Raw genomic sequence first — 57,671 nt, 5'->3', positions numbered from 1 at the left:
CAGGGCGCCGCGAGGCTGAGATATCCGGATGGAAACATCCGGCGGATCACCTATTCCGCCAAGGCGGGCCATCCGTTCTCGCCGATCGGCAAGCTGTTGATCGACCGCGGCGAGATCGATCCTGCCGAGATTTCCATGCAGAGCATCCGCGCATGGTTGGCTGAGAATCCGGCTAAGGTAAACGAGGTGCTCTGGCACAATCGTTCCTACATCTTCTTCCGGGAAGCGGATGTCTCCGATCCGTCGCTCGGGCCGGTGGCTGCTGCCAAGGTGCCGCTGATCCCGGGACGTTCGCTGGCGGTCGATCGCCAGATCCACACCTTCGGCTTTCCCTTTTTTATCCGGTCCGAAACGCTGACCCACATGGATAACGGAAAACCCTTCGCGCGGTTGATGCTGGCGCTCGATACCGGCTCGGCGATCGTCGGCCCGGCGCGCGGCGATATTTTTACCGGCTCCGGCTTGGAGGCGGGCGAGCTAGCCGGAACGGTACGCAACGACGCGGATTTCTATATCCTCATCCCCAAGGCGGCTTCTGTCAGGTACGGCGGATGAAGGGTGGTCGCAAACTCGATCCGGAAGAGCGGATATTGTGGGGCAGGGTGGCCAAGTCCGCCCGCGCCCTGCCTGGGCGCATGAAGGAGATCCTCGAATTCGAGGAAGCCGAAACCGCGAAGATTGCCGCGGAAGAGGCAGCCGTCGAAGCGAAAAAGCCGAAGCCAGCGCCGCGTCAGGAAAGTTTTGCGGTCGAACTTCCGGCGTCCGCGCCGGCCAGGCGTCCCGTAGGCGCTCATCAACCGCTGGAAAAGCCGGTCAAGAAAAAACTCGCCAAGGGCCGGCTGCCGATCGACGCCCGTCTCGATCTGCACGGACTTTTCCAGGGCGAAGCCCACGACCTGCTTCTCGATTTTCTGCTGAGAGCCCATGACCGCGGCCTTCGCCACGTCCTGGTGATCACCGGCAAGGGGAGTTCGATGGGCAGCGAAGGGGCGCTCCGCCGCGCTGTGCCGCTGTGGTTTTCGAAAGCCGAGTTCCGCTTTCTGATCTCGTCCTACGAATGGGCGGCGCGCCATCATGGCGGGGAGGGGGCTATGTATGTACGGCTCTCCCGAGGTCGCGGAGATCGGGAATGACGCCCTTCGGCCACGCACTGAGAGAGCTTCGCCGCCGCAAGGGCATCACCCAGCGCGAGCTTGCTGAGGCGATCGGCGTCACACCTGCCTATCTCTCGGCCCTGGAACATGGCAAGCGCGGCCGCCCGACCTTCGAGCTGCTGCAACGGATCGCCGGTTATTTCAACGTCATCTGGGACGAGGCGGAAGAGCTTTTCCGCCTTGCCGAAGCGTCGCACCCGAAAGTCGTGCTTGATACTGCGGGTCTGCCGCCATCATACACCGGCTTTGCCAACCGGCTGGCGCAGCGGATTCGCTCTTTGCCGCCGGACGTGATAGAGGAAATGGACGCGCTCCTCAAAAAAGCCGAGATGCGAGGCTGAATTCGCTGCGCATCCACGGCTTTCATGCCGTATTGGCGAGGCTCAACCTTTAGAAACCGCCCCGATTTCCCTATATTCTGAGGGTGGAATGGCCGGTGATTCGCTTAACCGGCATCTCAAACGAATTGGAAGATAATTAATGACCGATACACCCGTCAGCGATAATGGCGCGAGTGCCGAATATGGTGCCGACTCGATCAAGGTTCTGAAGGGCCTCGACGCCGTTCGCAAGCGGCCCGGCATGTATATCGGCGATACGGACGACGGCTCCGGCCTGCACCATATGGTCTACGAAGTCGTGGACAATGCGATCGACGAGGCGCTGGCCGGCCATGCCGACCTGGTGACCGTGACGCTGAACGCCGATGGCTCCGTCACCGTGACGGACAACGGCCGCGGCATCCCGACCGACATTCACACCGGCGAAGGTGTATCGGCTGCCGAAGTGATCATGACCCAGCTCCACGCGGGCGGCAAGTTCGACCAGAATTCCTACAAGGTTTCGGGCGGGTTGCATGGCGTCGGCGTTTCGGTCGTCAACGCGCTGTCCGTCTGGCTGAAGCTGCGCATCCGCCGCAACGGCAAGCTCCACGAAATTTCCTTCACCCACGGCGTTGCCGACGGCCCGCTCAAGGTGATCGGCGAATACGAAGGCCGCTCCGGAACCGAGGTTACCTTCCTCGTCAGCTCCGAAACCTTTACGATGACCGAATACGACTACGGCACGCTCGAGCATCGTCTTCGCGAACTGGCGTTCCTGAATTCCGGCGTCAGAATCCGGCTAACGGACAAGCGCAAGCCGGACGTCAAGGAAGAGGAAATGCTCTATGACGGCGGCCTCGAAGCCTTCGTCCGTTATCTCGATCGCTCCAAGAAGCCGCTGGTCGAAAAGCCCGTCAGCATCAAGGGCGAAAAGGACGGCATGACTGTCGAAGTGGCCATGTGGTGGAACGACAGCTACCACGAAAACATGCTTTGCTTCACCAACAACATCCCCCAGCGCGATGGCGGCACGCATATGGCCGGCTTCCGCGGTGCCCTGACGCGTCAGGTGACGTCCTACGCGGATAGTTCCGGCATCACCAAGAAGGAAAAGGTCACGCTGCAGGGGGAAGACTGCCGCGAAGGCCTGACCGCGGTGCTTTCCGTGAAGGTGCCCGATCCCAAGTTTTCATCGCAGACGAAGGACAAGCTCGTTTCTTCGGAAGTTCGGCCGGTGGTCGAAAGCCTGATGAACGAAGCCTTGAGCACCTGGTTTGAAGAGCATCCGTCCGAAGCGAAGATCCTTGTCGGCAAGGTGGTCGAGGCGGCCGTTGCCCGCGAAGCCGCCCGCAAGGCCCGCGAGCTGACCCGCCGCAAGGGCGTGCTCGACATCGCCTCGCTGCCCGGCAAGCTCGCAGACTGCTCCGAGCGCGATCCGGCCAAGTCGGAACTGTTTCTCGTCGAGGGCGATTCCGCTGGCGGTTCCGCAAAGCAGGGCCGTTCCCGTGAAAATCAGGCTATTCTGCCGCTGCGTGGGAAAATCCTGAACGTCGAGCGGGCCCGTTTCGACAAGATGCTCTCCAGCCAGGAAATCGGCACGCTGATCACCGCGCTCGGCACATCGATCGGCAAGGACGAATTCAACGCCGACAAGCTGCGTTACCACAAGATCATCATCATGACGGACGCCGACGTCGACGGCGCCCATATCCGCACCCTGCTTCTGACCTTCTTCTTCCGTCAGATGCCGGAACTGATCGAGCGCGGCCATATCTACATCGCCCAGCCGCCGCTCTATAAGGTGAGCCGCGGCAAGTCGATCCAGTACCTGAAGAACGAGAGCGCTCTGGAAGAGTACCTGATCAGCATGGGCCTCGAAGAGGCGACGCTGACGCTCGGTTCCGGCGAAGTCCGTGCCGGGCAGGATATGCGCGAAGTCATTCAGGACGCGCTGCGTCTGCGCGCCCTGGTCGAAGGACTGCATTCGCGCTACAGCCGCTCGATCATCGAACAGGCCGCGATCGCCGGTGCGCTCAATCCGGAACTGACCGACAATCGCGAGCGGGCTCTGGAGACCGCCGCCGAAGTTGCCCGTCGCCTCGACATGATCGCCGAGGAAACCGAACGCGGCTGGACCGGTCATGTGACCGACGAGGGTGGCCTGCGTTTCGAGCGCATGGTGCGCGGCGTCAAGGAAGTCGCGGCCGTGGACGTGGCGCTGATCGGTTCGGCCGATGCCCGCCATATCGACCAGATGACGACGCGCCTGCAGGAAATCTATCGTACGCCGCCGGTCCTCACCCGCAAGGATGGCCAGCAGGAAATGTCCGGCCCCCGTGCTCTCCTGGAATCGATCTTCGCGACGGGCCGCAAGGGTCTTTCCATGCAGCGTTACAAGGGTCTCGGCGAGATGAATGCCGAGCAGCTTTGGGAAACGACGCTCGATCCGAACGTCCGCTCGCTGCTGCAGGTCAGGGTCAACGACGCTACCGATGCCGACGGTCTCTTCTCGCGCCTGATGGGCGACGAAGTTGAACCGCGCCGCGAGTTCATCCAGGAAAATGCGCTGAGCGTCGCCAACCTCGACATCTGACGTTGTCGCCTCACAAGAAAAAAGCGGCGGTCCCTGGGGCCGCCGCTTTTCGTTTGTCCAGCGCAAAAATGTTTCACGTGAATCTTTCCTGTGGATATGGATTCACGTGAAACAATTCTTAAAGCATCGCGACCTCAGGGCTCTCCTGTAAATTTCCCCTCGAAGGCAATTTCCGATACCGGCTTGCGCTTGCTGGGGAACTCCCGCTGGGCAAGATCGTCAGGCAGGGTGCTTCTGTCGGCCATGCGACCGATCGCAGCTGCTGCCTCGACCCGGTAGCCTTCCGGAATACCCAGCACCTCGACGGCCTTTTCCTTGTCGAGGCCTTCCATCCCATGCGCGTGATAACCGAGCTTCATCGCCTGCGAGATGACCGAAAACCAGGCTGCCCCGGTGTCGTAAGAATGGGTATAGGCGAGCCGGTGTTCACCAGTGCTGGCTACGCGATAGGTCTTCGAGACGACGATCATCAGCGCTGCCGCGTTCTGCGCCCAGCGCTGGTTACCCGGCGAAAGAATGTCCACAAGCACCGGAAACGATGGCGTGTCGCGCAGCGCGTAGATGAAACGCCAGGGCTGGTTGTTGCCGGAGGAGGGCGCCCAATGCGCGGCATCGAGGATTGTCAGCATGGTCGGCTGATCGATTGTTTCTTCGGTAAACGCCCGCGGCGACCAGCGGTCGAGGAAGAAGGCATCGATCGGAAATTCCGAATCGCGGGTATTGCTGCTGGTCATGGGCATTCTCCGAATTTGCAGGCCGAGGGCAGATTTAGGACTAACAATAGGCCCGCCGACCTGCTTGGCAATAGACTTCTGGTTGGCCGAAAACAGGCGTGACAAGCCGGGACGCATGTTCCATAAACCTCCTCGCTTAAATGGAGGACCATGCTTTGAAACTGATGCGCATTGGCGAGCCGGGCCATGAAACGCCGGCACTTTTTGACAACAAGGGCAGGATTCGCGATCTTTCCGGCCATGTCGCCGATATAGCCGGGCCTGCCATTTCCCCGGAAGGCCTCGCCAGGATAGCCGCTCTTGATCCGGAGAGCCTGCCCGAATTGCAGCCGACCCGCATCGGCGCCTGCGTCGCCGGCACCGGAAAGTTCATCTGCATCGGCCTCAACTACTCCGACCATGCCGCCGAAACCGGCGCGACCGTACCGCCTGAGCCGATCATCTTCATGAAGGCGACGTCGGCCATCGTCGGCCCGAACGACGACGTGGTCATTCCTCGGGGTTCCGAAAAGACCGACTGGGAAGTCGAGCTCGGGGTGGTCATCGGCAAGACCGCGAAATATGTCTCGGAAGCCGATGCGATGGATTATGTCGCCGGCTACTGCCTGACCAATGACGTCTCCGAACGCGCCTTCCAGAGCGAGCGCTCCGGCCAGTGGACCAAGGGCAAGTCCTGCGACACCTTCGGCCCGATCGGCCCCTGGCTCGTCACCAAGGACGAAATCCCCGACCCGCAGAACCTTGGCATGTGGCTCACCGTCAATGGCGAGAAGATGCAGAACGGTTCCACCAAGACGATGGTCTACGGTGTCCGTTATCTCGTCTCCTACCTCAGCCAGTTCATGTCGCTGCATCCGGGCGACATCATCTCGACCGGCACGCCTCCGGGCGTCGGCCTCGGCATGAAGCCGCAGCGTTTCCTGAAACCGGGCGAAGTCGTCGAGCTCGGCATCGACGGCCTCGGCACCCAGCGGCAGACCTTCGTCGCCGACATCTAAATGATCGGGGGACTCATGCCCGCCGGCGCGCATGAGTCCTTAACCAGGCTTGGAAGGTGGAACTTTAAGGCTTACATGTCATTCTCAAGACAGCAGAATGATCTGCGGTTCCGCCTTCCTCTTGGCCAATTCAGCCGGTATTCCCCATAATGTTGCACCGCAATAGAAAAGTGCTAGCCTATCCCCAAGCTGCTCCTGAACCGATCGGTTCGATGCCACTGTCGGAAATCACGAAAGGTAGCACCTCGATGTTCTATCAGTTCTACGAGATGAACCACGCCACGATGGCCCCCGTTCGCGCCGCCGCGGATGCCATGCACTTCTTCTATTCCAACCCGCTCAATCCGTTTTCCCATACGACGATGGGCCGGACGCTGTCGGCTGGCCTTGAAGTCTTCGAGCGCGTCACGCGCCGATACGGAAAGCCTGCCTTCGATCTTCCCTTCACGATCGTCGATGGCGAGACCGTCGCGGTGACGGAAGAAATCGTCTGGAACAAGCCCTTCTGCAACCTCCTGCATTTCCGCCGCGACCTGCCCGCCGGCCGCGCTCCGGATCAGAAGATCCTGATCGTCGCGCCGATGTCCGGCCACTATGCGACCCTGCTGCGCGGCACCGTGGAAGCGCTGCTGCCGAGCGCCGATGTCTACATCACCGACTGGATCGATGCCCGCATGGTGCCGATCACAGATGGTCGCTTCGATCTCGACGACTATATCGACTACATCATCGAGATGCTGCATGCGATCGGCCCCGGCACCCATGTCATCGGCGTCTGCCAGCCCTCCGTTCCGGTGCTTGCCGCCGTGGCGGTGATGGAATCGCAGCGCGATTCGATGGTCCCCGCTTCGATGATCCTGATGGGCGGCCCGATCGACACCCGTATCAACCCGACCGCCGTCAACAAGCTTGCGGAAGAACATTCGATCGAATGGTTCCGCGACAACGTCATCATGAACGTGCCGTGGCCGCATTCCGGCTTCATGCGCCGCGTTTATCCGGGCTTCCTGCAATTGTCCGGCTTCATGTCGATGAACCTCGACCGGCACGTGTCCGCCCACAAGGAATTCTTCCAGCATCTCGTCAAGAACGACGGCGAGTCCGCCGAGAAGCACCGCGAGTTCTACGACGAATACCTGGCGGTCATGGACCTGACGGAGGAATTCTACCTCCAGACGGTCGAGACGGTCTTCATCAAGCACTCCCTGCCCAAGGGCGAGATGATGCATCGGAATGTTCCGGTCGATACCAGCCTCATCCGCCAGGTGGCGCTGCTGACCATCGAAGGCGAGAACGACGACATTTCCGGTCTTGGCCAGACCAATGCGGCGCAGACCATCTGCCCCAATATCCCCGATGACATGCGCATGCATTACATCCAGCCGGATGTCGGACACTACGGCGTGTTCAACGGATCGCGTTTCCGTCGGGAGATCGCACCGCGCATCGTCGCCTTCACCCAGAAACATGCCAAGGCCGCGGTCAAGAAGACTCCGGTCAAGCGAGTGATAAAGGGTGGCAAGGCCAGCTAAGCTCGGCGGGTCTTCAAATTCCGGTTTATATTTCAGCATCTTCTTGAATTTAATGATCCGTCTTCTTGAAGGCGGATCATGGGCTCACCAAATCGAAGTGAGACGGGCTGGCATGTGGCCACCCGCTGAAACATCAGGGTGTGACCAATGAACCAGTCAGCATTGATTCGTCCGGATTGGACGCCGGCAACCATCGCTCTCATGGTGCTCGGCTTCGTCGTTTTCTGGCCTCTCGGCCTTGCCATGCTCGCCTACATCATCTTCGGGGACAGGCTGCGCGGCTTCAAGCGCGATGCCAACGACCGCGCCGATCGCATGTTCGCCGGCTGCCGTCGGGCGAAGTCCCGTTACAACACGCATTTCACCACGGGCAACGTCGCCTTCGACGATTGGCGCAAGACCGAGATCGACCGGATCGAGGAAGAGCGCCGCAAGCTGGACGAAATGCGCGAAGAGTTCGACAACTATGTGCGCGAACTTCGCCGCGCCAAGGATCAGGAAGAGTTCGATCGCTTCATGCGCGAGCGGCAGAACCGCTCTTCCGGCCAGAACCCGGTTGTCGACCTCTGATCCTCCCAAGGATTCACGTGAAACGTGATGGAAAGCCGGCGTCCGTGAGGCGCCGGCTTTTTTATGCAAGGGAATCGGCTAGAAAGGGTCCATGTTCGCGCTTCTGAAAAAGCCAGTTCGCTCCAAACCGAAACCGCTCGAAACGGTGAAGCGGACCCTTGCTGTCGGTGATCGGGCGATGCCGCTGACGATCAGGGAAAACCGCCGGGCCACCCGCATCACGCTCCGGATCGAACCCGGCGGCCGCGCGCTCAATCTCACCGTGCCGGCCGGTCTGCTGACGCGCGAGATCGACGATTTCCTCGACCGGCATCAAGGCTGGCTCCTCACCAAGCTTGCGAAATTTTCGGCCGACAATCAAATTCGACCTGGCGGACGCATCGCCTTCCGCGGCGTGTCCCACCGGATCGAGCATACCGGCACGCTCCGTGGCCTTACCGAAGCGGTGATGGTCGACGGCGAACCGGTGCTGAGGCTGAGCGGCCTTGAAGACCATATGGGGCGCCGGCTCTCCACCTTCTTCAAGAAGGAGGCGCGCAAGGATCTCGAAGTCCTGGTCGCCCGCCACGCCGCCGCCATCCGCAAGCCGATCAAGTCGGTCTCCATGAAGGACACCCGTAGTCGCTGGGGGTCCTGCTCCTGGGACGGAAACCTCAGTTTCTCCTGGCGCATCGTCATGGCCCCGCCTCTGATCATCGACTATCTTGCTGCCCATGAAGTGGCGCACCTGAAGGAGATGAACCACGGCCCGAAGTTCTGGGCGCTGTGCAAACAGCTCTGCCCGCGCATGGAAGAAGCGCGCAAATGGCTGAAACAACACGGTTCGCAGCTGCATGCGATCGACTTCGAGTAGGAGGCCGCCTGTAGGCCCCCGGTTAAACCCGAAGATGACGATCTTGGATGTTATAGCTCTAGCGACCACAAGGCTCCCGCTCCTTGGCCATCCGCCGCCCTCACCGTCGTCGTCCTCGGGCTTGGCCCGAGGACCCATGCTCCAAACGCGGCACCCCACCCGCTATGATTTGCCTCGACTCCGGCGGAATTTCATGTCAATCCGCACGTCATGAAACCTGATATCAAGATCTGCGGGTTGAAGACCCCCGAGGCAGTCGATCGCGCCGTGGCGCGGGGCGCCTCGCATATCGGCTTCATCTTTTTTGCCAAGAGCCCGCGTTATGTCGAACCGGACCTGGCTGGAGACCTCGCCGATCGAGTCCGAGGACGGGTCAAGCTCGTCGCGGTGACGGTCGATGCCGATGACGAGGAACTCGACGACATCGTATCGATGGTGCGGCCGGATATCCTGCAACTGCATGGCAACGAGAGCCCGGAACGGGTACTGCAGGTGAAGGCGCTCTTCGGCCTGCCGGTTATGAAGGCCTTTTCCGTAAAGGAAGCTGGCGATCTTGACCGGGTTGATCCGTATATCGGCGTCGCTGACCGTTTTCTCTTCGATGCCAAAGCTCCCGCCGGCTCGCAACTGCCGGGCGGGAACGGCATTTCCTTTGACTGGAGCCTGATGGCTTCCCTTGACGAGGGCGTGGATTACATGCTTTCGGGAGGATTGAACAAGGATAATGCCGCCATCGCCCTCAAATCGACGCGGGCAAGCGGTATTGATCTATCGTCCGGCGTGGAAAGCGCGCCGGGTATCAAGGACCTTGGAATGATCGATGCGTTTTTCGACGCCCTTGCAGATGCGGGTCGGAAAAGCGCGTGAGGGAGTAGACAGTGAACGAGACGCCAAAACCCAATTCGTTCCGTTCCGGCCCCGACGAGGATGGCCGTTTCGGTATTTTCGGTGGGCGCTTCGTCGCCGAGACGCTGATGCCGCTGATCCTGGATCTCCAGGGGGAATGGGAAAAGGCGAAGAACGATCCGGCCTTCCAGAAGGAACTGGCTGATCTCGGCACCCATTATATCGGCCGCCCGAGCCCGCTCTATTTCGCAGAGCGCCTGACCGAACATCTCGGCGGCGCCAAGATCTATTTCAAGCGCGAAGAGCTGAACCATACCGGTTCGCACAAGATCAACAACTGCATCGGCCAGATCCTGCTTGCCAAGCGCATGGGCAAGACCCGCATCATCGCCGAAACCGGCGCCGGCCAGCATGGCGTTGCCTCCGCGACCGTCGCCGCCCGTTTCGGTTTCCCCTGCGTCGTCTACATGGGCGCAACCGACGTCGAGCGCCAGGCGCCGAACGTTTTCCGCATGAAGCTCCTCGGTGCGGAAGTCATTCCGGTGACCGCCGGCAACGGCACGCTGAAGGACGCCATGAACGAGGCTTTGCGTGACTGGGTCACCAATGTCGAGGATACCTATTATCTGATCGGCACGGCTGCCGGCCCGCATCCCTATCCGGAACTCGTCCGCGACTTCCAGTCGGTGATCGGCAAGGAAGCGCGCGAGCAGATTCTCGAAGCCGAAGGCCGGCTGCCGGATATGGTCATCGCCGCCGTCGGCGGCGGTTCGAACGCGATCGGCATATTCCATCCGTTCCTGGATGATGCGGACGTACAGATCGTCGGCGTCGAAGCCGGCGGCCGCGGCCTTCAGGGTGTCGAGCACTGCGCCTCGATCACTGCCGGCGCGCCGGGCGTGCTGCACGGCAACCGCACCTATCTGCTGCAGGATCATGACGGCCAGATCCTCGAGGGCCACTCGGTCTCGGCTGGCCTCGACTATCCGGGTATCGGCCCGGAGCACAGCTGGCTGCACGATATCGGCCGTGCGGAATACGTGCCGATCATGGACCAGGAGGCGCTTGACGCCTTCCAGGTCCTGACGCGCCTCGAAGGCATCATCCCCGCGCTGGAGCCGAGCCATGCCCTGGCAGAGGTGATCAAGCGTGCGCCCAAAATGCGCAAGGACCAGATTATCGTGATGAACCTCTCCGGTCGCGGCGACAAGGACATCTTCACCGTCGCCAAGATTCTCGGAATGGATATGTGACATGACCGTTCGTATGGACAAACGTTTCGCGGCCGTGAAAGCTGAAGGCCGCCCCGCTTTGGTCACCTATTTCATGGGTGGCGATCCGGATTTCGACACCTCGCTCGGCATCATGAAGGCGCTGCCGGGTGCTGGTTCCGATATCATCGAGCTCGGCATGCCGTTTTCCGATCCGATGGCCGACGGCCCGGCGGTCCAGATGGCCGGCCAGCGTGCGCTGAAGGGCGGGCAGACGCTGTCCAAGACGCTCGATCTCGCAGCCAGGTTTCGCGAAACCGACAACGACACCCCGATCGTGATGATGGGTTATTACAACCCGATCTACGTCTATGGCGTCGACAAGTTCCTGGACGATGCGATCGCGGCTGGCATCGACGGCCTGATCGTCGTCGATCTGCCGCCGGAAATGGATGACGAACTCTGCATCCCGGCGCTCGCCAAGGGCATCAACTTCATCCGCCTCGCCACACCCACGACGGACGACAAGCGCCTGCCGACGGTTCTCAAGAACACGTCCGGTTTCGTCTACTACGTCTCGATGAACGGCATTACCGGTTCCGCCCTGCCGGACCCGTCGCTGATTGCCGGCGCTGTCAAACGGATCAAGGGACATACGGACCTGCCGGTCTGCGTTGGTTTCGGCGTCAAGACCGCCGATCACGCCAAGGCGATCGGTGCTTCTGCCGACGGCGTTGTCGTCGGTACCGCAATCGTACAGCAGATTGCCGGCAGCCTCACCAAGGACGGCAAGGCCGGCCCGGACACCGTCGCCTCGGTGGTGACCCTGGTTCGTGGCCTGGCGACCGGCGTTCGCGCCGCCCGCCTTGTTGCTGCCGAATAGTTTCCCACATTAGGCTTGAGTTAATCGGGAGTACGCCAAGTGAACTGGATCACCAATTACGTCCGGCCGCGCATCAACTCCATGCTCGGTCGTCCCAACCGGGACGTTCCGGAAAATCTCTGGATCAAGTGCCCGGAGACCGGGGAAATGGTCTTCCATAAGGATCTGGAAGAAAACAAGTGGGTCATCCCCGCTTCCGGCTTCCACATGAAGATGCCTGCCAAGTCCCGTCTCGTCGATCTCTTCGACAGCGGTGTCTTCGAAGCGTTTCCGCAGCCGAAGGTCGCCCAGGATCCGCTGAAATTTCGCGATTCGAAGCGTTACGCCGACCGCCTGAAAGACAGCCGCATCAAGACCGAGCAGGAGGACACGATTCTGGCCGGCCTCGGCGAGGTCCAGGGCCTGAGGCTCGTCGCTGTCGTGCATGAATTCAACTTCATCGGCGGCTCGCTGGGCATGGCGGCCGGCGAGGCGATCGTCCGCGCCTGCGAACGGGCCGTGACCGAAAAATGCCCTCTGGTCATTTTCCCGGCCTCCGGCGGCGCGCGCATGCAGGAAGGCATCCTGTCGCTGATGCAGCTTCCCCGCACCACGGTCGCGGTCGACATGCTGAAGGAAGCAGGTCTGCCCTATATCGTCGTCCTGACCAACCCGACGACCGGCGGCGTCACGGCCTCCTACGCCATGCTGGGCGACGTCCATATCGCCGAACCGGGCGCCGAAATCGGCTTTGCCGGCAAGCGGGTCATCGAGCAGACGCTGCGCGAAAAGCTGCCGGAAGGTTTCCAGACGTCGGAATACCTGCTGGAGCACGGCATGGTCGACATGGTGGTGAAGCGCCACGACATTCCGTCCACGCTGGCCAAAATCCTGAAGATGCTGACAAAACAGCCTGTCCAGGAAGCGCTCCCGGCGCCCATCGCGCTCAGCGCCTGACCGAAAGAGAGTATCAAGAGCCGGAGCGGCGGGATGACGACCATGAACGAGCCCGTTGTGAGCGAGGCGGAACGGGAAATCGACAGGCTGATGACCCTTCATCCGAAGGGTTTCGATCTTTCGCTCGACAGGATCACTCGCCTGCTCGAACTGCTCGGCAATCCGCATAGGAAGTTGCCGCGCGTCATCCATGTGGCCGGCACCAATGGCAAGGGCTCCGTGACGGCCTTCTGCCGCGCCCTGCTTGAGGCGGGTGGTTATGCGACGCATGTCCACACGTCTCCGCATCTCGTCCACTGGCATGAACGCTACCGGATCGGCGTCAAGGGCGGCCGCGGCCAGATCGTTGGCGACGAGATGCTGGCAGATGCGTTGCGGCGCATCGCGGCGGCCAATAACGGCCAGATGATCACCGTCTTCGAAATCCTGACGGCCGCGACCTTCCTGTTGTTCTCCGAACAGCCGGGCGATGCGGTGATCCTTGAGGTCGGCCTTGGCGGCCGCTTCGATGCCACCAACGTCATTTCCGATCCGGCCGTTTCGGTCATCATGCCGATCTCGCTCGATCACCAGGCCTATCTCGGCGATCGGGTCGAGCTGATTGCCGCTGAAAAGGCGGGGATCATGAAGCGCGGCCGCCCGGTCGTCATCGGCCACCAGGAATTTGAAGCGGCCCGCGACGTGCTGGTGTCGACCGCCGAACGGCTCGGCTGTCCGACCGCCGTCTACGGCCAGGAATTTTCGGCCCATGAGGAATTCGGCCGGCTGATCTACCAGGACGAATTCGGCCTTGCCGACCTGCCGCTGCCGCGTCTGCCGGGCCGCCACCAATACGCCAATGCCGCCGCCGCCATCCGCGCCGTCAAGGCGGCCGGCTTCACTGTCACCGAGGCGATGATGGAAAAGGCGATGGCGACGGTCGAATGGCCGGCCCGCCTGCAGAAGCTGACCGAAGGCAAGCTCCTGGAATATGCGCCGGACGGCTCGGAGATCTGGCTGGATGGCGGGCACAATCCCGGCGCCGGCGAGGTGATCGCCGAGGCAATGGCATCCTTCGAGGAACGCCAGGCTCGGCCGCTCTACATCATTGCCGGAATGATCAATACCAAGGATCCGATCGGTTATTTCCGCGCCTTTGCCGACATTGCTGAACATGTCTTCACAGTGCGCATCCGCGGCAGCGAATCGGGGCTCGACCCCGTGGTTCTCGCCCACGCCGCATTCGATGCGGGCCTGGTGGCCGAACCCGCCGGCTCCGCGGCCGAGGCATTGCAGGAAATCACCCGCCGCCAGGTACCGGGCACTCCGCCGCCGCGCATCCTGATCGGCGGTTCGCTTTATTTCGCCGGCAATGTGCTTGCCGACAACGGCACCCCGCCGACCTGACCGCAAAGGCTGCGATAGACACAGAAAAAGCCCGGTTGCAGGGAACAGCCGGGCTTTTTTATGCGGGCATGCGACTGGAAGTTAGGCGGCGCTGGAAATCCAGGCCGAAAGGGCAGTCTTCGGAGCGGCGCCAACCTTGATGTCGGCGACTTCACCGCCCTTGAACATGGCAAGCGTCGGGATCGAGCGCACGCCGAACTGGGCAGCCAGTTCAGGATTTTCGTCGATATTCAGCTTGACGACCTTCACCTTGCCGGCGAGCTCGTTCGAAATTTCTTCGAGGCTCGGACCGATCATTTTGCACGGGCCGCACCATTCAGCCCAGAAATCCACGACGACCGGCTGAGCGGAATCGAGGACTTCGGTCTGGAAGTTGCTGTTATCGACTTTTACGGTAGCCATAGGGCACTCCTTCACGATTCTCTGTTGGCATAAATGTGAGCTTCCCGCTCAAAGTTTTCAATGGCCGCTATCTCACTTTGTTTTGAGTTCCGCAAGCGAGCGTGACAGCAGGCCCGGTGGCAGCGACATGACTTGCGCCGACTCGGTATAGACCAGCACGCATTCAAATTCCTTTGCCGGATAAAGCGGTTTCAGGATCTCGCGATAGATGGCGAGCTGGGCGCGATGCGAGAGCGGCACGTCCTCCGCGGTCTTCGGCGGCACGCGATTGGTCTTATAGTCGAGAATGATTACCCGGTCTTCGGTCACCACCAGCCGGTCGATGCGGCCCGAAATCGCATAGTCGCGGCCCTCGAGCGCCAGCGTGCCCATGATGGAAACTTCCGACTGGCTGCGCTCGGAAAAGACCGGCCCGAGTTCGGCATGCGAAAGCACCGACATGACGCTGCCGACGAGCTTTTCGCGCTCCGCGGCCAGCCAGAAACGGGCGGCGCGGTCCGCATACCGCCGTGCGGCATTGGCGCGGTCAGGCTCGGCAAAATCCGTCAGCATCTGCAGCATGCGGTGGACCAGCTTGCCCTTCTGCAGCGCCAGCCCCGCACTGCCTTTCTGCTCGGTGGCAAACAGCGGCGAGGTGACGATCAGATCGTCCGCGTCGTCGTCGACCATCGTTCCTGCACCGGAAGGGCTGAGCGGCCGCGGCAGGATTTTCTGGGCCGGTAGGGGGCGGGAAAGGGCCGTGGGAAGCGGCCGCTTCTCGGCTGCTGCTGCCTCCTTGTGCGCCGCCTTCGGTGTTTGTCCGGGAACTGCCGGAAGCCGCCACTTGAAGCCGCCCCATTGGCCCTCGGACCCATGGAATTCCGCTGGGCTGCAATGATGCTCGTCGGCGGCAAGCGCCTTGGAAATCATCGACTGCCAGGTGTCCGGATTGTCGATCTTGCCGCGATAACCGCAGACGATCAGCCGGTCGGCGGCCCGCGTCATGCCGACATAGAGCAGCCGGCGATATTCTTCTTCCGTCGAGGTCCTGATCCGGTCGTCATCGGCTGATGTCAGCGCATTGGTCAGCATCTTGCCCGGCACCCAGGCCGGTACATCCTCGCCGCGAATCCGAAGCAGCCGGAATTTCGGCACATGCGAGGAAATGAAAGCCTTCGAGCCGCTGTCGACAAGAAACACGACTGGCGCCTCCAGGCCTTTGGAAGCGTGCACGGTCATGATCCGCACCTCGTTGCGGCCGCCATCCTGCTCGCGCTTCACCTCCGGCGATTCGATCTCCAGGGTCGAGATGAAGGCCTGCAGGCCTGGCAGTCCGCTGGTCTCGTGGTCGAGCGCGAAGGTCAGGAACTCGTCGAGAATATCGCCCGCCTCGGTGCCGAGCCGGCCAAGAAATTTTCGCCGTCCGCCCTGCGCCCCGAGAATCCGGGCAAACAGATCATGCGGGCTGAGCTGCCGCGAAAGGGCAAGCAGGTGCTGGAGCCGGTCGGCTGCATCGCGGAACCGGAGCGGCTGTTCCTCGCTCAGACGGTTGAGCTGCGCCCAGGCACTGGTGTTCTCGGCCCGCAGTGCCGCGACTTCGAAGACATCCTCCTCGGAGAGATTGAAAAGCGGGCTCTTGAGCAGTGCGGCCAGCGAAAGATCGTCCTGCGGCAGCAGCAGGAAACGGCCAAGCGCCAGAAGATCCTGCACGGCGATATGGCTAGTCAGCCGCAGCCGGTCGGCCCCGGCGACGGGGATGTTGTCGCGGCGTTTCAGCGCCCGGGTCAGCGCGTTGACGAAAGCATCGCGTTTCCGGACCAGAACGAGGATATCGCCGGCTTCGATCGGCCGCTCGACGCCCTTTTCGATGATCGTTTCCTTGGCGATCATCTCCTCGATCCGGTTGGCGATCCGGCTTGCGAGAATGGCCGACGGCGCCTTGTCGGGCGTCGAATCGAACGGCGCGGTCCAATCCTCCTCCTGTTCGGAGACTTCCGGCACCACCACATCCCAGAGATCGACTGCGCCCGGATGGCCGATCCGGTTGGAGCGGTGCTGCACCGGCTCGCCAAGCGCGCTGAGGCCGCGAAAATTCTCTTCGAGCGAAAACACCTGGTCGACGGCCGCGAGCACATCGGCCGTGGAGCGGAAGGAAAGCGGTAGCCGCACCGAGTGGAAGGCTTGGTCGCTGGCCCGCACCCGCTTCTCCGTCTCGCTGCGTTCCTCCGCGAAGCGCTCCGGCCGGGCGCCCTGGAAGGAATAGATCGACTGCTTTTCGTCGCCGACCGCAAAGATGGTGCGGCGGGTCTCGCGAGCGCTGGCCCCGGAATAAAAATCTTCGGCGAGCGACTTGATCACCGTCCACTGGATCGGGCTGGTGTCCTGCGCCTCGTCGACGAGGATGTGGTCGATGCCCTGGTCGAGCTTGTAATGCACCCAGGCGCCGACGCCGTCGCGAGTCAGAAGATCGGCGGTGCGGGCGATCAGGTCCTCGAAATCGAGCAGGCTGCGCTGTTTCTTCAAGTCCTCGTAGTCGTCGTTGAGCCGTTGCGCCAGCGTCAGCGCCGCCTTGGTGGCGAGGAACATCCTGACCAGCCGCAGCCGGTCGCGACAAGCGACAACATGGGCGCGGGCGGCGACCACGGCATCGGCCAGTTCCGGCGCGGTCGTCGTCATCGCCTTGGCGATCAGCGAGCTGTCGGCCTTCGGCTTGCCCTCGCGGGTGAGAAAGATCTGGTCGAGATGCTGGGCCCGCTTCAGGACATCCGGTTCCTTGGCGACAAGACGGAGACCATAGGCCACGTCCGTGACCTTCTGGCCGCCCTTCTGGTCGGCGAGCGCGAGATAGAGATCGAGCGTCAGACCGGAGAGGCCGGGCAGGGGCCAGTAGCCGGCGGCAATGCTGTCTTCCGTATCGGCCGGGCCGAGCGCGAGGGCGCGTTTCAGCTCGACGCCGATGCCGCCATGGCGTTCCGCATGGGTTATGAAGCGGCGGATGGCGGTGCGCTTGGCAATGATATCGCCGAGCAGTGTTTCGAGCCCGAATTCGTCCCCGAGATCCAGCACGTGCGCAAAGGCTTCCGCGAGCACCGGTTCTTCTTCCGCAGAGGTCGCCGTCAGCAGCGAACGGCGCGCGTCGGCAAGCAGGGCGGAGGCGGCGCGGTCATCGAGCACGGAAAAATGCCCCGCGACATTGGCTTCGAGCGGAAACTGATGCAGCAACGCTTCGCAGAAGGCATGAATGGTCTGGATCTTCAGCCCGCCCGGCGTCTCCAGCGCCTTGGCGAACAGTCTTCGCGCTTCGGCAAGCTTGAGGGAATCCGGCTCGGCACCTTCGATGCCGGCGATCTTCCTGCGCAGTTCGTCATCGGAAAGCACCGTCCATTCCGAAAGCCGCTGAAAGACACGGTTCGACATCTCCGATGCCGCCGCCTTCGTGTAGGTCAGGCAGAGGATCGACGAGGGCCGGCAGCCGGCGAGCAGCAGCCGGATGACCCGCTGGGTCAGCACATGCGTCTTGCCGGAGCCGGCATTGGCCGAAACCCAGGCGGAACTTATGGGATCGGAGGCAAGCGATTGCTGCACCGTCGTCCAGTCGATCCACTTGATCGGATCGTCGCCCTCGGGAGCCAGATCATTCATCGGCTTCCGCCTCCTCGTCGTCGGCCGTCGACCATTCGGCCACGCGGGCGAGGTGGTCGTATTCGCCGCCGAAATCATTCTGCGCCATCGGCACGAGGCGGGATGCGAAGCCGGCTTCGCCATTGCGCAGCGTGATCACGAACCGGGTCAGCTGTTCGAGCGATTCGTCGGCCAGATCGATCGCCGATTTCGGCTGTCGCTTGGCCGTCGCGCTCGAACCCTCGTTGTTGACCTTGTCCTCCCGGAACCGGTCGCCGGGGCGCAGCCGGACATAGAGCAGATTGTCCGGCGTCAGCGGACCGGCATCCCTGAATGCGCCCGCCCTCAGGGCCGCCGCTTCGAGGCCAAGCTGCGGATCGAGCAGCGCCCGGGCCTGGGACACGGAGGGGCTGAGGCCGGTCTTGTAATCGACGAGATCGGCAAGGCCGGAGCCCTTGATGTCGATCCGGTCGGCAATGCCGGTGACGCGGATGCCGGCAGGCTGGAGCTCCCAACCCGCCCCGACCTCCGTCATCGTTTTGCGGATATCCGGCGCGCGCTCGACCTCCCAATCCAGGAAGGCACGGGCGACTTCGACAAAACGCGGCCGCCAGACGCGATCGATATGCGGCGGCAACTGCTCCGCGTCGAATAGTTCCTCGGTGATCCGACGCATCGCCTCTTTTGCCGCAGGCGTGCCGGGCTTGTGGCCTTCGCGCGTATAGCGGTCGATGATCGCGTGATAGAGGGTGCCGCGCTCCGACGCGCCGGGATCGCGGTTGAACGGATCGAGTGGATCGAGCTTCAGGATGCGGCGGGCATAGATGGAATAGGGGTCGCGGCGCAGGCGACCCACCTCGCTGAAGGAATATTTCACCGGCTGCCGATCTGCCGGTGGCTTCGGGGCTGGGCGTTTGGAGACCGGCTGGTTTTCACCGGCATCGATCATCGACGCCCATTCCCGATACTTGTTGCCGCGTGCCTTGAGCTCGTCGGCGAACTGCTTTCCGCCCAAGGCCAGCAGCCTCTGCAGCCAGCGCGAGGCGACGGTCGGCGTCGAGCCCTGGCGCGTCGAGCGCGACAGGATGAGATGCCGTGTGCCGCAGGCCATTTCGAAGTCGTGGGCAAGCTGGCCGATCCGGCGCTCCGGCGGCTCCAACCCCATGTCGGTCTTCATGGTGCGGGAAAGGAACGGGTTGTTGACCGTCTGGCCCGGCCAGGAGCCTTCATTGAGTCCGCCGAGAATCATCGTATCGACGCTCTGCAACCGGGCTTCCAGCGTACCGAAGATGAAGATGCGCGGATGGCTGAGCGAACGGGGCTTTACGGCCTCGCCTGTTGTCAGCGCCATGACGATGTCGATCCATTGCGGACCGTCTGCCTCCATCTGCCCGTCGGTCTCCATGACTTCGGACAGCAGCCCCGCCAGCCGTTCGCCGGCCTCGCCTGACCACAGCGCCGCGAGGTTCTGCCGTTCGTCGATGCAGATCGCTTCCAGCGCGCGGCCCGTACGTTCGGCCCAATCGGACAGCGGGAGTTTTGCAGTCAGGCCGCGCCCATCCGGTCGGCGGCGGACGAGGGCGGAAGCGAGTGGCTCGACGGCTTTCGCCAACCGCCGGGCAAGGTCGCGGGCTTTATCGGCCGCATCTGATGGCAGCGACAGCCGCCAGTGCGGTGCGTGCCTGTCTTCGAGCTGCGCGGCAAGCTGGGTTTCGAGCAGCGGTTCCAGCGCCGAAATGTCCATGTCGCCGATGCCGCCGCGCAGCGCCAGGATTTCGAGCGCTTCGACCGCTGAACGCAGATCTTCAGCTGGCAGGCCGAGCCGCATCAGCGGGTGCTTGATCAGCGCGACGATCGCCACGGGATCACCGGGTCGCAGCGTCGCTTCGAGCAGCAGCTGGGTCAGCGTGCCCTGCGGCGTGCCGGACAGCGGTGAACCGGCGGAATCGTCGGCAAGCAGGCCGAAACGGGAAAGCTCGGCGGTCACCCGGCGGGCGAGCGCACGATCGGGCGTGATCAGCGCCGCCTGGCTCTCGCCGCCATTCTTGCCCGGCTGTTCGAGCGCCAGGCGCAGCGCGATGGCGATCGCCACGGCCTCCTCGCGTTCGTTCGAGGCCTCAATCAGCGAGACGTCGGCAAAGGCCTGGGCGAGGAGGCCGGGATCTGCGCTGTCCCGCCACGTGCTCCAGCGGTCGGTCGCCTTGGCGGGCACCAGCGCCTGGGAGAGCGCTTCGGCGCGGAAGGTGAGATCGTCGGGCACCTCGCCGAGCACTTCTACGTCTTCCCGCATTACGCCGAGTTTTTTGAGCAGGCGCGACAGGCCGAATTGCGAATGGCTGCGGCTTGCGGGTTCGGGTTTGCCGTCGAAAGCCTCTTCGCCGATCATCGCCCACTGATCCGCCGGCATCGAAAGGTCGAGTCCCGGCAGCACGACGGTGCCATTGGGAAGGCTGGAGATCGCGGCGATCAGGTCGGCGGCGGCCGGCACCGAGCCGGTCGAGCCGGCGACGATCACCGGGCCTTTATGGTCTCTCAGGGAAATCCGCCGGGCCTCGCCGCGCAGGATCGCCGCCTGATGTTTGGCCGGCGAAGAACGGCGCAGTTCTTCAAGGCGCAGCGGCCAGAAGGCGCTGGCGATCGACAGGAATTCGGCGGTCAGCTGCCACCAGAGCGCATGTTCGCCGGTATCGAGCTTTTTGAGATCGGCCCAGTCGCGTTCCTCGGTCTCCACTGCGTCGATAAGCTCGGCAAGCGCCCGAGCGAGCCAGATGGCATCGGCTGGGCTGGCGGGCGCGACGAGCGGTGATTCCGAATGCACGTCGAGCACGATTTTCGGAAGCTGGTTACGCCAGGCAAGGATCAGCCGGCCGAGCTCCAGCAGCCGGGCTGTGCCGCCGATCGGCAGCGCCAGGTCCATCTCTTCGGGCGCCACGAGGTCGAAATAACCGCTGTCGTCATCGGTTTCGCCGAGCGGCCGGATAACCGGCAGGATCGCCGAGCGGCCGCCGAGCAGATCGACGAATTCCGAGCGCAGCACGCGGGCAGAGCGGCGCGTCGGCACATAGATGGTCACGTCGGCAAGCGAAAGCGGGTCGGACGCATCGTAGTGAAAGGTTTCGTTGAGCCGGCCGTCGCAGAGCGCGGCTGCCACGGTCTTGAGGAACGGCGCTCCGGCGGCAATCGAGAAGACCCGCTTCTTGCCGGATAGGGTGGTCATGCCTCCACCGGATAGCGTGCGATCACCGCTTCGGCTTCCGGCAGCGCTTCCGGCGTGCCGACGGTGATCCAGTGGCCGTCGAGCATGGTTCCGTAGAGCCGGCCGCGGGCGATCGCCTTGTCGAAATAGATATTGATGTTGAAGGCATCAGACGGAGCGTCATCCAGAAAGGACGGGCTCATCGCGAAGGCGCCGGCATAAACGACCGGGTTGACCGGATCGTCGCGGTAGCGCCTCAACCTGCCATCCGTATCCATCCCGAAATCGTTGACGCCATTGTGCCCGGTCGTGTTGTCGATATCGACGCAGAGCATCGCGATGTCCATGCGCTCAGGGTCGAAGAATCCGGCCAGGTGCTGCAGGTTGGTCGGCTTGCCCGGTGTCTCGCCGATCCAGAAGAGGTCGGCATTCATGACGAAGATCGTACTGCGGTCGAGAAGCTTCAGCCCCTTCACGATACCGCCGCCATTGTTCATCAGCGCATCCCGCTCATCGGAGATCAGGATTTCGAGGCCTTTATAAGCGGCAAGATGCGCCACCATCTGATCGGCGAAATGGTGCACGTTGACGACGGCGCGCTCGACGCCGGCTTCTTTCAGGGAATCCAGCACGTAATCGATCATCGGCTTGCCGGCGACCGGCACCAGCGGCTTCGGCATCGTGTTGGTGATCGGCCGCATACGGGTGCCGAGCCCTGCGGCAAGCACCATCGCCTGTTTGATGGGCGCGCGTTGAATGGTCATCGGGAACCGTAATTATGATTCGGGCAGCTCTATTCCAGCCCGACGGCACCAATCGCGCAAGGGGCTGAGCACATCGTGCTTCAGCGCCGTCGCGAGATGGCGGAGCGTCCGCGGCATGTGCTTCAGATAGCCCGGCTTGCCGTCCCGCTGCAAGAGCCGCACCCAGAGACCGGCAAGCTTGCAGTTGCGCTGCGCCGCCATGATCGCCCAGGCCTTCAGGAACGTGGGCTCGTCGAAGGCTCCGAGCGCACGGCGAAGCGTCACATAATCCAGCATCAGCTGATCGGCGAGGGCCTTGGGGATGTCCACCCGCGCGTCCTGGACGATCGAGGCGAGGTCATAGGCGGTCGGGCCGATCATCGCATCCTGGAAGTCGATCAGGCCGACGCGGCGCACGCCCGATTCATGCGGTCGCCAGATGATGTTCGGCGAATGGAAATCGCGCAGCAGCAGGTTTTTTTCGACGCCGTCGAGCTCGCGGATCAGGTCGTCCCAGATCGCGAGGTATTCCTGCCGTTCCTCGTCCGTTGCCGCCGTGCCGCGCTTCCAGGGCAGATGCCAGTCGATCAGCAGCCGCGCCTCCATCTTCATCGCGGTCGGATCGAAATCGGGAATGTGGTGGACATGGCCGTCGCCAACCGGCAGGTCCTGGCGCATCTCGTGGCTGTGCAGGAAGGCGAGGCAGACAATGCTCTCGCGATAACGCTCCTCGATGGGTTTCCCGCTTTCGTCGACCGCACCCTCTTCGCCGAGATTTTCGATCAGCAGGATGCCCTGGTCGTAATCCACATGCAGCACTTCAGGCGCCGCAAGGCCGAGTTCCCGCAGATATTCGCCGATGGCCACGAAAGGATAGGGGTCTTCGGCGAGATGCGCGACCTTGGGATAGGGTTTGCCGTCGAGAACCGGCGGGCCTTCCGCCGGACGAGGCCAATCCATAAGGATCAGCGTTTCGCCGTTTGCGATTGTCACGCTCTCATAGGCGCGTGTCGAGGCGTCGCCGGTGAGGAAACGCCTCCGGGCGCCGGGATAGCCATGGCTGTCGAGAAATTCCCGGATCGCCAGCACGCGGCGGATGCGGTGCATCTGTGCATCCGGTGCAGTGATCGTTGCCGTCCGGCCGCTGCCGCTCTGCTCAAGTCGGAGCTGGATGCGGGCCTGTGGCAGCAGGTCGTCGGCGACCTCGGGCCATTCCACCAGGCAGATGCCGTTGGAAAGCGCCTCGTCGAAACCCAGTTCGTCGAGTTCGGAGGGGTCCCCCAGTCGATAGAGATCGAAATGCGCCACCGGGATGCGCAACTCGTAGCTCTGCACCAAGGTGAAGGTCGGGCTTGGCACTTCGAGTTCGTCTTCATCGGCAAGGGCGCGCAAAAAAGCCCGGGCAAAGGTCGATTTTCCGGCGCCGAGATCGCCGGAAAGGGCGATCCAGTCGCCCGTCTTCAGCGCCAATGCCAGGTCTTCGCCGAGGCGGATCGTTTCGGCCTCGTCGGCAAGCGTCAGGGTAAGAGTTGCCTCACCACTCATTCGGCGGCGACGGACCGCGCCGTCGTGCCGCTTGGAATGCGGCACGTAACCGTGGTTCCCTGGCCGGGCTTGCTGTCGATCGCGACATCGCCATGATGCAACGTCACGAAACTTTCGACGATCGAAAGGCCGAGGCCCGCGCCCGAGCGCTTGCCGCCCTTGGCGTTGGCCGAGAAGCGGTCGAATACGGTCTTCAGGATATCTTCCGGAATGCCCGGACCCTTGTCGGTTACCGAGAAGAACACGTCGCTATGGGTGCGCCAGCAGTTGAGCGTGATGGCTGAGCCGTCCGGCGCAAAGTTGGTGGCATTGGTGAGCAGCTTGATGAGGATCTGCTTGAGCCGCTGCTGGTCGGCGACGATGGTGCCGAGACCGGCCGGCGCGGTGATCGCCAGTGTGACGCCGTTTTCGTGCAGCCGGTCTGCGATCTGCATGGCCACGTCGTCGAGCAGGTCGTCGATCGCCATTTCAGAATAATTGAGCTGCATGATCCCGGCATCGACGGTCGCCAGATCGAGAATGTCGTTGACGATCGTCAGGAGAACCGACGACGACGTTGAGATATGATCGATATATTCCGACTGCCGCTCGTTCAACGGGCCGATGCCCGGCGTCTTCAGGAGATCGGTGAAGCCAATGATATTGGTCAGCGGCGAGCGCAATTCGTAGGAGACGTGCTGGACGAAATCGTTCTTGAGCTCGTCGGCCTTCTGCAGCGCCTCGTTCTTTTCCTTGAGAGCCCGTTCCGCCCGAGCGCTCGCCGTCATGTCGACGAAGGTGAGCATCGTCTGGGCGTTCGGTAGCGGGGTTACGGCATAGTCGAGGATCAGGCCGGAATAGAGTTCGAACGTGCCCTGCAGCGAGGGGCGCTCGTCGTCGAAATTGGTCAGCATCTGGCCGAAGCGGCGCCAGCCGTCCGGCTTGTCGTAGGATGGCGCGCAGGCCGTCTCGATCGCCTTGATATGCGTGCCGGGCTTGGATTCCTCGGCGGTAATGCCCCAGAGCGCCCGGAAGGCGGGGTTGGACAGGCGAATGCGCCCATCCGGCCCGAAGACGGCGACGCCTTCGGACAAATGGTCGATCGTTTCGCCCTGGACCTGGACCAGCGTATTGTAACGGGTCTCGAGATCCACCTGTTCGGTAAGGTTCTCGAACACCCAGGTGGCCCCACCCTGCGGATGCGCGGTCGCGATCACGCGGAGTGTCTGACCGTTCGGCAGGTGCCAGAGGTCGGTCTGGGTGTTGGGAGATTGATAGACGGACAAGGCCGCGTCCTTCCAGCTCCGCCAGCTGAGCTGCTCCGGCAGCTTGCCTTCGCTGCGCAGTTTGTCGAGCAGCTCGCTATTGTCCGGCCTGGAATCGAGGAAGGGCAGGGTGAATCCCCAGAGCTGCACGAAAGCCTGGTTGTAGAACTGCAGCCGGCGTTTGCCGTCGAAGATGGCGACAGGTGTTGCCAGATGGTCGAGCGTTTCGGCGTGGCTCTTCAGCGTCCGCTTCAGTTCCTCGCGCACCGCTTCCGCCTCGGAAACATCCACCGCCAAGCCTGCCGAGCCGCCGGGTGCGACGACGTCAACGACATCGAACATCGTCCTGTTTCCGTGCACGACCGTGGATATCCGGTCATGGAAAGGCGAGGTGGAAGTTGCCGCCGACCTGATCTTTTCGCGTGCGATCGAGCCCAGAAATTCGCGGCCGTCCTCGAGAGCCTGCGCAGGTGTCGGAGCCTCCACGGCATCACCATAGGCGTGATTCACCCAGGTGAGCTTGCCCTGCGAATCGCGGCGCCAGACCGGGTGCTCGATGGCGTCGAGCAGCGAATGGAACATCATGATCGAACTTGTCAACCGCTCGCGCTCGATCTTGAGCTCGGCTAGTTCGGCGCGCAGGTTGTTGAGTGCGATGAAGCGGACGAACGCCTTGCCGCCTGAAACACGGCCCTGTACTTCCAGGATCTCGTCGCGATTCGTCTCGACCACCATGTCGAAGGAGCGGGCTTCGACCCGCAGCAGTTCGACGGACTTTTCCAGTTCGCTGGCCGAACTGCCGCGCATCCAGCGGCCGAAGGCAAGAAATTCGCGGTCCTGCTGCGGCGCGCCGGTTTCCGCCGGCAGCTGGCCGAGGAATTCAGGCTTCGAGGAGCCGCTTTCCCACACGACGATCCGCCGGTTCTTGTCGGCGATCAGGGCTTCGAACTTGGAAATCCGCTGCTGCGCGTCGGAAAGGGCGCTGCGCATCTCCTGTGTTTCGGCTTCCATGTTGCCGCGCTGACGCACCAGCCAGATCGCGGAAAACAGAGCGGCACCGAGCGCGCCCATCACCAACGATGAAACGATGACTTCCGTCGAGGAAAACAGGCGGACGGCTGCATTGCCTGACTGCTGCGCAAGCGCCGCGGTCGCGAGCCCGGAAAGGGCCGTACCCGAAAGGAAAGCGCTGCCGAACAGCGCCAGGCGTCGAAGTCTCCCGACGGTTGCATTACCGTTCGGAGAGCCCGAGACGAAACGCAAAGGGGAAGCGTCCGCTCCGCTGCAAAGGGGATCGGCCCGTTCTAACGAGCTCATTTTTTTTACCGACATATCCGGTCTGTCTCCGTCCAATTGCCGCTCATCGACAAGACATACCACATCGCGCCTTGCCCGTAGCCGGACGGCTCCCAATCATATGGTGGGAGCGCGACGATGTCCGAAAACCGTGGTCGGCTTCCGGCATCACGCTCCTGGGAAGGCGCGAATCAAGTTCTAAAACAATACTTGCTTAGGGAATCGCCGGGAAGGGATGCGCCCAAAAAAGAAGCCGCAGCCTTTGTCAAGGCCGCGGCTACCATATCTTGTGGATTTACCGGCTATTGATTAATAGCGGTAGTGTTCAGCCTTGAATGGGCCGGTCTGAGAGACGCCAATATAGGCGGCCTGCTCGTCGGAGAGTTCCGTCAGCTTCACGCCGAGCTTGGCGAGATGCAGGCGGGCGACCTTTTCATCGAGGTGCTTCGGCAGAATGTAGACGTCGTTCTTGTACTCGCCCTGCTTGGTGAAGAGCTCGATCTGGGCCAGCGTCTGGTTGGTGAACGAAGCCGACATCACGAAGGACGGATGGCCGGTGGCGTTGCCGAGGTTGAGCAGGCGGCCTTCCGACAGAAGGATGATGCGGTTGCCCTTCGGGAACTCGATCATGTCGACCTGCGGCTTGACGTTGGTCCACTTGAGGTTCTTGAGCGCGGCGACCTGGATCTCGTTGTCGAAGTGGCCGATATTGCCGACGATCGCCATGTCCTTCATCGCACGCATGTGGTCGATGCGGATGACGTCCTTGTTGCCGGTCGTGGTGATGAAGATGTCCGCGCTGTCGACGACGTCCTCAAGGACGACGACTTCGAAACCGTCCATGGCGGCCTGCAGGGCGCAGATCGGATCGACTTCGGTGACCTTGACGCGGGCGCCGGCGCCGGCGAGCGAAGCAGCCGAACCCTTGCCGACGTCACCGTAACCGCAGACGACGGCAACCTTGCCGGCCATCATCACGTCGGTGCCGCGGCGAATGCCGTCGACCAGCGATTCCTTGCAGCCGTACTTGTTGTCGAACTTCGACTTGGTAACCGAATCGTTGACGTTGATCGCCGGGAAGGGCAGCAGGCCCTTCTTGGACAGTTCGTAGAGGCGGTGAACGCCCGTCGTGGTTTCTTCGGTAACGCCCTTGATCGCGTCGCGCTGCTTGGTGAACCAGCCCGGCGATGCCTTGAGGCGCTTCTTGATCTGCGCGATGAGGATTTCTTCTTCTTCCGACGTCGGGTTCGAAAGAACGTCTTCGCCGGCTTCGGCGCGGGCGCCGAGCAGGATGTACATGGTGGCGTCGCCGCCGTCATCGAGGATCATGTTGGTGAGGCCGCCATCGGCCCACTGGAAGATCTTGTCGGTATAATCCCAGTATTCCGTCAGGGATTCGCCTTTGACGGCAAAGACCGGGATGCCGGCGGCGGCGATCGCCGCGGCGGCATGGTCCTGGGTCGAGAAGATGTTGCAGGACGCCCAGCGGATTTCTGCGCCGAGTTCCCGAAGGGTCTCGATCAGAACGGCCGTCTGGATGGTCATGTGGAGCGAGCCGGAGATACGGGCGCCCTTCAGCGGCTTCGTGGTACCGAATTCTTCGCGGCACGACATCAGGCCCGGCATTTCGGTCTCTGCGATGTCGAGCTCCTTGCGGCCGTAGGCGGCAAGATTGATATCCGCGACGACGTAATCCTTCTCAGTGCTCATAAAGCTCTCCATGTTCGTGGCGCCCTCTCCGGCGGGTACCGCCGGACGTGGCAAGACCCGCTTTGGCCAAGCGGAAACTGGCCAGCGGTTTAGCAGGCTTCCAGCAAACTGGCAACGGGATATAAAGAGGTCTTTATATGTTTATGTCAGCGAAGGTTAAGTCGCGGGCGCGTCAGGCTTCTTCGCCGAACTTGTTGGCGACCAGTTGTTCCAGCGCGTTCAGCGCCTCCTCGGCCTGATTACCTTCGGCTGAGACCTCGATCGAGCAGCCGGTGCTGGCGGCAAGCATCATCAGGCCCATGATAGAGGTACCGCCGACGGTCGTTCCGTCTTTGGAAACGGTAATCCGCGCATCGAAGCTTTCCACCATCTGCACGAACTTGGCAGAGGCGCGCGCATGCAGTCCGCGCTTGTTGACGATCAGGAATTCACGGGGAGAGGGGGATGACATCCGGTCTGGGTTCTCATTTGCCGCTGAGGACGCGGCTTGCGACATTGATGTATTTGCGGCCGGCTTCGGAGGCTTCGGCAAGCGCCTTGTCCATGTTGTTGTCGCTGCGCACGCCGGCAAGCTTGATCAGCATCGGGAGGTTCATGCCGGCAATGACTTCGATCCGGCCGCTTTCCATGACGGAAATGGAAAGATTGGAGGGCGTGCCGCCGAACATGTCCGTCAGAATGATGACACCATGGCCTTCATCGGCATTGGTGACGGCATCGACGATATCCTGCCGCCGCTGATCCATGTCGTCCTCGGGACCGATCGATACGGTTTCGATGAATTTCTGAGGCCCGACGACATGCTTCACCGCATGACGAAATTCCTCAGCCAGCTTGCCATGGGTGACAAGCACTAGTCCGATCATGAAAACTGCCCCCTGCTATGGAAACTCGGCGCCAATATCGCATTGCAATAAGGCGGTCCAGCGGTGGGATGCCATCTTCTCCAAGTAGACTCGAAGTTCAAGTCAAAAAATCAGGCTTCAGGATGATCAAAACGGTATCTCGCCGTGAAAATCAGACGCCAATGCCGCCAGAACGGCCAAAGGGTCCGGTGCGCCGCGCCATATCCGGACAAGCGGAAGGTCACCGAGACCGCGGATCCGGAACCTTTCGTTTTCCGGCGGAAGCCTTTCATCTTCGGGCAGGGAGATGATCTGGACCGCAAGGTCGAGCGCTGCGGGAGAGACGCTTTCAACACGGGCGATGCCGCTGCCGCGCAGTTCGATGAGGCCGGCGATCGGCTCCGGCCGGGAGGCGAGCAGATGATTGCCGTGGCGCGAGACGAGCACCTGATCGTCGGCCACCAGGGCCGCGAAAGCGCCCTGGCGCCGGGCCGCAGCGATACAGGTAAAGGCGAGCATGGACTTGCCGCTGCCGGACGGGCCGGTGAAGAGGAGGCCCTTGGTGCCGATGACGACCGCGGTCGCATGGATATTGACCGGCGTCAGGCTCATTGGGCTTCGCCGCCCGGCAGCGACAGCGTGAAGCGTGCGCCGGTCACGGCACCGGTTTTGGCGTCGTGCAGGTTTTCCGCCTTCAGCGAACCGCCATGGGCCTCGGCGATCTGCCGGCTGATAGACAGGCCGAGGCCGGAATTCTGGCCAAAAGTCTCGCCATCCGGCCGGTCCGTGTAGAAGCGTTCGAAGATCCGGTCGATATCCTCGGCCTGGATGCCGGGGCCGTTGTCTTCCACCGTTGCCGTCACGCGGTCTTTTATCCGCGACAACCGGATGGTGATGCGGCCGCCCTTTTCGGGCACGAAGGATCGCGCGTTCTCGATGAGGTTGGTGATGATCTGGCCAAGGCGAAGATCATGGCCGTTGACGAGGTAAGCGAACTTGTTGCCCGCCTTGTTGTCCACGGTGAGACTGATTTCCACCGGCTTGCGGCCGCTGCGGATCTGCCGGGAAATATCGACCAGATTGCCGAGCAGGTTTTCCATGTCGACCGGCGTCGAATCCGAGCGGGCGAGCTCGGCATCCAGCCGGGAAGCATCGGAAATGTCGCTGATCAGGCGGTCGAGGCGGCGCACGTCGTGGAAGATGATTTCCGTCAGGCGCTGTTTCGACTCCTCGGATTTCGCCAGCGGCAGGGTCTCGACGGCGCTGCGAAGCGAGGTCAGCGGGTTCTTCAGTTCGTGGCTGACGTCGGCCGCGAAACTCTCGATCGCATCGATGCGGTCATAGAGCGCGTTGGTCATCTCGCGAAGCGCGATCGAAAGATTGCCGATTTCGTCCTGGCGATAGGAGAAATCCGGGATTTCCTCGCGTTGCTTGGCGCCGCGCCGCACGCGGATCGCGGCCGCCGCCAGCCGCCGCAGCGGATTGGCGATGGTCGAGGACAACAGCAGCGACAAGAGGATGTTGACCAGCGTCGCGACGCCGAAGACGCGCATGATCGCCAGCCGTTCCGCATGCACGATCTTGTCGATGTCGCCGGCCTGGGTCGACAGAAGAAGCACGCCGAGCACGGCGCGGAAGCGCTGGACCGGCACGGCGACGGAAACGATCAGCTCGCCGCGGTCGGTGACCCGCACAAGCGCGCCTCGGACGCCGGTCAGTGCGTTCATCACCTCCGGATAGATCGAACCGTCGCCGCCCGGCGCTTCCTTGTAAACCGGCAGGTTGCCCGGCTGCAGCAGGCGGTTGATGAGGCCCGCAAACCAGTCGCTCCAAGTCTGCTGTTCGTTTTCCACCGGCGGCAGGTCGAAACGCAGCACCTGGCCGCGCGAATAGAGGTGCCGGGAATCGAGCAACAGGTTGGCGTCGGCATCGAAAATCCGGGCGCGGGTGCGGGTCGGCGAAATCAGCCGCCTCAGAACCGGCGCAACGCGCTCGGGATCGATCGGAAAATCGAGGTCCTCGTCGTTCGGCACCGGCGTAATGCTCTGGCCGGCCTGCAGTTCGAGGAGTTTCTCAGGGTCGATGGTGATCGAGTTGGTATCGACGGACGCCGAGGCGGAAATCGCGCCGGCGATGATCTCGCCCTGGGTCAGCAGGCTTTCGACGCGAGCGTCGATCAGCCCCTCGCGAAACTGGTTGAGGTAGAGAATGCCGGCGACCAGCACGACGGTGGCGGCGATATTGAAGAACAGGATGCGGCGGGTGAGGCTTGAAAAGACCGCGTGGCCGAACACCCGCCGAATGAGCGTAAAGGGACGCGACCAGAACTTCCGCGGCGCGCGGCGTGTCCCAGCCTTCTCCATTCGGGCAATATCGCTGTCGAACGTTTGATCTGCCACTGCAGTCCTTCCACCGGGCCAGCTTAGCGCTGGTCCGGCCGTGGCCTCAAGTTAACCTTTCGCAAGGGTCAAGCCGCCTCGCGGAATCGATAACCCACGCCGTAAAGCGTTTCGATCATATCAAAGTCGTTGTCGACCATTTTGAACTTCTTGCGCAGCCGCTTGATATGGCTGTCGATGGTGCGGTCGTCCACATAGACCTGCTCGTCATACGCGGCGTCCATCAGCGCATCGCGGCTTTTGACCACGCCGGGCCGCTGGGCCAGGGAATGCAGGATCAGGAACTCGGTCACCGTCAGCGTCACCGGCTCACCCTTCCAGGTGCAGGTATGGCGCTCCTGGTCCATGGCAAGCTGGCCGCGTTCGAGGGTGCGAGCCGTTTGCTGATCGGCTGCCGTCTTGGCCCCGGCGCCGCCGGCGGCCTGTGCCTCGCGGCTGCCGGCGCGTCGCAGGATGGCCTTGACGCGCTCCACCAGAAGACGCTGCGAGAACGGCTTGGTGATGAAGTCGTCGGCGCCCATCTTCAGCCCGAACAACTCGTCGATCTCTTCATCCTTGGAAGTGAGGAAGATCACCGGCAGGTCGGACTTCTGCCGCAGGCGGCGCAGAAGCTCCATTCCGTCCATGCGCGGCATCTTGATATCAAAGATCGCCAACTGCGGAGGGCGGGCAATCAGCCCGTCGAGCGCGGAAGCGCCATCCGTATAGGTCTCGACCTTGTATCCTTCCGCCTCGAGTGCAATCGACACCGACGTCAGGATATTGCGGTCGTCATCTACGAGCGCGATTGTCTGCATGCTCTCCATCTCCGTCATCATCTATGCGCATCTCCTGGAATTACCCCAGCCAGGCGGCATCAGCCGACGCGCTTATTGAGTATAAAGGTGGAACAAATTGTGGCAAAGATAAAGGGGCCGCTGATGATCGTGCTTTTTGGCAATGGGGTTTAAGATAGCGCGGATGCGGATTGAAACAGTTATTAAACCGATTTAAAGAGGAATAAAATTTTTTAAATCGATTAAATAATTGATATTATTAAAGAATTTTCGAGCCGCCTCTTGCCCTTTTAGAAATCTGTCATTAATTTCGCGTCAGTCCCCACGGCAAGCTGAAGGAGTGCGCGCATGGAGGAGTTTGGACTTCACAACCCGTCCAAGGGTTTAGCGGCGATCGGTCTCGGCGGTGTATCGCGTGTTTATTACAATTCGTCCGAGGTTGAACTCTACGAAGAAGCAATCCGCCGCGGTGAAGCCGATCTGACGATCGACGGTGCGTTGCGCGCCGTCACCGGCCAGCATACCGGCCGCTCCCCCAAGGACAAGTTCATCGTCCGCGATGCCGGCACCGAGAACCGCGTCTGGTGGGGCGCCGACAACAAGCCAATGAATCCTGAACACTTCGAAGTCCTCAAACAGGACATGCTCGCCCATGCGGCCGGCAAGACGTTGTTCGTCCAGGATCTGGTGGGTGGCGCCGATGCCGAATATGCCCTTCCGACCCGCGTCGTCAGCGAATTCGCCTGGCACGCCCTCTTCATCCGCAATCTTCTGATCCGTCCGGATCGTGCCACGCTCGAAAGCTTCGAAGAAAAGCTGACGATCATCAACCTGCCAAGCTTCAAGGCGGATCCCGCCCGCCACGGCTGCCGCACGGAAACCGTGATCGCCTGCGATTTCACCAACGGCCTCATCCTGGTCGGCGGCACCTCCTATGCCGGCGAAAACAAGAAGTCGGTCTTCTCCGTGCTCAACTACTTCCTGCCGGAAAAGGGCGTCATGCCGATGCACTGCTCGGCCAATGTTGGCCCGAACGGTGACACCGCGCTGTTTTTCGGCCTGTCCGGCACCGGCAAGACCACGCTGTCGGCTGATCCGAACCGCACGCTCATCGGTGATGACGAGCATGGCTGGGGCGAAAACGGCGTCTTCAATTTCGAAGGCGGCTGCTATGCCAAGGCCATCAACCTTTCCGCTGAAGCCGAACCGGAAATCTATGCCGCGACCCGTCGTTTCGGCACCGTGATTGAAAACGTCGTGCTCAACGAGAACCGGGTTCCGGATTTCAACGACGATTCGCTGACCGAGAACACCCGCAGCGCCTATCCGCTGCATTTCATCCCGAACGCTTCGAAGACCGGCACCGCGCCGCAGCCGAAGTCGATCATCATGCTGACCGCCGATGCCTTCGGTGTCATGCCGCCGATCGCCAAGCTGACGCCGGAACAGGCGATGTACCACTTCCTATCCGGTTACACGGCCAAGGTTGCCGGCACGGAAAAGGGCGTCACCGAGCCGGAAGCGACGTTCTCGACCTGCTTCGGCGGGCCGTTCATGCCGCGTCACCCGGCCGAATACGGCAACCTGCTCAAGGAACTGATCGCCCGCCACGGGGTCGATTGCTGGCTCGTCAATACCGGCTGGACCGGCGGCGCTTACGGCGTCGGCCGCCGCATGCCGATCAAGGCGACCCGCGCACTCCTCAGTGCCGCGCTCGATGGCAGCCTCAAGAATGCCGAGTTCCGGACCGACCCGAATTTCGGTTTCGCGGTGCCGGTCGCTGTTGATGGCGTCGACAATGCGATCCTCGATCCGCGCTCGACCTGGGCGGACGGCGCCGCGTTCGACGCCTATGCCAAGAAGCTCGTCTCGATGTTCATCCAGAACTTTGGGCAGTACGAAGACCACGTCGACAGCAAGGTGAGAAGCGCCGCTCCGGTCATGCTCGCCGCCGCCGAATAATTTTCTGCGTCCCAGGGATTCACGTGAAACCGCCGGCCTTTGCGCCGGCGGTTTTCTTTTGGCCGGCTTTGTGGGAAACATGCCGCCAGACACAGGCATTTAGAGACCCATGGCCAGCAATCCCCTTGTCATCAACAACCGCATCACCATCGCCGGATGGGAGCTGACGGAACAGTTCGTGCTGGCGGGCGGGCCGGGTGGCCAGAACGTCAACAAGGTTTCGACGGCGGTTCAGCTTTTCTATGACATCGTCAACACGCCGTCCCTGCCGGAGCGGGTGAAGGAAAACGCCATCAAACTCGCCGGAAAACGGGTGTCGAAGGACGGCGTGCTGATGATAGAGGCGAACCGGTTCCGCAGCCAGGAGCGCAATCGGGAGGATGCGCGGGAGCGGCTGAAGGAACTGATTCTCAAGGCCGCCGAACCGCCGCCGCCGCCGCGCAAGAAGACCAAGCCCACCAAGGGATCGGTGGAACGTCGGCTGAAGGAAAAATCCGGCCGTTCGGACGTCAAGAAGATGCGTGGCCGGCCAAGCGGCGACTGAGAGCGGAGATTGATCTTTGGCGACGCTTGGAAACGGAATCAGGCACCTTCCCGATTATCTGGACCGGCCGGCGCAGGAGCATCTGGTCGAACTGATCCGCGGGGTGGTCGCCGAGGCCCCGCTCTACACGCCCGAAATGCCCGGCACCGGCAAACCCATGTCGGTGCGCATGACCAATTGCGGCCCGCTCGGCTGGGTGACGGACAAGGACCAAGGGTATCGCTATCAGTCGTTTCACCCGGTGACGAAAAAGCCGTGGCCCGCCATGCCGCAGGAACTGCTCGATCTCTGGGAAAAGCTTGGCGACTATCCGAAGCCGCCGGAGGCCTGCCTCATCAACTTCTATTCCGACGATGCCAAGATGGGCCTGCATCAGGACAAGGACGAGAACGACCTTGCCGCCCCCGTTCTTTCCGTCTCGCTCGGCAACAGCTGCCTGTTCCGGGTCGGCGGCCTGGACCGGAAGGACGCGACCGGCTCTTTCCGGCTGGCGAGCGGCGATGTCGTCGTGCTGGGCGGGGAGGGACGCCTCGCGTTCCACGGCGTCGATCGAATTTATCCGGGGACGTCGACGCTGTTAAAGAACGGCGGACGCATCAACCTGACGCTTCGCCGCGTGAATAGCTGACGATTTAAGTCAATAGCCGGCGATCGACAGTCTACAATTTGCGCAGTTCGACCGTTTCCACCAAGTGATTGCGGCCCTTGCGCAGGATCAGGTCCGCCCTCGGGCGGGTGGGCACGATGTTCTGCCGCAGGTTCTTGAGGTTGATGTTTTCCCACAGCCCCTCGGCGACGGCGCGGGCTGCATCCGCGTCAATCGCCGCGTATTTCTTGAAGAAGGAGGTCGGATCGCGGAAGGCGGTCTGGCGCAGCTTCATGAAGCGCTGGACGTACCAGTTGTGGATCTGCTCTTCATCGGCATCGATATAGATCGAGAAGTCGAAGAAATCCGAAACGATCGGCACGATCTTGCCGTCGGCCGGCAGCGCTCGAGACTGGAGGACGTTGATGCCCTCGAAGATCAGGATGTCCGGCCGGTCGACCAGCGTGTATTCGTCCGGGAGGACATCATAGGTGAGATGCGAATAGCGCGGAGCCTTGACGTTCGGCTCGCCGGCCTTGATCGCCGACAGGAACCGCAGGATGGTGCCGATGTCGTAGCTTTCCGGAAAACCCTTGCGCTCCATCAGGTTTTCACGCTGGAGAACCGCATTCGGATAGAGGAAACCGTCGGTGGTGATGAGATCCACTTTCGGGCTCGACGGCCAGCGGGCGAGCAGTTCCTTCAGGATACGTGCGGTGGTCGATTTGCCAACCGCCACGGAACCGGCAATGCCGATGATGAAGGGCGTTTTGGTGATGTCGGAAAGGCTGAGGAACCGGTTGCGCTGCTTGAAGAGCCGCTGCGAGGCCTCGACATGCGTCGACAGCAGTCGCGACAGCGAGAGATAGATGCGCCTGACTTCGTCGAGATCGATCGGGTCGTCCAGCGAACGCAGCCTCTGCACCTCGTCTGCGGTGAGCGTCAGCGGCGTGTCTGCGCGGAACTTCGCCCATTCCTCCGCACTGAAGCGGTGATAGGGCGAATAATATTCCGCATTCGGGCCGGTTTCGGGGTCAGGCGTCTCGGCGGGCTGGGAAGCAATGCTCATGATGTCGGCCGGCTTGCCTTTTCTTGAAGGCCGGACTGGCCGGTCCTTCTCTGGAGTTCGTCGAGCACATCCTGCAACGGCACCGCTGCAATATTCAAGACGACTAAAAGATGATAGAGGAGATCGGCGCTCTCGGTGGTCAGATTCTTGCGGTCCTGCTGAATGGCGGCGATGACCGTTTCGACCGCCTCTTCGCCGAGCTTCTTTGCGGCCTTCTCCTGGCCGGCGGCGAAAAGCTTCGCCGTCCAGGATTCCTCCGGTGAAGCCTTGGCCCGCTCGGCAACGATCCGTTCAAGGTCGATCAGGGAAAATTCACTCATAACACTCTTCCCGATGGCTCAATCGAGCCGCATGGCAATGCCGTGCTCAGCCATATAATGCTTTGCCTGGCCGACCGTATAGGTCCCGAAGTGGAAAATCGATGCGGCCAGCACTGCCGTCGCATGGCCCTGTTTGATGCCGGCGACCATGTCGTCCAGGTTTCCGACGCCACCCGACGCGATAACCGGGGCGCGGACGCTGTCGGCGATCATCCGCGTCAGCTCCAGGTCGTAGCCGCTCTTGGTGCCGTCCCGGTCCATGGAGGTGACGAGCAGTTCGCCGGCGCCGCGCTCGACCATCTTGACGGCGAACTCGACGGCATCGATGCCGGTCGCGTTGCGGCCGCCATGCGTGTAGATCTCCCAGGCACTCAGATTGTCGCCACCGACGGCTTGGGCACGCCGCCGCTTGGCGTCGATCGACACGACGATGCACTGGTTGCCGAACTTGTCGGCGGCCTCAGCCACGAAATCCGGATTGGCGACCGCCGCCGAGTTGATCGCGACCTTGTCGGCACCCGCAAGCAGCAGCTTGCGGATATCGGCTACGGCGCGCACGCCGCCGCCGACGGTGAGCGGCATGAAGCAGTGTTCGGCGGTGCGGGCGACGACGTCGAAGATCGTATCGCGATTGTCGGAAGAGGCGGTGATGTCGAGAAAGCAGAGCTCGTCGGCACCGGCGGCGTCATAGGCCTTGGCCGCCTCGACAGGATCGCCGGCATCGATGAGATCGACGAAGTTGACGCCCTTGACGACGCGGCCGTCTTTCACGTCCAGGCAGGGGATGACACGGGCTTTGAGGGTCATGCGGCACGTCCTTGTCTGGAGCGGATCAGGTCCAGCGCCTGTTTGGGATCGATGCGGCCGTCATAGAGCGCACGGCCGGAAATCGCGCCTTCGAGTCGGGCCGCATCCGGCTCCAGCATGCGGCTGATATCGTCGAGCGAGGCAAGCCCGCCGGACGCGATGACCGGGATGGAGACGGCATTGGCGAGTTCCAGCGTGGACGCCCAGTTGATGCCGGCGAGAATGCCGTCGCGGTCGATATCGGTATAGATGATCGCCGAAACGCCCGCGCCCTCGAATTTTTTCGCCAGTTCGATGACGCCGAGCTCCGACGCTTCCGCCCAGCCTTCGACGGCGACCTTGCCGCCCTTGGCGTCGATGCCGACCGCGACCTTGCCGGGAAACTGCTTGCAGGCCTCGATCACCAGCGCCGGATCGCGCACCGCGACCGTGCCGAGGATGACGCGGGTAAGCCCGCGCGCCAGCCAGTTTTCGATATGGTCGAGTGTGCGGATGCCGCCGCCGAGCTGCACGGGGTTCTTGGTGGCTTTCAGGATCGCATCGACGGCCGCGCCATTGACGCTTTCACCCGCGAAGGCGCCGTTCAGATCGACGACATGCAGCCACTCGAAGCCCTGGTCCTCGAAGGTTTTGGCCTGGGCAGCCGGGTCGGGATTGTAGACGGTAGCCTGGTCCATGTCGCCGAGCTTGAGGCGCACGCACTGACCGTCCTTCAGGTCGATTGCAGGAAAGAGGATCATGTCTTCGGTCCTTGATAGTTCGCGCGAGCTCAGGGCTTCCAGCGCAGGAAATTGGAGATGAGGGCAAGACCCAATGTCTGGCTTTTCTCAGGATGAAACTGAGATCCGGCCACGTTGTCGCGGCCGACGAACGCCGTCATCGACCCGCCGTATTCGGTGGTTGCGATCACGTCGCTGCGGTGCTTTGCAGCCAGATGGTAGGAATGCACGAAATAGGCGTGCAGGCCGTCCGGCCCGGTCGGAATGCCCTCGAACAGCGGGTGGGGGTGGTGAATATCGAGCGTGTTCCAGCCGATCTGCGGGATCTTGAGGCTGGGATCGCTCGGCGTCATCTCGACGACGTCGCCCTCGATCCAGCCGAATCCCGACGTGGTGGTCTTTTCCAGCCCGCGCGACGACATCAGCTGCATGCCGACGCAGATGCCGAGGAAAGGGCGGCCCTTATGTTCGACCACGTCGAGGATGGCTTCGCGCATGCCCGGCACCGCGGCGAGGCCGGCGCTACAGTCCGCATAGGCGCCGACGCCCGGCAGCACGATACGGTCGGCGGTGGCGACGGCCTCTGCTTTATCGGTGAGGTCGATGATCGCTTCGATGCCGGCTTCGCGCGCGGCTCGCTCAAAAGCCTTGGTCGCGGAACGCAGGTTGCCGGACCCGTAGTCGATGATTGCGACGCGCATCAGCGTCCTCCATGTTCGAAAAGGCCCATGTGAGGGGCCTGCCATCCGGCGGCGGGCGGTTTTGCCTGTTTCGCCCACTCGGCCGAGACCGGCATTGGTTGTTGTTCCGGCTGCGGCAGGCGGGAGAAATAGATCTCCTCCGCCGTACGCAGATTCTGGGCGGCGATCACCGTTTCCAGTGTCCAGCCGCGACGGATCAGTGCTTCGGAGCGATAATGTCGGCCTTCGAGGGCCGTGAGCAGGCTGGTGGCGAAACCAAGCAGCAGGCCGGCGGTCCAGAAGCCGGGGACCTGCATCAGGATGCCGCTGCCGATCTGGGCAAGCAGAATGACGATGCCGGCGATCCACAGCCCATGCCAGAAAAGCCAGATCCAGGGAAACAACAGCGCAAGCCAGGAAAACCCGTCCCGCAGGACGAGGGTCGACTGGTGATCCCTGTCGGATCCGCTTCGCGGGTCATTGGGCGGTGTCAGAACGAGGTAGCTTCTCAAGGATCGTCTCCTCAAGCAGTCAGACCAGCATTCCCTTCGTGGAGGGAACGCGATTGGCCTGCCGCGGGTCGATTTCAATGGCGGCGCGAAGTGTCCGCGCCACGGCTTTGAAGCAGGTCTCGGCGATATGATGGTTGTTGGCGCCGTAATGGTTCAGCACGTGCAGCGTAATTCCGGCGTTCTGGGCAAGCGCCTGGAAAAATTCCCGCACCAGTTCCGTGTCGAACGTGCCGATCTTCGGCGCGCTGAATGCGACGTTCCAGACCAGGAACGGACGGCCAGACACGTCGATGGCCGCCTTGGTCATCGTCTCGTCCATGGCAAGGTCGAGCGAGGCATAGCGGGTGATGCCGCGGCGGTCGCCGAGCGCCTTGGAGATCGCCTGGCCGATCGCGATGCCGGTATCTTCGACCGTGTGATGGTCGTCGATATGCAGGTCGCCGGTGACGTCGATGTCCATGTCGATCAGCGAATGCCGCGAGAGCTGGTCCAGCATATGGTCGAAGAAGCCGACGCCCGTGGAAATCTTCGCCGCGCCGGTGCCGTCGAGATTGACGGAAACGGAAACGGAAGTTTCGTTGGTCTTGCGGACGATGTTGCCCACGCGTGCGGTTGTCGTCTCACCCATCTGGGTCTGCTCCATGCGATCGATCAGCGCTCCTTATCAGGCACGACATCAAATATCCAGCAAAAGCAGGGGTGTCGCTGCGGTATCGCGTCATGAGATTGCATTCGCCCTGGACCGACTTACATAAATGCTCAACGGGGCCGAAATGCCCATAAACGAAAGCCCGGAAGACGGGCGAACAGGTGCTTTATGACAACGATTATTACAGTGAGAAAGGGCGGCAAGGTCATCATGGCAGGCGACGGCCAGGTGAGCCTCGGCCAGACCGTGATGAAGGGCAATGCCCGCAAGGTGCGGCGCATCGGCAAGGGCGAAGTGATCGCCGGTTTCGCTGGTGCCACCGCCGACGCGTTCACGCTGCTCGACCGACTTGAAAAAAAGCTCGAGCAATATCCCGGCCAGCTGATGCGCGCCGCCGTCGAGCTCGCCAAGGACTGGCGTACCGACAAATACCTGCGCAATCTCGAAGCGATGATGCTGGTCGCCGACAAGTCGACCACGCTGGCGATCACCGGCAATGGCGACGTGCTCGAACCGGAACACGGAACCATCGCGATCGGCTCCGGCGGCAACTATGCCTATGCCGCCGCCCGCGCGATGATGGATACGGACAAGTCGGCCGAAGAGATCGCCCGCAAGGCACTCGATATCGCCGCCGATATCTGCGTCTATACCAACCACAACCTGGTCATCGAGACGCTGGACGCCGATGGCTGAAGGCGCGCCTCGCTACTCGTTTCGTGATGTCACCCGTGAGGATTTTCCTCTCTTGGCGACGTGGCTCGCCGAGCCGCATATCGCGAAATGGTGGGGCGGGGTCGACGAGGAACTGGCGAGCATCGAATATTCGATGACGAGCGTCGAGACCCGGCCGATGATCGCGGAACTGGACGGCAGGCCGATCGCCTATCTCCAGTACTACGATCCGCATCTCGAAGAGGATCATCCCTATCAGGATCAGCCGAAGGGCACGCTTGGCATCGACATCTCGATCGGCAATGCTGAGCTTGTCGGCATCGGCCATGGCAGCGCGATCATCCGCCAGCTGACCTCTGAACTTTTCGAGAACGGCGCGAAAAGGATCGTCATCGATCCGGATCCGGAGAACGCCCAGGCGATCCGCGCCTATGAAAAGGCCGGCTTCCGCTACGTCGACACCAGGACATCCATTTACGGTCCGGCCCATTTCATGGCGCTGGACGCACCAGAAGAAACGGATTTGACATGAGTAACTTTTCACCCCGGGAAATCGTCTCCGAGCTGGATCGGCACATCATCGGCCAGCACGACGCCAAGCGCGCGGTGGCGATTGCGCTGCGCAATCGCTGGCGCCGCCATCAGCTCGACGAGAGCCTGCGCGACGAAGTGATGCCGAAGAACATTTTGATGATCGGCCCGACCGGCGTCGGCAAGACGGAAATCTCCCGACGCCTCGCCAAGCTCGCCGGCGCGCCCTTCATCAAGGTCGAAGCGACCAAGTTCACCGAAGTCGGTTATGTCGGCCGCGATGTCGAGCAGATCATCCGCGATCTCGTCGAGATCGGCATCGGCCTCGTGCGCGACAAGATGCGCGCCGACGTGCAGGCCAAGGCCCATATGAGCGCCGAGGAAAGGGTGCTCGATGCCTTGGTGGGCCCCACGGCCTCGCCTGCCACCCGCGACAGCTTCCGCAAGAAATTGCGAAACGGCGAGATGGATGACAAGGAAATCGATATCGAAGTGGCCGACAGCGGTTCCGGCATGCCCGGCTTCGAGATTCCCGGCATGCCGGGCGCCAATATCGGCGTGCTGAACCTGTCGGAAATGTTCGGCAAGGCCATGGGCGGCCGCACCAAGAAGGTTCGCACCACCGTCAAGAAATCCTATGGCGAGCTGATCCGCGACGAATCCGACAAGCTGATCGACAACGAGGTCATCCAGCGTGAAGCCGTTCGCTCGGTCGAAAACGACGGCATCGTCTTCCTGGACGAGATCGACAAGATCGCCGCTCGCGACGGCGGCATGGGCGCCGGCGTGTCCCGCGAAGGCGTGCAGCGCGACCTGCTGCCGCTGGTCGAAGGTACCACGGTGTCGACCAAATACGGGCCGGTGAAGACCGACCACATCCTGTTCATCGCCTCGGGCGCCTTCCACGTCTCCAAGCCCTCTGACCTTCTGCCGGAACTCCAGGGCCGCCTGCCGATCCGGGTCGAGCTGAGGCCGCTCACCAAGGAGGATTTCCGCCGCATCCTTACGGAAACCGAGGCGAGCCTCATCCGCCAGTACAAGGCGCTGATGGAAACGGAAGAACTGACGCTCGACTTCACCGAGGACGCGATCGACGCGCTCGCAGACGTCGCTGTGCACCTCAACTCCTCGGTCGAGAATATCGGCGCCCGCCGGCTGCAGACGGTGATGGAACGGGTGCTCGACGAGATCTCGTTCAACGCCCCGGACCAGGGCGGTACGACGGTGATGATCGATGCGGAATACGTCAAGAAGCATGTCGGCGATCTTGCCGCCGACACCGATCTGTCGCGCTACATTCTCTGAGCGGCAATCGTGGCAGCCGGGCAACGTCCGGCTGCTCATTTGCCGGCGCTGACGGGATTTTGAACGCCCGCGTCTCGACACGGTCCTTACGCCTCGCGTAAGGGAAGCGCGTTTTCATGGAAATATCCGGCGCTTGAGTGAGTCGGTTTGGAATGGCTTTCAGCATCCCGTGCCGGAGAACGGCATAGTCGAAGTCCTGGGACACGCAAAAATCTTGAAACGCATCCTTCTGGCCCTGATCCTTGTCGTCGCGACGTCCGCGGCCTCTTCCGCGTTCGCAGGCGGCCTCACGATGGTTCCCGAAGGAAATCGTCACGCGGAACAGCCGAAGATCCCGGGCGCCTCGGTGCGTCGGACCCGTGCCGGGCGCACGACCTTCGATGACAAATACGAGAAGATCCGCGACCTTTTGGCCTCCGACAAGAAGCTGATCGCCAAGGTCAGGTCGACGGCGGCCGATTACGGCATCGATCCGATCCACATGCTCGGCGCGATCGTCGGTGAGCATACCTACAATGTCGATGCGTACGACCGGCTGCAGACCTATTACGTCAAGGCGGCCGCCTATGCCGGCAACAGTTTTCGTTTCGGTTACGGTGACGAGGGCATCCAGCAGTTCCTCGACCGGCCGGAATTCAGCAAATGCGGCGACGTCGCTGATTCCTACAAGCTCTGGACCTGCCGCGAAGGCGTCTGGGAAAAGAGCTTTCGCGGCCGTTCGGTCGGCGGCACCTCGTTTCCCGACAACCGCTTCAGTGCGGTCTTCTTCCAGCCGTTCTATGCGGGCCAGACTTTTGGCCTCGGCCAGGTCAACCCGCTGACGGCGCTGATGCTGTCTGACATGGTGGCCAGAACCTCCGGTTATCCGAAGCTCGACGAGAACAAGGCTGCTGCGGTTTATGACGCGATCATGGATCCGGACAAGTCGCTCGCCTATATGGCAGCCAGCATCCGCCGCTCGATCGACGACTACAAGTCGATCGCCGGCATGGACATTTCCCGCAATCCCGGCATTACCGCGACGCTCTATAATACCGGCGGTTCGGCGCAGCGCGCCGCGGCCCTGGCTGCTCGCGGCGGCCTGCCGGAAGAGAATTATTACGGCTGGCTGGTCAACGACAAGCTCGCCGAGTTGAAATCCCTCCTCTGACGGCTGATATACCCTCCATAGGAAACTCCTGAGGAGGGCTGTCCATGGACATCCGCCCCGAACCCTTCGTTCCGCCGGCACCTCCGCATCGGGATCGGTTGCTGAACCCGATCGAGGTCATCTGGACTGCGCTGCGCAATCCTCTGGAGCTGTGGGGAAAGGTCTCCTACACGCTGCCCTGGTTTGAGACGAAGTTCTTCAAGGAACGGACGCTGATCGTCAACCATCCCGGGCTTATCCGGCATATCCTGGTGGATAATGTCGGCAATTACGAGATGTCGGAAATCCGCCAACTCGTCCTTCGCCCGATCCTCCGGGACGGCCTGCTGACCGCGGAAGGCGAGGTCTGGAAACGCTGCCGCAAGGCGATGGCGCCGGTTTTCACGCCAAGGCATTCCCGCGGTTTCGCCGGCCAGATGCTGAGCCAGACCGAGGAGTTCTCGAGGAAATATGCCGAGGCCGGCGCCGAGGGCTCGGTCCGTGATATTTCGGTCGATATGACCGAACTGACCTATGCCATCCTTGCCGAAACCCTGTTTTCCGGGGAGATCGCCGGCAACAAGGCGACCGTTGCCGACGATGTCGACCAGCTTCTGCATCGCATGGGCCGGATCGACCCGATGGACATGCTGCGCGCGCCGCCCTGGGTGCCACGCGTCACGCGAATCGGCGGCAGGCGGATCCTCGACAAGTTCCGGCGTGTGGTTGCCGAAACCATGCTCATGCGGCAGGAGCGGATGCGCGAACATCCCGACAATGTGCCGCAGGATTTCCTGACGCTGCTGCTGCAGCTTGCCGGCCCGGACGGGCTGACCATGGGCGAGATCGAGGACAATATCCTCACCTTCATCGGCGCGGGGCACGAAACGACGGCCCGGGCGCTTGCCTGGACGCTCTATTGCGTCGCGGAGTCGCCGCCGGTGCGGCAGGCCATGGAAGAAGAGATCGACCGTGTTCTGGCGACCGGCGCCGATCCGGTCGAATGGCTGGATCTGATGCCATGGGTTCGGGCGGCGTTCGAGGAAGCATTGCGGCTCTATCCGCCGGCGCCCTCGATCAACCGCGAAGCGATCAGCGACGACAGCTGGACGAGCCCGGAAGGCAAGACGGTCAGGATCGACGCCGGGGTGACGGTGCTGGTCATGCCCTGGACGCTGCACCGCCACGAACTGTATTGGGAAAAGCCGCGCGCCTTCATGCCGGAACGTTTTCTGCCCGAAAATCGCGGCAAGCTGAACCGGTTCCAGTATCTGCCTTTCGGTGCGGGGCCGCGCACCTGCATTGGCGCCACCTTCGCCCTGCAGGAAGCGGTGATCGCGCTTGCGGTGCTGATGCGGGACTATCGGTTCGACGTTACGCCCGAAACCAAGGTCTGGCCGGTCCAGAAGCTGACCACCCAGCCGCGCGATGGTCTGCTGATGCGGGTCAGTCCGCGACATGAGAGGTCTTCGCTGGTGAATTGATCTTGGCGGCCTATGCGCTATTGATCCATGGACCGATCTTCAGGATTTTCGCGTGGCTTCATCCCTTCCTTCCGGCCCCCTCCTTCTCGGGATTGATACCGGCGGCACCTATACGGATGCGGTGCTGTTCCGCGAGGGCGAAGGCGTTATCGCCAAGGCTAAATCGCTGACGACGCGGCATGACCTGGCGGTTGGCATTGCCGGCGCCGTCGATGCGGTGCTGGAGAAAAGTGCTGCCTCCGCCTCGGCAATCGGCCTCGTTTCGCTGTCGACCACGCTCGCCACCAATGCGCTGGTCGAAGGGCAGGGCGGTCGGGCCGCCTTGATCATGGTCGGCTTCACAGAGGAGGATCTCACCCGTGGCGGACTTGCCGAGGCGCTGGGAAGCGATCCGGTGATCTTCCTGCCTGGCGGCCATGACGTGCACGGCAACGAGACGCCGCTGGATATGACTGCGCTCGAAGCGGCCATGCCGGCGCTGGCGGGCACAGTCTCGTCCTTTGCGGTTGCCGGCTATTTCGCCGTCCGGAATCCGGCTCATGAAATCCGGCTGAGGGACCGTATTCGTGCGCTTTCGCATCTGCCCGTCACCTGCAGCCACGAGCTTTCGTCGAAACTCGGCGGTCCTCGCCGTGCGTTGACCACGCTGCTCAATGCGCGGCTGGTGTCGATCATCGACCGGTTGGTCGGGTCCTGCGAGGGCTTTCTGGCCGCGCGCGGCATCGCGGCGCCGATGATGGTGGTGCGCGGCGATGGCGCACTGATTTCGGCCGCAGAAGCCCGGTTGCGGCCGATCGAAACGATCCTCTCCGGCCCCGCCGCAAGCCTTGTCGGGGCGCATTTCCTGACCGGGCTCGATCAGGCGGTCGTCTCCGACATCGGCGGCACGACGACGGATGTCGCGGTCCTCGATGGCGGGCGGCCGAAGCTGGCGGAAGAGGGCGCGGTGGTCGGCGGTCATCGCACCATGGTGGAGGCGGTAGCGCTGCGCACCTATGGGCTTGGCGGCGATTCCGAGGTTCATATCGACGACCGCGGCCTCGAAGCGCGGCTCACGCTCGGCCCGCGCCGGCTTCTGCCGCTGAGCCTCGCCGCGATGGCGCATGGCGAGATCCTCCTGTCGACGCTGGAAAAGCAACTGCGCGCCAGCCATGCCGGACGGCACGACGGGCGCTTTGCGGTCCGAACCGGCGTTCCGGATGTGATGGCCCAGGGGCTGCAGCCGCCGGAACAGGCGCTTCTTGTCCGCATCGGCGCTGCGCCGATCCCGCTCAACGATCTCCTGACCATGAATTCGCAAAGAGCGGTTCTCGACCGGCTGGTTGCGAGAGGGCTGGTGCATCTTTGCGGCATCACCCCTTCGGATGCGCTCCACGTGCTCGGCCGCCAGAGCCAATGGCACGGAGAGGCAGCGCGGCTGGGTCTGGAACTTGCCGCCCGGCGCAAGGACGGTGCGGGACGCGAGATCGCCGCCTCGCCGGAAGAGCTTGCGGAAAAGATCGTCAGCCGGCTGACCCGTCAGTCCTCCGAGGCCGTGCTCACCGCCTGTCTCGCCGAAGACGGCGCCGAAGCCATCGATCCCGCGGTTTCGCTCGCAGTCGACCGGGCTCTGAAACGGGTTCCCGGCATCGCCCGGTTTTCCGTATCACTCGATCGTCCGCTGATCGGGCTCGGGGCCTCGGCACCGGTCTATTATCCGGCGGTCGCGGATATGCTGGGTGCGCAGTCGGTCATTCCGCCTGACGCCGATGTGGCGAATGCTATCGGCGCCGTCGTCGGCCAGGTCCGCGCCAGCGTCACCGTCGTCGTTACCTCCCCGGAAGAAGGCCGCTTCATCCTCTCCGGCGCAGGCGAGCGGCTCTCGGTCATCGGTGAAATGCAAGCGGTGGCGACGGCCCGCGAGCGCGCCATCGCTGCGGCCCTGGCACAGGCGAATGCGGACGGCGCCAAGGATGCGGTCGTGACGGTTGCGGAAGAGTTGGATGCGCCGGAAATCGAGGGCTCGCGAAAGCTGGTCGAGGCGCGGATCACTGCCGTTGCAGTCGGCAGGCCGAGGATAGCCGGTTTCTGAGCGCCCCTGTGCACGTCTGTTGTGGACCGCCACTGAAAGCCTTATTCAACAAGGCGTAAGTGAGCCGGTATTTATTCCAGCTGGGAACAAATCGCAGTGATTACCAATCTTGCCGATCTGGAAATCTTCGTCAAAGTCGCAGCCAGCGGAAATATGTCGGCGGCGGCGAAGAGCCTCGGCATTTCCCCGGCGGTGGTCTCGAAGCGCATCAAGCGGCTGGAGGAACAACTGGGGACGCGCCTCCTCCAGCGCACGACCCGCCAGATCGGAATGACCGACGCGGGAAAAGGGTTTTACGACAGGATTGCCAATGTCCTGACGGGGATCGAGGATGCCGAGCAGTTCGTCTCGGGCCGGTCGACCGAGATCGCCGGCAATCTGCGCATCTCGGCGCCGACCTCGTTCGGGCGAATGCACATAGCGCCTCATCTGCCGACATTCATGCAGGCAAACCCGCATCTCTCCATCGACCTGATCCTGTCGGACGAGTTCACGGATATCATCGCCCAGGGTTTCGACGTGGCGATCCGCATCTCCGAGCTGAAGGATTCGAGCCTTGTCGCCCGCAAGCTCGTTCAGGTCCGGCGCATCCTCTGCGCGTCTCCAACCTATATCGAGCGGCATGGCGCCCCGACAAGCATAGAGGAACTGGCCAACCACCACTGCCTGACGGCGCACAATGGCGAACCCTGGCGGCTCGAAGGTCCCAAGGGCCCGCTTGTCTATCGACCGGCGGGTATGCTGAACACCAATTCGAGCGAGGTCATCCGCGAAGCGGTCATCGCCGGGCTCGGAATCGCACTGAGATCTACCTGGGATATCGGCAACGAGCTCAGGGACGGACGGCTGGTGATTGTGATGCCTGGCTACGAAGGATCGAAGAACGTTTCGGTCTCGGCGGTCTACCCCAGCCGGCAGCATCTTCCATCAAAAGTCCGGGCATTCATCGAATACCTGGCGGAACTTTATGGGCCGGTTCCCTATTGGGAGCGGCATTCTCCGGATGCGGGCCGGAAGTAGATTATTTCCGATTTGGCATAAGTCATTCAATATTTGTGCAATTGCAATTTCCCTCGCTACCAAAGAGACTTGCGCGCGACTGGAAAAATTCGGAGGAACCGATGGCCCGTATCGAAAAAAATGGTCTCGCAATCGACGAGAAGCTCTACGACTTCCTGGTGAAGGAAGCGCTGCCGGCGACCGGTGTCGATGCCGAACGGTTCTTCTCCGAGTTCTCGAAGATCGTCCACGACTTGGCGCCGAAGAACCGCGAGCTTCTTGCCAAGCGCGACGCCTTCCAGGCCAAGCTCGACGATTGGTACCGCAAGAACGGCGCGCCTAGCGATCTGGCCACTTACGAAGCCTTCCTGCGCGACATCGGTTACCTGCTGCCGGAAGGGCCGGATTTCACGGTCTCAACCGACAGGGTCGATCCGGAAATCGCCGAGATCGCCGGGCCGCAGCTCGTCGTCCCGGTTATGAATGCCCGCTATGCGCTGAACGCCGCCAATGCCCGCTGGGGTTCGCTCTACGATGCGCTCTATGGCACCGACGCCATTCCCGAGACCGACGGCGCCGAAAAGGGCAAGGGCTACAATCCGGTCCGCGGCGCCAAGGTTATCGCCTGGGCGCGTGACTTCCTCGATCAGTCCGTGCCGCTGTCCGGCGCGAGCTGGACCGACGTCACCTCGTTTGTGGTCACCAGCGGCAAGCTGACGGCCGCAGCCCAGGACGGAAAGACGGTCGAGCTCGCCGATCCAGCCCAGTTTGCCGGCTATCTCGGCGAATCGGCGCAGCCGACGCATCTTCTGCTCAGGAAAAACGGCCTGCATATCGAGATCCGGATCGACGCCACGACGGCGACCGGCAAGGACGATCCGGCCAGGATTTCGGATGTCTGGCTGGAATCGGCGATCACCGCGATCATGGACTGCGAGGATTCGATCGCCGCTGTCGATGCCGAGGACAAGGTCGTCGTCTACCGCAACTGGCTCGGCCTGATGAACGGCGACCTCCAGGAAGAGGTAGCCAAGGGCGGCAAGTCCTTCATCCGCAAGCTCAACCCCGACACAAACTTCAAGGCGCCTGCCGGCGGCGATGTTACGGTCAAGCGCCGCTCGCTGATGCTGATCCGCAATGTCGGCCACCTGATGACCAATCCGGCGGTGTTGGACAGTGATGGCAGGGAAGTTCCGGAAGGCATCATGGATGCGATGGTGACGGCGCTGATCGCGATCCACGATATCGGCCCCAATGGTCGCCGCCAGAATTCCCGCGTTGGTTCCATGTATGTGGTGAAACCGAAGATGCACGGGCCGGAAGAGGTCGCCTTCGCCTGCGAGATTTTTGCCCGTGTCGAACAGGCGCTCGGTCTTCCCACCAATTCCATGAAAATGGGCATCATGGACGAGGAGCGCCGCACCACGATCAACCTCAAGGCCTGCATCCGCGAGGCGCGCGAGCGTGTCGTGTTCATCAATACCGGCTTCCTCGACCGCACCGGCGACGAGATCCACACGTCCATGGAAGCCGGCCCGATGATCCGCAAGGGCGACATGAAACAGGCGGCGTGGATCGCGGCCTACGAGAACTGGAACGTCGATATCGGCCTCGAATGCGGCCTGTCCGGCCACGCGCAGATCGGCAAGGGCATGTGGGCCATGCCGGACATGATGGCGGCGATGCTGGAGCAGAAGATCGCCCATCCGAAGGCTGGCGCCAACACCGCCTGGGTTCCGTCGCCGACAGCCGCGACGTTGCATGCGACGCACTATCACAAGGTCGATGTTGCCGCCGTCCAGGACGGTCTCAAGAGCCGTACCCGCGCAAAACTGTCGGATATCCTCTCCGTGCCGGTGGCCGTGCGGCCGAACTGGACGCCGGAGGAAATCCAGCGCGAACTCGACAACAATGCGCAGGGTATTCTCGGCTACGTCGTCCGCTGGATCGACCAGGGTGTCGGCTGCTCCAAGGTGCCGGACATCAACAATGTCGGCCTGATGGAAGACCGGGCGACGCTGCGCATTTCCGCCCAGCACATGGCGAACTGGCTCTATCACAAGCTGGTCACGGAAGAGCAGATCGTCGAGACGATGAAGCGCATGGCGGGCGTCGTCGACGGCCAGAATGCCGGCGACCCGCTCTATATGCCGATGGCCAGGGATTTCGATGGGTCCGTCGCTTTCCAGGCGGCACTCGATCTGGTGCTCAAGGGCCTCGAGCAGCCGAACGGTTATACCGAACCGGTCTTGCATCGCCGCCGTCTGGAACTGAAGGCCAAGCTCGCCGGCTGACCGGCGAGCAGAGGATCAGGCAAAGAAAAGGCCGCCGGAGAGTTCTCCAGGCGGCCTTTCGTATTCTCGTCGAATTTCGCGATTACTGGATCACGACGACCTTGGTTTCGCGGCCCGGACGGACGCGGCTGTAGAGGTCGATGACGTCCTGGTTGATCAGGCGGATGCAGCCCGACGAAGCGGCGGTGCCGATCGAGTTCCATTCCGGCGTGCCGTGCAGACGGAAGAGCGTATCCTGGCCCTTCTCGTTGAAGAGGTACATGGCGCGCGCGCCGAGCGGGTTGCTGAGACCCGGGCCCATGCCGTCTTCGACGTATTTTGCAACGTCCGGACGACGGCCTGCCATTTCCTTCGGCGGGTGCCAGGTCGGCCATTCCTGCTTCCAGGCGACATAGGCGGTGCCCGACCAGGCAAAACCCTGCTTGCCGACGCCGATGCCGTAGCGCATCGCCTTGCCGTTCGGCATGATGTAATAGAGATGGCGTTCACGCGTGTTGACGACGATCGTGCCCGGCTTTTCGCTGGTCTGATAGCTGACGATCTGGCGGACATACTGTTTGTCCACCTTGTTGATCGGGATTGCCGGAAGGGTATAACCGGCATCCCTCACCGATCCGTAGGAGTCGGTGAAGATCTGATCGGTGTAGGTGGTCGTGGCCAGCTGGGTGCCGCCGCCGGGAACCGTGGAGGCGCAACCGGCCAAGGCAGCAGTTGCCAACAAGCCGAGTGCGAGCATGCTAGTGCGTAAGCGCATGGAGATCTCTTGGATAAACGAATCGATTTAGACGGGCCTCTGGCCCATCTTTGATGACGGGTTATTTTCGATTAAACTACGCTTGGCAAGCGCTGCAGCGCATCAAAACAGAGCCGGCGCATGATTGAAAAAAGCCATGGCGTTTTTGCAACATCATGGAAGCGGTTTTTCGGGATTCTATGACTATACTCAACCTTGCCAGTAATAATCCATTAATAGATGGCCGACAGTCGGCTCGCGCCATGCTGGTGCGCAAGGGTGTCCAGATCCTGCTGCACGACATGCGGCATGCGATATTGCCGGAACTCGTGCTGTCGAGCGGAAGACGCGCCGATCTGGTGACCATCTCGGAAAAGGGCGAGATCTGGATCGTCGAGATCAAGACGTCGGTCGAGGATTTTCGCATCGACCGCAAATGGCCGGAATACCGGTACTTCTGCGACCGCCTGTTTTTCGCGACGCACAAGGACGTGCCGCTCGACATCTTCCCGGAGGATTGCGGCCTCTTCCTCTCGGACGGCTATGGCGGGCATCTGCTGCGGGATGCGCCGGAGCACAGGCTGCCGCCCGCGACCCGCAAGGCGATGATGCTGAACTTCTCGCGCGCAGCCGCCCAGCGCCTGATGCTGGCGGAATGGGCGACCGGCAAGACGTTCGACGAGATGTGACTATTTCGGGGCGCGCTTGGCGAGGATGCGCTGCAGCGTGCGGCGATGCATGTTGAGCCGGCGGGCGGTCTCGGACACGTTGCGTTCGCACATCTCGTAGACCCGCTGGATATGTTCCCAGCGCACCCGATCCGCAGACATCGGGTTTTCCGGCACGTCCGCCCGCTCGCCCGGCCGCTGCGTCAGTGCACCAAAGATGTCGTCGGCATCGGCGGGCTTGGCGAGATAATCGAGCGCCCCGAGCTTTACCGCGGTCACGGCCGTTGCGATATTGCCGTAACCAGTCAGCACGATCACCTTGGTGTCCTCGCGGCTTTGACGGATCGCTTCAATCACATCCAGCCCGTTGCCGTCGCCGAGGCGCAAATCCACCACCGCATATTTCGGCGGGCGAGCCTTCGTCTTGGCGATACCTTCCGCGACGGACTCCGCCGTGTCGACCAGGAAACCGCGGGTCTCCATGGCGCGGGCCAGCCGGCGCAGGAACGGTCCGTCGTCATCGACGATCAGCAGCGAAGGGTCAGGCCCGAGTTCTGGGTCGGCATGAGCCTTGGTCGGTTCCGGGTGTGTTTCCATCTCTTTTTCTCCGCGGGTTTTAAAAGGCCCGCTTGCCTTTTCATGATGATCGGCCGGTCGGCCGGCTTATTTCAAGTCCTGCGCGTCCATCACCGAGCGCGGCCATTCGATATGAATGCGGGCACCCGGTTCGCCGTTGTCGCGGTTGCCGAAGCGGATCGTGGCGCCGGACCGTTCCAGCAGCGTCTTGGCGATGAAGAGGCCGAGACCCAGCCCGCCCGCCCGTTCGTCTTCCCGGGGTCTCTTTGTCATATAGGGTTCGCCAATCCGCGAAAGAATATCCGGCGCATAACCCTGGCCATCATCCTCGATGGTGATCGCCACCCGATCGGCGTCGTGCTCGACCGTGACGGTCACCTTGCTCCTGGCATAATCGACGGCATTTTCGATCAGGTTGCCGAGCCCGTATATGATGGCGGCATTGCGGTTGCCGACCGGCTCGCTGGCGCGCTCGTTCTTCTCCACAAGCTCGATCTCGATGCCGAATTGCCGATGCGGCGCCACCACCTCCTCGACCAGGGAGGAAAGAGGCAGCCGGCGCATATGTTCCTCGCTCTCGGCCGAGAGAGAGGTGAGCCGGCGAAGAATGTCGCGGCAGCGCTCGCTCTGGCTTCTGAGAAGAAGAACGTCCTCGCGGAACCGGTCGTCGGGCCCGAGCTCGCGTTCCATCTCCTTGGCGACGACGCTGATCGTTGCGAGCGGCGTGCCGAGCTCATGGGCGGCGGCCGCCGCCAGCCCGTCGAGCTGCGAAAGATGCTTTTCCCGCTCAAGGACCAGTTCGGTTGCCGCAAGCGCATCGGCAAGCAGCGTCGCTTCGTGGCTGACGCGATAGGCATAAAAGGCCGCGAACATCATCATCGAGGCGATCGAACACCAGACGCCGAGCTGCATGACCGGCTGGATCCGCAGCGGCTCGCCCTCATACCAGGGAACCGGATAGGGTGAAAAGGCAAGCACGGTGGTGCAGATGAGCGCAAAGACGATCAGGACCAGCGAATGGCGCAGTGGCTGAGAAGCGAAGGCGATGATCACCGGCACGCAGATCAGCGGCGCAAAGGGATTGGCGAGCCCGCCGGTGATGAACAGCAGCGCCGCCATCTGCAACAGGTCGAAACCGAGCAGCGCCAGCGCCGATTTCGGCCCGAGCCGGTGGGTCGGCGGAAACCAGGCCGACAGGGTGAGGTTTGCGACCGCGAGCGCGCCGACCAGGATGCCCGCCTCCTGCAGAGGCAGCGGAAACTGCAGCAGCAGCCCGACGATGACCACGGTGATCGTCTGGCCCGCGACCGCAAGCCAGCGCAGCCGCACCAGCGTCTGGAGCCGGATCCGCCGGCTCGAAGGGCCGAACTGCGCAAAACGCACTGAAGGACTGTCTACGCTCACCGCCTGCTCTTTACCTTGCATTATATAAGTGACCCGAGGCCGCCTTCATAAACCGGCTCGACTTCAGGTCGCAGGCGGCATTCTGTCACGTCCCGCGCGGTTTGGCACGCGTCGTCGGGGCCGCCTCGGCCGGGTCTTCCGGCCAGGGATGTTTGGGATAACGGCCGCGCATCTCCGCCCGCACATCCTTCCAGGAACCGGCCCAGAAGCCGGGCAGGTCCCGCGTCGTCTGGATCGGCCGGTGCGCCGGCGAGTTCAGTTCGAGAAGCAGCGGCAGTTTTCCGCCGGCAATCGCCGGATGTTTCTTCAGCCCGAACAGTTCCTGCACCCGGATCGCCAGGACCGGCTCCTCGCCATCGTAACGGATCGGATGCCGCTCCCCGGTCGGCGCTTCGAAATGGGTCGGCGCCAACCTGTTGAGATCCTGGGAGACCTCATGCGGGATGAGCGAACGCAGCCCTTCCGAAAGACTGCCGGGATTGATGGAAGCGAGGCCGGACGCATTGCCCTGGAACGGCACGAACCAGTCGTCGAGCCGCGCAAGCAGCGCCTCGTCGCTCATATCCGGCCAGGGCTCGCCGATCGACCGGTTGAGGAAACCGATCCGGTCGCGAAGCTGCGCGCCTTCCTTGGAGAACGGCAGGACCTGAAGCCCCAGTTCCCGCACGCCCTCCGCAAGCGCCTGTGCGGCTCGTTCGCCGCTCGGCCTTGGCAGCGGCCTTTCCTCGAAAATGATCGCGCCGAGCCGTGTCACCTTGCGGGCGCGCACCTGCCGGCTGGCCCGGTCGAAGAAACATTCGTCGCTCTCACGGATCGCCCCGGAAAGCTCGGCTTCGACATCCGCCCGGCTGATTTCCGCTGCCGTCAGAATGCGCGCCTGCGCCGTCCGGCCGGTCAGGTCGGCGATGACCAGCATCTGCGATGCCGCCAGCCGCTCCGTTTCCTGTAGTTCCGCGCCGCGTCCGTTCGCCATCACGAAACGCCCGCGCCCGCCGCGTTGGAGCGCGATCCGGTCGGGATAGGCATGCAGGAGAAGCCTGCCGGCCAGAACCGTTTCATTCGACTGCGATCGCTTCGGCAGGTTCGAAGCGATCCGGTCTGCCAGTTTCCGCGCCGCATCGGCCCTGTCGCCGCGCTCGTTGCGGAACCGCCGCAGCCGTTCGTCGAGATCGATGTCGCTGCCGCCGAGCCCCTGTTCGGTCAGGAGCACCGCAAGCAGGCTTGCCTGCCTGCCGAAACCTTCCTCCGCCGCCGAGATCGCCATGGCCGAGAGTCGCGGCGGAAGCGCCAGCTCGCGCATCAGCCGGCCCTTTTCCGTCAGCCCGCCCTGAGGATCGAGCGCACCGAGCTGGGTCAGCAGCACCTTTGCCTCGTTGAAGGCCGGTCCGGGAGGCGGATCGAGAAAGGCAAGCCCCTTCGGATCCTGGACGCCCCAATGGGCCAGATCGAGAACCAGGCCGGAGAGGTCGCTCGCCAGAATCTGCGGCGGCGTGAAAGCCTGCAGCGCTGCCGTCTGCCCCGGATGCCAGAGGCGCATCGCAATGCCCGGTTCGGTACGGCCGGCGCGGCCCGCCCGCTGGTCGGCCGAGGCGCGGGAAACACGCACCGTCTCCAGCCGGGTGATCCCGGTCGAGGGCTCGAACACCGGCAGGCGCTGCAACCCGCTGTCGATGACGATCCGGACCCCGTCAATGGTGATCGAGGTTTCGGCGATCGACGTCGCCAGCACGATCTTGCGCTGCCCGGCGGGCGCCGGCCGGATCGCCAGATCCTGCTCCTTCTGGGAAAGATTGCCGTAAAGCGGCACCACCACGGTCTCCGGCCCGAACCGCCCCGCAAGCCGCTCGGCAGTGCGCAGGATTTCCGCCTGGCCCGGCAGGAAAGCGAGGATCGAACCCGTGTCGTTCGAATGCGCCTCGACGATCGCCCGCGTCATCGCGTCTTCGATCCGCTCGTTCGGCGCCCGGTCGCCATGCTGGATATCGATCGGAAACGTCCGGCCTTCGCTCTTGATGACCGGCGGCTCGCCGAGCAGTCCCGCGACGCGCTCGACATCCAATGTCGCCGACATGACGAGGATCCTCACGTCGTCGCGTAGCGCCGATTGCACATCGAGCGCCAGCGCCAGACCGAAATCCGCATCGAGCGACCGCTCATGGAATTCGTCGAAAAGGACCGCCGAGACGCCGTCAAGCTCCGGGTCGTCAAGAATCATCCGCGCGAAAACGCCCTCGGTCACCACCTCGATCCGGGTCTTCGCCGAGATCCTGTTGTCGAGCCGCATCCGGTAACCGACCCTCTCGCCCACCTGTTCGCCGAGCAGCGATGCCATGCGGGATGCAGCTGCGCGCGCCGCCAGCCGCCGCGGTTCGAGCAGGATGATCTTTCCGGTGCACCAGGCCTGGTCGAGCAGCGCCAGCGGCACGAGCGTCGTCTTGCCGGCGCCCGGCGGTGCGGAAAGCACGGCACGCGTACCCTGGGCGAGCGCTTGCATGATATCGCCGAGAACCTCGGTGACGGGAAGCTTTGGCAAGGTCTTGGTGATCGGACCTGCCTCATGCGCTGCGGTCATCAGCGCAAAACCTGTCCGCTGACATGGCGATAGGCAAGGATCGCCCCGGCAAGATCCTCGAGTGCCGCGCCCACAGACTTGAAGAGCGTGATCTCGTCATCGCCCGTACGGCCTGGGTGTCGTCCATGGGTAAGGTCGGCAAGTTCCGCCTTGATACCGTCTTTCGTCAGCACGCCGCTCTGCAGCGGCAGAACGATATCGCCGCCCTCCTTCATCGCCCCCGCACGCGTATCGACGAAAACGGATGAACGCCGCACCGCCTCGTCGTCGCTCTCGCGCATGCTCGGCTTGAAGGCGCCGACGAGGTCCAGATGCGCGCCCGGCTTCAGCCACTCGCCGCGGATCAGCGGCTCGCTCGACAGTGTCGCGCAGGAAATGATGTCCGCCTGTTCGGCAGCAGCGGGGAGATCCGTGATGGCGACCGCATCGAGCCCGAGCTCCCTTGCCTCATGCGCAGTCTCTTCGGCCTTCTCTATATTACGTCCCCAAATGCGGAAATGTTTGAGCGGTCGCACGAGCGCATGCGCCTGCATGAGATTGAGCGAAAGCCGGCCGGTTCCGACCATCAGCATGGTTTGCGCATCTTCGCGTGCCAGATATCGGGCGGCGAGTGCCGAGGTCGCAGCGGTGCGTCGCGCGGTCAGCTCGCCGCCCTCGATGATCGCCAGCATCTCGCCGGTCTTGCCCGACGAAAGAAGGTAGCTGCCGAAGATGGTGGAGAGGGACCGGAGATGGTTGTCCGGAAACAGGTTGAGGATCTTGACGCCGATATGGTCGCCCGGCACCCAGGCGGGCATCAGGAGCATGACCGCATTTGCTTCACCCGGCACCTCCATCTCATGATGGTGGCGCACCGGCATGACGCACTCGCTTTTGAACATCGTTTCGATCGCCGCGATAAGTTCTATAAAGGGTAGCGCGTCCCGGGTCTGCGCTTCATTCAATACCAGCATGTCATACTCCAGCCGCCAGAAACTGCTTTCACCCTAACAATGGGAAATCGCCGCGTAAAATCGCTTTTTATGGGCCGCGAAGCTGCTCTTTCCTTAATCGGTGCTTATTTTCTGGCCTGAAATCGACTGTTTTGGGCAGGCTGCGAGAAAAATGACAGTTTTTTGAAAATCCCTGTTGACTTGTCGGAGTGGTGGGATCTATAACCCGCTCACTGAACGAGGGCGGCGGCGCTGCTGGCGACGACGACTTTCGTTCTACAGAAATCACTGATTGATTGGCGCATGCTGGTTGGGACCGAGTTTCGGTTTGGTCTCTTGGGGTGTTGCTGTTCGGGAAGTTTTGACGGTTTGGCCCTTGGGTTTTGAAGCGTCTGTTATTTGACAATTGAAGATGAGAAGAAAGAGAAACGTGGTCGGCGGTTTTCGCGGGTGGGGCTTTAGGGCCTTGCTCATTGGAAGACAAATGACGGTCACGTTTTGAACAAGAGAACACCTGATCGTGGGCGCAGTGATGCGGACATGATTATGTGAGTTCTCGTCGATTCAGAACAAGAGTGATTAGTCGGATTGGATTCTCAACTTGAGAGTTTGATCCTGGCTCAGAACGAACGCTGGCGGCAGGCTTAACACATGCAAGTCGAGCGCCCCGCAAGG

The 57,671-nt window shown here is 62.4% G+C and carries 50 protein-coding genes and 1 rRNA gene (2 of these 51 only partly in view); 26 read left to right on the top strand and 25 right to left on the bottom strand.

Features of this window, described 5'->3' with window-relative positions:
- The 4 genes from mltA to gyrB form a co-directional block, all read left to right on the top strand.
- Positions 1-555, top strand: the final stretch of a protein-coding gene (mltA, locus tag ACZ9EJ_RS18885; protein WP_046641934.1) for a murein transglycosylase A. The gene continues 564 nt to the left of window position 1, outside the view; the window shows 555 of its 1,119 coding nt (coding positions 565-1,119); its start codon lies off the left edge, out of view; its stop codon occupies positions 553-555.
- Complete coding sequence (locus ACZ9EJ_RS18880) at positions 552-1,133, top strand: Smr/MutS family protein (protein WP_046641935.1); 582 nt, start codon at positions 552-554, stop codon at positions 1,131-1,133. The genes mltA and ACZ9EJ_RS18880 overlap by 4 nt, the downstream gene beginning before the upstream one ends.
- Positions 1,130-1,495 (top strand): helix-turn-helix domain-containing protein, encoded by a 366-nt coding sequence (locus ACZ9EJ_RS18875; protein ID WP_046641936.1) that lies wholly within the window; start codon positions 1,130-1,132, stop codon positions 1,493-1,495. The genes ACZ9EJ_RS18880 and ACZ9EJ_RS18875 overlap by 4 nt, the downstream gene beginning before the upstream one ends.
- Before the next feature lie 139 nt (positions 1,496-1,634).
- The gene (gene gyrB, locus ACZ9EJ_RS18870; RefSeq protein ID WP_046635588.1) at positions 1,635-4,070 is read left to right on the top strand and encodes a DNA topoisomerase (ATP-hydrolyzing) subunit B; all 2,436 of its coding nucleotides are present in this window, start codon (positions 1,635-1,637) and stop codon (positions 4,068-4,070) included.
- 134 nt (positions 4,071-4,204) lie between these two features.
- Here gyrB and ACZ9EJ_RS18865 read toward each other — a convergent pair whose 3' ends face one another.
- Positions 4,205-4,804: a nitroreductase family protein gene (locus ACZ9EJ_RS18865; protein WP_046641937.1), complete on the bottom strand. Its 600-nt coding sequence runs from the start codon at positions 4,802-4,804 to the stop codon at positions 4,205-4,207.
- Between the two features lie 155 nt (positions 4,805-4,959).
- Between ACZ9EJ_RS18865 and ACZ9EJ_RS18860 the strand changes: the two genes are divergently transcribed.
- The 9 genes from ACZ9EJ_RS18860 (at position 4,960) to ACZ9EJ_RS18820 (ending at position 14,019) form a co-directional block, all read left to right on the top strand.
- On the top strand, positions 4,960-5,802 hold the full coding sequence (locus ACZ9EJ_RS18860) for a fumarylacetoacetate hydrolase family protein (protein WP_046641938.1): 843 nt from the start codon (positions 4,960-4,962) through the stop codon (positions 5,800-5,802).
- Between the two features lie 248 nt (positions 5,803-6,050).
- Entirely contained in the window at positions 6,051-7,334 is a 1,284-nt protein-coding gene (locus ACZ9EJ_RS18855) for a polyhydroxyalkanoate depolymerase (protein WP_046641939.1), read from the top strand.
- A 147-nt stretch (positions 7,335-7,481) separates the two neighbouring features.
- Complete coding sequence (locus ACZ9EJ_RS18850) at positions 7,482-7,904, top strand: DUF2852 domain-containing protein (protein ID WP_046635584.1); 423 nt, start codon at positions 7,482-7,484, stop codon at positions 7,902-7,904.
- Positions 7,905-7,995: 91 nt separating this feature from the next.
- Entirely contained in the window at positions 7,996-8,757 is a 762-nt protein-coding gene (locus ACZ9EJ_RS18845; protein WP_046641940.1) for a M48 family metallopeptidase, read from the top strand.
- Positions 8,758-8,967: 210 nt separating this feature from the next.
- The gene (locus tag ACZ9EJ_RS18840; RefSeq protein ID WP_046641941.1) at positions 8,968-9,624 is read left to right on the top strand and encodes a phosphoribosylanthranilate isomerase; all 657 of its coding nucleotides are present in this window, start codon (positions 8,968-8,970) and stop codon (positions 9,622-9,624) included.
- An 11-nt stretch (positions 9,625-9,635) separates the two neighbouring features.
- Positions 9,636-10,856, top strand: a complete 1,221-nt coding sequence (trpB, locus tag ACZ9EJ_RS18835) for a tryptophan synthase subunit beta (protein WP_046635581.1) — start codon at positions 9,636-9,638, stop codon at positions 10,854-10,856.
- 1 nt (position 10,857) lies between these two features.
- Positions 10,858-11,697: a tryptophan synthase subunit alpha gene (gene trpA, locus ACZ9EJ_RS18830; protein ID WP_046635580.1), complete on the top strand. Its 840-nt coding sequence runs from the start codon at positions 10,858-10,860 to the stop codon at positions 11,695-11,697.
- Between the two features lie 39 nt (positions 11,698-11,736).
- Positions 11,737-12,633, top strand: coding sequence for an acetyl-CoA carboxylase, carboxyltransferase subunit beta (gene accD, locus ACZ9EJ_RS18825; protein ID WP_046641942.1), 897 nt, complete (start codon positions 11,737-11,739; stop codon positions 12,631-12,633).
- 33 nt (positions 12,634-12,666) lie between these two features.
- A complete protein-coding gene (locus ACZ9EJ_RS18820) occupies positions 12,667-14,019 on the top strand; it encodes a bifunctional folylpolyglutamate synthase/dihydrofolate synthase (RefSeq protein ID WP_046635578.1) in 1,353 nt (450 codons plus the stop codon).
- An 81-nt stretch (positions 14,020-14,100) separates the two neighbouring features.
- Here ACZ9EJ_RS18820 and trxA read toward each other — a convergent pair whose 3' ends face one another.
- The 12 genes from trxA to chvI form a co-directional block, all read right to left on the bottom strand.
- Complete coding sequence (gene trxA / locus ACZ9EJ_RS18815; protein ID WP_007770439.1) at positions 14,101-14,421, bottom strand: thioredoxin; 321 nt, start codon at positions 14,419-14,421, stop codon at positions 14,101-14,103.
- Between the two features lie 72 nt (positions 14,422-14,493).
- Positions 14,494-18,042: a double-strand break repair helicase AddA gene (addA, locus tag ACZ9EJ_RS18810; protein ID WP_046641943.1), complete on the bottom strand. Its 3,549-nt coding sequence runs from the start codon at positions 18,040-18,042 to the stop codon at positions 14,494-14,496.
- On the bottom strand, positions 18,035-21,238 hold the full coding sequence (addB, locus tag ACZ9EJ_RS18805; protein WP_046641944.1) for a double-strand break repair protein AddB: 3,204 nt from the start codon (positions 21,236-21,238) through the stop codon (positions 18,035-18,037). Before addB ends, addA begins: the two co-directional genes overlap by 8 nt.
- Positions 21,235-21,981: a nucleotidyltransferase family protein gene (locus tag ACZ9EJ_RS18800; RefSeq protein WP_046641945.1), complete on the bottom strand. Its 747-nt coding sequence runs from the start codon at positions 21,979-21,981 to the stop codon at positions 21,235-21,237. The genes addB and ACZ9EJ_RS18800 overlap by 4 nt, the downstream gene beginning before the upstream one ends.
- Positions 21,982-21,993: 12 nt before the next feature.
- Positions 21,994-23,505, bottom strand: coding sequence for a tRNA (adenosine(37)-N6)-threonylcarbamoyltransferase complex ATPase subunit type 1 TsaE (tsaE, locus tag ACZ9EJ_RS18795; protein ID WP_046641968.1), 1,512 nt, complete (start codon positions 23,503-23,505; stop codon positions 21,994-21,996).
- On the bottom strand, positions 23,502-26,081 hold the full coding sequence (locus tag ACZ9EJ_RS18790; protein ID WP_370649730.1) for a PAS domain-containing sensor histidine kinase: 2,580 nt from the start codon (positions 26,079-26,081) through the stop codon (positions 23,502-23,504). Before ACZ9EJ_RS18790 ends, tsaE begins: the two co-directional genes overlap by 4 nt.
- 273 nt (positions 26,082-26,354) lie before the next feature.
- On the bottom strand, positions 26,355-27,755 hold the full coding sequence (gene ahcY / locus ACZ9EJ_RS18785; protein ID WP_037086322.1) for an adenosylhomocysteinase: 1,401 nt from the start codon (positions 27,753-27,755) through the stop codon (positions 26,355-26,357).
- Between the two features lie 172 nt (positions 27,756-27,927).
- Positions 27,928-28,206: an HPr family phosphocarrier protein gene (locus ACZ9EJ_RS18780; protein ID WP_046635561.1), complete on the bottom strand. Its 279-nt coding sequence runs from the start codon at positions 28,204-28,206 to the stop codon at positions 27,928-27,930.
- Positions 28,207-28,219: 13 nt separating this feature from the next.
- Positions 28,220-28,621, bottom strand: a complete 402-nt coding sequence (locus ACZ9EJ_RS18775) for a PTS sugar transporter subunit IIA (protein WP_476099526.1) — start codon at positions 28,619-28,621, stop codon at positions 28,220-28,222.
- 126 nt (positions 28,622-28,747) lie between these two features.
- Positions 28,748-29,212, bottom strand: a complete 465-nt coding sequence (locus ACZ9EJ_RS18770; RefSeq protein WP_046641948.1) for an HPr kinase/phosphorylase — start codon at positions 29,210-29,212, stop codon at positions 28,748-28,750.
- Entirely contained in the window at positions 29,209-30,963 is a 1,755-nt protein-coding gene (locus ACZ9EJ_RS18765; RefSeq protein ID WP_046641949.1) for a sensor histidine kinase, read from the bottom strand. The genes ACZ9EJ_RS18770 and ACZ9EJ_RS18765 overlap by 4 nt, the downstream gene beginning before the upstream one ends.
- Before the next feature lie 104 nt (positions 30,964-31,067).
- Complete coding sequence (gene chvI, locus ACZ9EJ_RS18760; RefSeq protein WP_046635604.1) at positions 31,068-31,796, bottom strand: two-component system response regulator ChvI; 729 nt, start codon at positions 31,794-31,796, stop codon at positions 31,068-31,070.
- 327 nt (positions 31,797-32,123) lie between these two features.
- On the opposite strand from chvI, the gene ACZ9EJ_RS18755 reads away from it, so the two are divergent.
- From ACZ9EJ_RS18755 to ACZ9EJ_RS18745, 3 genes are all read left to right on the top strand, one after another.
- Positions 32,124-33,737: a phosphoenolpyruvate carboxykinase gene (locus tag ACZ9EJ_RS18755; protein WP_046641950.1), complete on the top strand. Its 1,614-nt coding sequence runs from the start codon at positions 32,124-32,126 to the stop codon at positions 33,735-33,737.
- A gap of 109 nt (positions 33,738-33,846) precedes the next feature.
- On the top strand, positions 33,847-34,281 hold the full coding sequence (arfB, locus tag ACZ9EJ_RS18750) for an alternative ribosome rescue aminoacyl-tRNA hydrolase ArfB (RefSeq protein ID WP_038547443.1): 435 nt from the start codon (positions 33,847-33,849) through the stop codon (positions 34,279-34,281).
- A gap of 16 nt (positions 34,282-34,297) precedes the next feature.
- Positions 34,298-34,909: an alpha-ketoglutarate-dependent dioxygenase AlkB gene (locus tag ACZ9EJ_RS18745; RefSeq protein WP_046641952.1), complete on the top strand. Its 612-nt coding sequence runs from the start codon at positions 34,298-34,300 to the stop codon at positions 34,907-34,909.
- A 31-nt stretch (positions 34,910-34,940) separates the two neighbouring features.
- Here the strand turns inward: ACZ9EJ_RS18745 and coaA are convergent, their stop codons facing one another.
- From coaA to hisB, 7 genes are read right to left on the bottom strand one after another with little or no spacing between them, the layout of a single operon-like run.
- Complete coding sequence (gene coaA / locus ACZ9EJ_RS18740) at positions 34,941-35,936, bottom strand: type I pantothenate kinase (RefSeq protein ID WP_046641953.1); 996 nt, start codon at positions 35,934-35,936, stop codon at positions 34,941-34,943.
- Positions 35,933-36,256, bottom strand: coding sequence for a phosphoribosyl-ATP diphosphatase (locus tag ACZ9EJ_RS18735; protein WP_046641954.1), 324 nt, complete (start codon positions 36,254-36,256; stop codon positions 35,933-35,935). The genes coaA and ACZ9EJ_RS18735 overlap by 4 nt, the downstream gene beginning before the upstream one ends.
- 18 nt (positions 36,257-36,274) lie before the next feature.
- Positions 36,275-37,063 (bottom strand): imidazole glycerol phosphate synthase subunit HisF, encoded by a 789-nt coding sequence (gene hisF / locus ACZ9EJ_RS18730; protein ID WP_046641955.1) that lies wholly within the window; start codon positions 37,061-37,063, stop codon positions 36,275-36,277.
- Positions 37,060-37,803, bottom strand: a complete 744-nt coding sequence (gene hisA, locus ACZ9EJ_RS18725) for a 1-(5-phosphoribosyl)-5-[(5-phosphoribosylamino)methylideneamino]imidazole-4-carboxamide isomerase (RefSeq protein ID WP_046635545.1) — start codon at positions 37,801-37,803, stop codon at positions 37,060-37,062. Before hisA ends, hisF begins: the two co-directional genes overlap by 4 nt.
- A gap of 29 nt (positions 37,804-37,832) precedes the next feature.
- Positions 37,833-38,483 (bottom strand): imidazole glycerol phosphate synthase subunit HisH, encoded by a 651-nt coding sequence (gene hisH, locus ACZ9EJ_RS18720; RefSeq protein WP_046641956.1) that lies wholly within the window; start codon positions 38,481-38,483, stop codon positions 37,833-37,835.
- On the bottom strand, positions 38,483-38,974 hold the full coding sequence (locus ACZ9EJ_RS18715; protein ID WP_052764688.1) for a DUF2628 domain-containing protein: 492 nt from the start codon (positions 38,972-38,974) through the stop codon (positions 38,483-38,485). Before ACZ9EJ_RS18715 ends, hisH begins: the two co-directional genes overlap by 1 nt.
- Positions 38,975-38,993: 19 nt before the next feature.
- Positions 38,994-39,602, bottom strand: coding sequence for an imidazoleglycerol-phosphate dehydratase HisB (gene hisB / locus ACZ9EJ_RS18710; RefSeq protein ID WP_046635601.1), 609 nt, complete (start codon positions 39,600-39,602; stop codon positions 38,994-38,996).
- Positions 39,603-39,791: 189 nt separating this feature from the next.
- Here hisB and hslV point away from each other — a divergent pair, with 189 nt between their 5' ends.
- From hslV to ACZ9EJ_RS18670, 8 genes are all read left to right on the top strand, one after another.
- Entirely contained in the window at positions 39,792-40,319 is a 528-nt protein-coding gene (gene hslV / locus ACZ9EJ_RS18705) for an ATP-dependent protease subunit HslV (RefSeq protein ID WP_007751667.1), read from the top strand.
- Positions 40,312-40,830, top strand: a complete 519-nt coding sequence (locus tag ACZ9EJ_RS18700) for a GNAT family N-acetyltransferase (protein ID WP_046641957.1) — start codon at positions 40,312-40,314, stop codon at positions 40,828-40,830. The genes hslV and ACZ9EJ_RS18700 overlap by 8 nt, the downstream gene beginning before the upstream one ends.
- Positions 40,827-42,134 (top strand): ATP-dependent protease ATPase subunit HslU, encoded by a 1,308-nt coding sequence (gene hslU / locus ACZ9EJ_RS18695; RefSeq protein WP_046635530.1) that lies wholly within the window; start codon positions 40,827-40,829, stop codon positions 42,132-42,134. The genes ACZ9EJ_RS18700 and hslU overlap by 4 nt, the downstream gene beginning before the upstream one ends.
- A gap of 214 nt (positions 42,135-42,348) precedes the next feature.
- Positions 42,349-43,284: a DUF1402 family protein gene (locus ACZ9EJ_RS18690; RefSeq protein WP_046641958.1), complete on the top strand. Its 936-nt coding sequence runs from the start codon at positions 42,349-42,351 to the stop codon at positions 43,282-43,284.
- A gap of 44 nt (positions 43,285-43,328) precedes the next feature.
- Positions 43,329-44,747: a cytochrome P450 gene (locus tag ACZ9EJ_RS18685; RefSeq protein WP_046641959.1), complete on the top strand. Its 1,419-nt coding sequence runs from the start codon at positions 43,329-43,331 to the stop codon at positions 44,745-44,747.
- A gap of 52 nt (positions 44,748-44,799) precedes the next feature.
- Complete coding sequence (locus ACZ9EJ_RS18680) at positions 44,800-46,818, top strand: hydantoinase/oxoprolinase N-terminal domain-containing protein (protein ID WP_046641960.1); 2,019 nt, start codon at positions 44,800-44,802, stop codon at positions 46,816-46,818.
- A gap of 99 nt (positions 46,819-46,917) precedes the next feature.
- On the top strand, positions 46,918-47,838 hold the full coding sequence (locus ACZ9EJ_RS18675; RefSeq protein WP_046641970.1) for a LysR family transcriptional regulator: 921 nt from the start codon (positions 46,918-46,920) through the stop codon (positions 47,836-47,838).
- 101 nt (positions 47,839-47,939) lie between these two features.
- A complete protein-coding gene (locus ACZ9EJ_RS18670) occupies positions 47,940-50,111 on the top strand; it encodes a malate synthase G (RefSeq protein ID WP_046641961.1) in 2,172 nt (723 codons plus the stop codon).
- A gap of 82 nt (positions 50,112-50,193) precedes the next feature.
- On the opposite strand, the gene ACZ9EJ_RS18665 is transcribed toward ACZ9EJ_RS18670, so the two are convergent.
- Complete coding sequence (locus tag ACZ9EJ_RS18665) at positions 50,194-50,865, bottom strand: L,D-transpeptidase (protein WP_046635520.1); 672 nt, start codon at positions 50,863-50,865, stop codon at positions 50,194-50,196.
- A gap of 179 nt (positions 50,866-51,044) precedes the next feature.
- On the opposite strand from ACZ9EJ_RS18665, the gene ACZ9EJ_RS18660 reads away from it, so the two are divergent.
- Positions 51,045-51,533, top strand: a complete 489-nt coding sequence (locus ACZ9EJ_RS18660) for an MmcB family DNA repair protein (protein ID WP_046635597.1) — start codon at positions 51,045-51,047, stop codon at positions 51,531-51,533.
- On the opposite strand, the gene ACZ9EJ_RS18655 is transcribed toward ACZ9EJ_RS18660, so the two are convergent.
- The 4 genes from ACZ9EJ_RS18655 to lhpI form a co-directional block, all read right to left on the bottom strand.
- Positions 51,534-52,109 carry an ActR/PrrA/RegA family redox response regulator transcription factor gene (locus ACZ9EJ_RS18655; RefSeq protein ID WP_046607960.1) on the bottom strand — a complete coding sequence of 192 codons (576 nt, stop codon included), beginning with the start codon at positions 52,107-52,109 and terminating at the stop codon, positions 51,534-51,536.
- A gap of 66 nt (positions 52,110-52,175) precedes the next feature.
- Positions 52,176-53,513 carry an ActS/PrrB/RegB family redox-sensitive histidine kinase gene (locus ACZ9EJ_RS18650; RefSeq protein WP_080955832.1) on the bottom strand — a complete coding sequence of 446 codons (1,338 nt, stop codon included), beginning with the start codon at positions 53,511-53,513 and terminating at the stop codon, positions 52,176-52,178.
- 64 nt (positions 53,514-53,577) lie between these two features.
- A complete protein-coding gene (hrpB, locus tag ACZ9EJ_RS18645; protein ID WP_046641963.1) occupies positions 53,578-56,064 on the bottom strand; it encodes an ATP-dependent helicase HrpB in 2,487 nt (828 codons plus the stop codon).
- A complete protein-coding gene (gene lhpI / locus ACZ9EJ_RS18640; protein WP_046641964.1) occupies positions 56,064-57,017 on the bottom strand; it encodes a bifunctional Delta(1)-pyrroline-2-carboxylate/Delta(1)-piperideine-2-carboxylate reductase in 954 nt (317 codons plus the stop codon). The genes hrpB and lhpI overlap by 1 nt, the downstream gene beginning before the upstream one ends.
- Positions 57,018-57,593: 576 nt before the next feature.
- Here lhpI and ACZ9EJ_RS18635 point away from each other — a divergent pair.
- Positions 57,594-57,671, top strand: a 16S ribosomal RNA gene (locus tag ACZ9EJ_RS18635); it runs 1,403 nt beyond the window's last position.

Source organism: Neorhizobium sp. USDA 3394 (assembly GCF_056280385.1).
The sequence above is the reverse complement of the archived record's forward strand: the minus strand, read 5'-3'. Positions and strand labels throughout refer to the sequence as shown.

Bases quoted from the DNA above. Each gene is read 5' to 3' on its own strand.
- ACZ9EJ_RS18880 (WP_046641935.1), top strand. From the start codon at position 552: ATGAAGGGTGGTCGCAAACTCGATCCGGAAGAGCGGATATTGTGGGGC.
- ACZ9EJ_RS18875 (WP_046641936.1), top strand. From the start codon at position 1,130: ATGACGCCCTTCGGCCACGCACTGAGAGAGCTTCGCCGCCGCAAGGGC.
- gyrB (WP_046635588.1), top strand. From the start codon at position 1,635: ATGACCGATACACCCGTCAGCGATAATGGCGCGAGTGCCGAATATGGT.
- ACZ9EJ_RS18865 (WP_046641937.1), bottom strand. From the start codon at position 4,804: ATGACCAGCAGCAATACCCGCGATTCGGAATTTCCGATCGATGCCTTC.
- ACZ9EJ_RS18855 (WP_046641939.1), top strand. From the start codon at position 6,051: ATGTTCTATCAGTTCTACGAGATGAACCACGCCACGATGGCCCCCGTT.
- ACZ9EJ_RS18850 (WP_046635584.1), top strand. From the start codon at position 7,482: ATGAACCAGTCAGCATTGATTCGTCCGGATTGGACGCCGGCAACCATC.
- ACZ9EJ_RS18845 (WP_046641940.1), top strand. From the start codon at position 7,996: ATGTTCGCGCTTCTGAAAAAGCCAGTTCGCTCCAAACCGAAACCGCTC.
- ACZ9EJ_RS18840 (WP_046641941.1), top strand. From the start codon at position 8,968: ATGAAACCTGATATCAAGATCTGCGGGTTGAAGACCCCCGAGGCAGTC.
- trpA (WP_046635580.1), top strand. From the start codon at position 10,858: ATGACCGTTCGTATGGACAAACGTTTCGCGGCCGTGAAAGCTGAAGGC.
- ACZ9EJ_RS18820 (WP_046635578.1), top strand. From the start codon at position 12,667: ATGACGACCATGAACGAGCCCGTTGTGAGCGAGGCGGAACGGGAAATC.
- trxA (WP_007770439.1), bottom strand. From the start codon at position 14,421: ATGGCTACCGTAAAAGTCGATAACAGCAACTTCCAGACCGAAGTCCTC.
- addA (WP_046641943.1), bottom strand. From the start codon at position 18,042: ATGAATGATCTGGCTCCCGAGGGCGACGATCCGATCAAGTGGATCGAC.
- addB (WP_046641944.1), bottom strand. From the start codon at position 21,238: ATGACCACCCTATCCGGCAAGAAGCGGGTCTTCTCGATTGCCGCCGGA.
- ACZ9EJ_RS18800 (WP_046641945.1), bottom strand. From the start codon at position 21,981: ATGACCATTCAACGCGCGCCCATCAAACAGGCGATGGTGCTTGCCGCA.
- tsaE (WP_046641968.1), bottom strand. From the start codon at position 23,505: ATGAGTGGTGAGGCAACTCTTACCCTGACGCTTGCCGACGAGGCCGAA.
- ACZ9EJ_RS18790 (WP_370649730.1), bottom strand. From the start codon at position 26,081: ATGTCGGTAAAAAAAATGAGCTCGTTAGAACGGGCCGATCCCCTTTGC.
- ahcY (WP_037086322.1), bottom strand. From the start codon at position 27,755: ATGAGCACTGAGAAGGATTACGTCGTCGCGGATATCAATCTTGCCGCC.
- ACZ9EJ_RS18780 (WP_046635561.1), bottom strand. From the start codon at position 28,206: ATGTCATCCCCCTCTCCCCGTGAATTCCTGATCGTCAACAAGCGCGGA.
- ACZ9EJ_RS18775 (WP_476099526.1), bottom strand. From the start codon at position 28,621: ATGATCGGACTAGTGCTTGTCACCCATGGCAAGCTGGCTGAGGAATTT.
- ACZ9EJ_RS18770 (WP_046641948.1), bottom strand. From the start codon at position 29,212: ATGAGCCTGACGCCGGTCAATATCCATGCGACCGCGGTCGTCATCGGC.
- ACZ9EJ_RS18765 (WP_046641949.1), bottom strand. From the start codon at position 30,963: ATGGAGAAGGCTGGGACACGCCGCGCGCCGCGGAAGTTCTGGTCGCGT.
- chvI (WP_046635604.1), bottom strand. From the start codon at position 31,796: ATGCAGACAATCGCGCTCGTAGATGACGACCGCAATATCCTGACGTCG.
- ACZ9EJ_RS18755 (WP_046641950.1), top strand. From the start codon at position 32,124: ATGGAGGAGTTTGGACTTCACAACCCGTCCAAGGGTTTAGCGGCGATC.
- arfB (WP_038547443.1), top strand. From the start codon at position 33,847: ATGGCCAGCAATCCCCTTGTCATCAACAACCGCATCACCATCGCCGGA.
- coaA (WP_046641953.1), bottom strand. From the start codon at position 35,936: ATGAGCATTGCTTCCCAGCCCGCCGAGACGCCTGACCCCGAAACCGGC.
- ACZ9EJ_RS18735 (WP_046641954.1), bottom strand. From the start codon at position 36,256: ATGAGTGAATTTTCCCTGATCGACCTTGAACGGATCGTTGCCGAGCGG.
- hisF (WP_046641955.1), bottom strand. From the start codon at position 37,063: ATGACCCTCAAAGCCCGTGTCATCCCCTGCCTGGACGTGAAAGACGGC.
- hisA (WP_046635545.1), bottom strand. From the start codon at position 37,803: ATGATCCTCTTTCCTGCAATCGACCTGAAGGACGGTCAGTGCGTGCGC.
- hisH (WP_046641956.1), bottom strand. From the start codon at position 38,483: ATGCGCGTCGCAATCATCGACTACGGGTCCGGCAACCTGCGTTCCGCG.
- hisB (WP_046635601.1), bottom strand. From the start codon at position 39,602: ATGGGTGAGACGACAACCGCACGCGTGGGCAACATCGTCCGCAAGACC.
- hslV (WP_007751667.1), top strand. From the start codon at position 39,792: ATGACAACGATTATTACAGTGAGAAAGGGCGGCAAGGTCATCATGGCA.
- ACZ9EJ_RS18700 (WP_046641957.1), top strand. From the start codon at position 40,312: ATGGCTGAAGGCGCGCCTCGCTACTCGTTTCGTGATGTCACCCGTGAG.
- hslU (WP_046635530.1), top strand. From the start codon at position 40,827: ATGAGTAACTTTTCACCCCGGGAAATCGTCTCCGAGCTGGATCGGCAC.
- ACZ9EJ_RS18685 (WP_046641959.1), top strand. From the start codon at position 43,329: ATGGACATCCGCCCCGAACCCTTCGTTCCGCCGGCACCTCCGCATCGG.
- ACZ9EJ_RS18670 (WP_046641961.1), top strand. From the start codon at position 47,940: ATGGCCCGTATCGAAAAAAATGGTCTCGCAATCGACGAGAAGCTCTAC.
- ACZ9EJ_RS18665 (WP_046635520.1), bottom strand. From the start codon at position 50,865: ATGCGCTTACGCACTAGCATGCTCGCACTCGGCTTGTTGGCAACTGCT.
- ACZ9EJ_RS18660 (WP_046635597.1), top strand. From the start codon at position 51,045: ATGACTATACTCAACCTTGCCAGTAATAATCCATTAATAGATGGCCGA.
- ACZ9EJ_RS18655 (WP_046607960.1), bottom strand. From the start codon at position 52,109: ATGGAAACACACCCGGAACCGACCAAGGCTCATGCCGACCCAGAACTC.
- ACZ9EJ_RS18650 (WP_080955832.1), bottom strand. From the start codon at position 53,513: ATGCAAGGTAAAGAGCAGGCGGTGAGCGTAGACAGTCCTTCAGTGCGT.
- hrpB (WP_046641963.1), bottom strand. From the start codon at position 56,064: ATGACCGCAGCGCATGAGGCAGGTCCGATCACCAAGACCTTGCCAAAG.
- lhpI (WP_046641964.1), bottom strand. From the start codon at position 57,017: ATGCTGGTATTGAATGAAGCGCAGACCCGGGACGCGCTACCCTTTATA.